This window comes from Comamonas odontotermitis (assembly GCF_014207855.1).
In the GTDB taxonomy this organism is placed as follows: domain Bacteria; phylum Pseudomonadota; class Gammaproteobacteria; order Burkholderiales; family Burkholderiaceae_C; genus Comamonas; species Comamonas odontotermitis_A.
Genome location: NZ_JACHKZ010000013.1, coordinates 1 through 57671, shown reverse-complemented (window position 1 = coordinate 57671; position 57671 = coordinate 1). Strand labels below are relative to the sequence as shown.

At 62.7% G+C, this 57671-nt stretch carries 50 protein-coding genes (1 of these 50 running past the window's edge); 30 read left to right on the top strand and 20 right to left on the bottom strand.

Going from position 1 to position 57671, the window contains the following annotated elements:
* The 4 genes in view from lpdA to HNP33_RS11710 are tightly spaced (at most 42 nt apart) and all read right to left on the bottom strand, a layout consistent with a single transcriptional unit that may run on beyond the window.
* Positions 1-213, bottom strand: partial view of a dihydrolipoyl dehydrogenase gene (gene lpdA, locus HNP33_RS11725; protein WP_184708613.1) — the beginning only. Its footprint begins 1215 nt before the window's first position; the window shows 213 of its 1428 coding nt (coding positions 1-213); it begins with the start codon at positions 211-213; its stop codon lies off the left edge, out of view.
* 2 nt (positions 214-215) lie between these two features.
* Positions 216-722 carry a hypothetical protein gene (locus tag HNP33_RS11720; RefSeq protein WP_184708615.1) on the bottom strand — a complete coding sequence of 169 codons (507 nt, stop codon included), beginning with the start codon at positions 720-722 and terminating at the stop codon, positions 216-218.
* Positions 723-740: 18 nt separating this feature from the next.
* Complete coding sequence (odhB, locus tag HNP33_RS11715) at positions 741-2000, bottom strand: 2-oxoglutarate dehydrogenase complex dihydrolipoyllysine-residue succinyltransferase (RefSeq protein ID WP_184708617.1); 1260 nt, start codon at positions 1998-2000, stop codon at positions 741-743.
* Between the two features lie 42 nt (positions 2001-2042).
* Positions 2043-4922, bottom strand: a complete 2880-nt coding sequence (locus tag HNP33_RS11710) for a 2-oxoglutarate dehydrogenase E1 component (RefSeq protein ID WP_184708619.1) — start codon at positions 4920-4922, stop codon at positions 2043-2045.
* Positions 4923-5168: 246 nt separating this feature from the next.
* Between HNP33_RS11710 and HNP33_RS11705 the strand changes: the two genes are divergently transcribed.
* The 9 genes from HNP33_RS11705 to prmB all read left to right on the top strand — a co-directional run bounded on the left by HNP33_RS11705 (position 5169) and on the right by prmB (position 15382).
* Positions 5169-6263 carry an AI-2E family transporter gene (locus HNP33_RS11705; protein ID WP_184708621.1) on the top strand — a complete coding sequence of 365 codons (1095 nt, stop codon included), beginning with the start codon at positions 5169-5171 and terminating at the stop codon, positions 6261-6263.
* A gap of 21 nt (positions 6264-6284) precedes the next feature.
* On the top strand, positions 6285-7358 hold the full coding sequence (locus tag HNP33_RS11700; protein WP_184708623.1) for a GTP pyrophosphokinase: 1074 nt from the start codon (positions 6285-6287) through the stop codon (positions 7356-7358).
* 184 nt (positions 7359-7542) lie between these two features.
* Positions 7543-8871, top strand: a complete 1329-nt coding sequence (locus HNP33_RS11695; RefSeq protein ID WP_184708625.1) for a polyhydroxyalkanoate depolymerase — start codon at positions 7543-7545, stop codon at positions 8869-8871.
* A 38-nt stretch (positions 8872-8909) separates the two neighbouring features.
* Complete coding sequence (gene rsxB / locus HNP33_RS11690) at positions 8910-9623, top strand: electron transport complex subunit RsxB (RefSeq protein ID WP_184708700.1); 714 nt, start codon at positions 8910-8912, stop codon at positions 9621-9623.
* A gap of 93 nt (positions 9624-9716) precedes the next feature.
* Entirely contained in the window at positions 9717-10925 is a 1209-nt protein-coding gene (gene dapC, locus HNP33_RS11685) for a succinyldiaminopimelate transaminase (protein WP_184708627.1), read from the top strand.
* A 3-nt stretch (positions 10926-10928) separates the two neighbouring features.
* Entirely contained in the window at positions 10929-11753 is an 825-nt protein-coding gene (dapD, locus tag HNP33_RS11680; RefSeq protein ID WP_184708630.1) for a 2,3,4,5-tetrahydropyridine-2,6-dicarboxylate N-succinyltransferase, read from the top strand.
* Positions 11754-11939: 186 nt separating this feature from the next.
* Positions 11940-13100 (top strand): PilT/PilU family type 4a pilus ATPase, encoded by a 1161-nt coding sequence (locus tag HNP33_RS11675; RefSeq protein ID WP_184708632.1) that lies wholly within the window; start codon positions 11940-11942, stop codon positions 13098-13100.
* A 116-nt stretch (positions 13101-13216) separates the two neighbouring features.
* The gene (dapE, locus tag HNP33_RS11670) at positions 13217-14365 is read left to right on the top strand and encodes a succinyl-diaminopimelate desuccinylase (RefSeq protein WP_184708634.1); all 1149 of its coding nucleotides are present in this window, start codon (positions 13217-13219) and stop codon (positions 14363-14365) included.
* 105 nt (positions 14366-14470) lie between these two features.
* Positions 14471-15382: a 50S ribosomal protein L3 N(5)-glutamine methyltransferase gene (gene prmB / locus HNP33_RS11665; RefSeq protein ID WP_184708636.1), complete on the top strand. Its 912-nt coding sequence runs from the start codon at positions 14471-14473 to the stop codon at positions 15380-15382.
* 109 nt (positions 15383-15491) lie between these two features.
* On the opposite strand, the gene HNP33_RS11660 is transcribed toward prmB, so the two are convergent.
* Positions 15492-16364, bottom strand: a complete 873-nt coding sequence (locus tag HNP33_RS11660; protein WP_233464497.1) for a ferritin-like domain-containing protein — start codon at positions 16362-16364, stop codon at positions 15492-15494.
* 338 nt (positions 16365-16702) lie between these two features.
* Between HNP33_RS11660 and HNP33_RS11655 the strand changes: the two genes are divergently transcribed.
* From HNP33_RS11655 to HNP33_RS11645, 3 genes are all read left to right on the top strand, one after another.
* Complete coding sequence (locus tag HNP33_RS11655) at positions 16703-18754, top strand: ABC-F family ATP-binding cassette domain-containing protein (RefSeq protein WP_184708638.1); 2052 nt, start codon at positions 16703-16705, stop codon at positions 18752-18754.
* Positions 18755-18801: 47 nt separating this feature from the next.
* A complete protein-coding gene (locus tag HNP33_RS11650) occupies positions 18802-19116 on the top strand; it encodes a cupin (RefSeq protein ID WP_184708640.1) in 315 nt (104 codons plus the stop codon).
* 83 nt (positions 19117-19199) lie between these two features.
* Positions 19200-19424 carry a hypothetical protein gene (locus tag HNP33_RS11645; protein WP_184708642.1) on the top strand — a complete coding sequence of 75 codons (225 nt, stop codon included), beginning with the start codon at positions 19200-19202 and terminating at the stop codon, positions 19422-19424.
* Positions 19425-19464: 40 nt separating this feature from the next.
* Here HNP33_RS11645 and HNP33_RS11640 read toward each other — a convergent pair whose 3' ends face one another.
* Complete coding sequence (locus tag HNP33_RS11640; protein WP_184708644.1) at positions 19465-21210, bottom strand: long-chain fatty acid--CoA ligase; 1746 nt, start codon at positions 21208-21210, stop codon at positions 19465-19467.
* Positions 21211-21310: 100 nt separating this feature from the next.
* Complete coding sequence (locus HNP33_RS11635) at positions 21311-21832, bottom strand: hypothetical protein (RefSeq protein WP_184749458.1); 522 nt, start codon at positions 21830-21832, stop codon at positions 21311-21313.
* 717 nt (positions 21833-22549) lie between these two features.
* Here HNP33_RS11635 and HNP33_RS11630 point away from each other — a divergent pair.
* Genes HNP33_RS11630 through HNP33_RS11615 form a run of 4 tightly spaced genes read left to right on the top strand, consistent with a single transcriptional unit; the run spans position 22550 to position 25892 of the window.
* The gene (locus HNP33_RS11630; protein ID WP_221452057.1) at positions 22550-23560 is read left to right on the top strand and encodes an ABC transporter substrate-binding protein; all 1011 of its coding nucleotides are present in this window, start codon (positions 22550-22552) and stop codon (positions 23558-23560) included.
* Between the two features lie 10 nt (positions 23561-23570).
* A complete protein-coding gene (locus tag HNP33_RS11625) occupies positions 23571-24359 on the top strand; it encodes an ABC transporter ATP-binding protein (protein WP_184708648.1) in 789 nt (262 codons plus the stop codon).
* Between the two features lie 14 nt (positions 24360-24373).
* Positions 24374-25204, top strand: coding sequence for an ABC transporter permease (locus HNP33_RS11620; protein WP_184708650.1), 831 nt, complete (start codon positions 24374-24376; stop codon positions 25202-25204).
* A 22-nt stretch (positions 25205-25226) separates the two neighbouring features.
* The gene (locus HNP33_RS11615; protein WP_184708652.1) at positions 25227-25892 is read left to right on the top strand and encodes an isochorismatase family cysteine hydrolase; all 666 of its coding nucleotides are present in this window, start codon (positions 25227-25229) and stop codon (positions 25890-25892) included.
* Between the two features lie 44 nt (positions 25893-25936).
* Here the strand turns inward: HNP33_RS11615 and HNP33_RS11610 are convergent, their stop codons facing one another.
* The gene (locus HNP33_RS11610) at positions 25937-26860 is read right to left on the bottom strand and encodes a LysR family transcriptional regulator (RefSeq protein ID WP_184708654.1); all 924 of its coding nucleotides are present in this window, start codon (positions 26858-26860) and stop codon (positions 25937-25939) included.
* 107 nt (positions 26861-26967) lie between these two features.
* Here HNP33_RS11610 and HNP33_RS11605 point away from each other — a divergent pair, with 107 nt between their 5' ends.
* Entirely contained in the window at positions 26968-27597 is a 630-nt protein-coding gene (locus tag HNP33_RS11605) for a glutathione S-transferase family protein (protein WP_184708656.1), read from the top strand.
* Positions 27594-28580, top strand: coding sequence for a pyridoxamine 5'-phosphate oxidase family protein (locus HNP33_RS11600; RefSeq protein ID WP_184708658.1), 987 nt, complete (start codon positions 27594-27596; stop codon positions 28578-28580). Before HNP33_RS11605 ends, HNP33_RS11600 begins: the two co-directional genes overlap by 4 nt.
* A gap of 124 nt (positions 28581-28704) precedes the next feature.
* Here the strand turns inward: HNP33_RS11600 and HNP33_RS11595 are convergent, their stop codons facing one another.
* The 4 genes from HNP33_RS11595 to HNP33_RS11580 form a co-directional block, all read right to left on the bottom strand.
* The gene (locus HNP33_RS11595) at positions 28705-30174 is read right to left on the bottom strand and encodes an efflux transporter outer membrane subunit (protein ID WP_184708660.1); all 1470 of its coding nucleotides are present in this window, start codon (positions 30172-30174) and stop codon (positions 28705-28707) included.
* Positions 30175-30187: 13 nt separating this feature from the next.
* Positions 30188-33418 carry an efflux RND transporter permease subunit gene (locus tag HNP33_RS11590; protein ID WP_184708662.1) on the bottom strand — a complete coding sequence of 1077 codons (3231 nt, stop codon included), beginning with the start codon at positions 33416-33418 and terminating at the stop codon, positions 30188-30190.
* A 23-nt stretch (positions 33419-33441) separates the two neighbouring features.
* Positions 33442-34686, bottom strand: a complete 1245-nt coding sequence (locus HNP33_RS11585; protein WP_184708664.1) for an efflux RND transporter periplasmic adaptor subunit — start codon at positions 34684-34686, stop codon at positions 33442-33444.
* Positions 34687-34879: 193 nt separating this feature from the next.
* Positions 34880-35716 (bottom strand): alpha/beta hydrolase, encoded by an 837-nt coding sequence (locus tag HNP33_RS11580; protein ID WP_184708666.1) that lies wholly within the window; start codon positions 35714-35716, stop codon positions 34880-34882.
* Between the two features lie 176 nt (positions 35717-35892).
* Between HNP33_RS11580 and HNP33_RS11575 the strand changes: the two genes are divergently transcribed.
* Complete coding sequence (locus HNP33_RS11575) at positions 35893-36816, top strand: LysR family transcriptional regulator (protein ID WP_184708668.1); 924 nt, start codon at positions 35893-35895, stop codon at positions 36814-36816.
* 70 nt (positions 36817-36886) lie between these two features.
* Here HNP33_RS11575 and hrpA read toward each other — a convergent pair whose 3' ends face one another.
* The gene (gene hrpA, locus HNP33_RS11570) at positions 36887-40990 is read right to left on the bottom strand and encodes an ATP-dependent RNA helicase HrpA (RefSeq protein ID WP_184708670.1); all 4104 of its coding nucleotides are present in this window, start codon (positions 40988-40990) and stop codon (positions 36887-36889) included.
* 170 nt (positions 40991-41160) lie between these two features.
* Entirely contained in the window at positions 41161-41967 is an 807-nt protein-coding gene (locus HNP33_RS11565; protein ID WP_184708672.1) for an IclR family transcriptional regulator, read from the bottom strand.
* Between HNP33_RS11565 and HNP33_RS11560 the strand changes: the two genes are divergently transcribed.
* Genes HNP33_RS11560 through HNP33_RS11545 form a run of 4 tightly spaced genes read left to right on the top strand, consistent with a single transcriptional unit; the run spans position 41966 to position 45149 of the window.
* Complete coding sequence (locus HNP33_RS11560) at positions 41966-42148, top strand: hypothetical protein (RefSeq protein ID WP_184708674.1); 183 nt, start codon at positions 41966-41968, stop codon at positions 42146-42148. The genes HNP33_RS11565 and HNP33_RS11560 overlap by 2 nt on opposite strands.
* Before the next feature lie 58 nt (positions 42149-42206).
* Positions 42207-43163, top strand: coding sequence for an MBL fold metallo-hydrolase (locus tag HNP33_RS11555; RefSeq protein WP_184708676.1), 957 nt, complete (start codon positions 42207-42209; stop codon positions 43161-43163).
* Positions 43164-43188: 25 nt separating this feature from the next.
* Complete coding sequence (locus HNP33_RS11550; RefSeq protein WP_184708677.1) at positions 43189-44937, top strand: FAD-dependent oxidoreductase; 1749 nt, start codon at positions 43189-43191, stop codon at positions 44935-44937.
* 11 nt (positions 44938-44948) lie between these two features.
* Positions 44949-45149 carry a DUF2783 domain-containing protein gene (locus HNP33_RS11545; RefSeq protein ID WP_184708678.1) on the top strand — a complete coding sequence of 67 codons (201 nt, stop codon included), beginning with the start codon at positions 44949-44951 and terminating at the stop codon, positions 45147-45149.
* A 9-nt stretch (positions 45150-45158) separates the two neighbouring features.
* On the opposite strand, the gene HNP33_RS11540 is transcribed toward HNP33_RS11545, so the two are convergent.
* The 3 genes from HNP33_RS11540 to HNP33_RS11530 form a co-directional block, all read right to left on the bottom strand.
* Entirely contained in the window at positions 45159-45959 is an 801-nt protein-coding gene (locus HNP33_RS11540) for a glycine-rich domain-containing protein (protein ID WP_184708679.1), read from the bottom strand.
* Positions 45960-46059: 100 nt separating this feature from the next.
* Complete coding sequence (locus HNP33_RS11535) at positions 46060-47523, bottom strand: sensor histidine kinase (RefSeq protein WP_184708706.1); 1464 nt, start codon at positions 47521-47523, stop codon at positions 46060-46062.
* Between the two features lie 29 nt (positions 47524-47552).
* Entirely contained in the window at positions 47553-48263 is a 711-nt protein-coding gene (locus HNP33_RS11530) for a response regulator transcription factor (protein ID WP_184708680.1), read from the bottom strand.
* Between the two features lie 95 nt (positions 48264-48358).
* On the opposite strand from HNP33_RS11530, the gene HNP33_RS11525 reads away from it, so the two are divergent.
* The 3 genes from HNP33_RS11525 to HNP33_RS11515 all read left to right on the top strand — a co-directional run bounded on the left by HNP33_RS11525 (position 48359) and on the right by HNP33_RS11515 (position 50172).
* Positions 48359-49021 (top strand): cytochrome b/b6 domain-containing protein, encoded by a 663-nt coding sequence (locus HNP33_RS11525; RefSeq protein ID WP_184708681.1) that lies wholly within the window; start codon positions 48359-48361, stop codon positions 49019-49021.
* Complete coding sequence (locus HNP33_RS11520; RefSeq protein ID WP_184708682.1) at positions 49018-49800, top strand: molybdopterin-dependent oxidoreductase; 783 nt, start codon at positions 49018-49020, stop codon at positions 49798-49800. Before HNP33_RS11525 ends, HNP33_RS11520 begins: the two co-directional genes overlap by 4 nt.
* Before the next feature lie 93 nt (positions 49801-49893).
* Positions 49894-50172, top strand: coding sequence for a pentapeptide MXKDX repeat protein (locus tag HNP33_RS11515; protein WP_184708683.1), 279 nt, complete (start codon positions 49894-49896; stop codon positions 50170-50172).
* Positions 50173-50279: 107 nt separating this feature from the next.
* On the opposite strand, the gene HNP33_RS11510 is transcribed toward HNP33_RS11515, so the two are convergent.
* A complete protein-coding gene (locus HNP33_RS11510) occupies positions 50280-50897 on the bottom strand; it encodes a flavin reductase family protein (protein WP_184708684.1) in 618 nt (205 codons plus the stop codon).
* 94 nt (positions 50898-50991) lie between these two features.
* The gene (locus HNP33_RS11505; RefSeq protein ID WP_184708686.1) at positions 50992-51972 is read right to left on the bottom strand and encodes a Bug family tripartite tricarboxylate transporter substrate binding protein; all 981 of its coding nucleotides are present in this window, start codon (positions 51970-51972) and stop codon (positions 50992-50994) included.
* Between the two features lie 285 nt (positions 51973-52257).
* On the opposite strand from HNP33_RS11505, the gene argA reads away from it, so the two are divergent.
* Positions 52258-53604, top strand: coding sequence for an amino-acid N-acetyltransferase (argA, locus tag HNP33_RS11500; protein ID WP_184708687.1), 1347 nt, complete (start codon positions 52258-52260; stop codon positions 53602-53604).
* 32 nt (positions 53605-53636) lie between these two features.
* On the opposite strand, the gene bla is transcribed toward argA, so the two are convergent.
* Entirely contained in the window at positions 53637-54530 is an 894-nt protein-coding gene (gene bla, locus HNP33_RS11495; protein WP_418903839.1) for a class A beta-lactamase, read from the bottom strand.
* A gap of 111 nt (positions 54531-54641) precedes the next feature.
* Here bla and HNP33_RS11490 point away from each other — a divergent pair, with 111 nt between their 5' ends.
* The 3 genes from HNP33_RS11490 to HNP33_RS11480 form a co-directional block, all read left to right on the top strand.
* On the top strand, positions 54642-55523 hold the full coding sequence (locus HNP33_RS11490) for a LysR family transcriptional regulator (RefSeq protein WP_184708691.1): 882 nt from the start codon (positions 54642-54644) through the stop codon (positions 55521-55523).
* Positions 55524-55791: 268 nt separating this feature from the next.
* The gene (locus HNP33_RS11485; protein ID WP_184708693.1) at positions 55792-56322 is read left to right on the top strand and encodes a DUF3617 domain-containing protein; all 531 of its coding nucleotides are present in this window, start codon (positions 55792-55794) and stop codon (positions 56320-56322) included.
* A gap of 484 nt (positions 56323-56806) precedes the next feature.
* On the top strand, positions 56807-57671 hold an 865-nt coding region (locus HNP33_RS11480; protein WP_184708695.1), incomplete at its 3' end, for a hypothetical protein.

The window sequence follows — 57671 nt, the reverse complement described above, 5'->3', positions numbered from 1 at the left end:
CGTGGCGTGCTCGAAATATTCGGACGACTGCAGCAGCGCCTTCGATGGAATGCAGCCTACGTTGGTGCAGGTGCCGCCCAGAGCGGGGCCGCCAGCGGCGTTCTTCCACTCGTCGATACAGGCCACGGCCATGCCCAGTTGCGCTGCACGGATGGCGGCCACATAGCCACCGGGGCCGCCGCCGATCACGACGACATCAAATTGCTTGCTCATGATTATTCCAATGGTGTTAGTTCAAAACTGCCCTGGTGCAGGATCACACCAAACAGGCCTGTCTTGCTTGTCAGTTGCTCATCGTCCGAACGGCCAAACGAAACCGTGGCTCCTGCAGGCACGCGGCACAGAAACATGAACGCGCCCGACTCCAGACACGCGATCTGCCCGCTGGCGCGTTGCTGCTCCCAGCCGAAATCCCGGTAGCCGTCTGCCTTGAAAGGCCTGAGCGGCAGCGGCTTGCCCGCCTCGCCCACAAACGAAATGGCCCATTGCGGGCCATTGTCCAGCCTGGCACCTGGCACATCCTTGACGGATACCGCGGTCACCGGGCGTATCTGCACCTTCTCGGGTGCGGGCAAGCCACGGCGCATCGCCTGGGTGTTGGCCTGCCACTGGAAACGGTAATCCCCGCTCCAGCTCTGCGCAGTCACGTCCTTGGCAGGACGTGTGGCGCCGCACGCAGCAAGCACCAGCGCAGAGGCCGCTATCACCAAGACACGCGCCATGACGAGCCGACTGCCTGATTACAGGTCGAACAGCAGACGCGATGGGTCTTCCAGCGCATCCTTCATGGCGACCAGGCCCAGCACGGCTTCGCGGCCGTCGATGATGCGGTGGTCGTACGACATGGCGAAGTAGTTCATCGGACGAACCACCACCTGGCCGTTCTCCACCACGGCACGGTCCTTGGTGGCGTGCACGCCCAGAATGGCCGATTGAGGCGGGTTGATGATGGGGGTGGACATCATCGAGCCGAAGGTACCGCCATTGGAGATGGAGAACGTGCCGCCGGTCATGTCTTCAATGCCCAGCTTGCCGTCTGCAGCCTTCTTGCCGAATTCGGCAATCTTCTTCTCGATGTCGGCAAAGCTCATCTGGTCGGCATTGCGCAGGATGGGCACCACCAGGCCGCGTGGCGAGCCCACGGCGATACCGATGTCGAAGTAACCGTGGTAGATGATGTCGGTGCCATCGACCGATGCGTTCAGCACGGGGTACTTCTTGAGCGCATGCACTGCCGCCTTCACGAAGAAGGACATGAAACCCAGCTTGACACCATGTTCCTTGGTGAAGTCGTCCTGGAACTTCTTGCGCAGCGCCATCACGGGAGCCATGTTCACTTCGTTGAACGTGGTCAGGATGGCGTTGGTCGACTGCGATTGCAGCAGACGCTCAGCGATACGGGCACGCAGACGGCTCATCGGCACGCGCTGCTCTGGGCGCTCGCCCAGGTCTTGCGAACCAGCAGGCGATGCCACTTGCGGCAGCGACTTGGCAGGTACGCCGGTAGGAATCACCGCAGCGGTGGACTTGACGCCCCCGGCCACAGCAGCCAACACGTCACCCTTGGTCACACGGCCATCCTTGCCGGAACCAGCAACCGCGCCCACTGGCAGGTTGTTGTCTGCCAGCAGCTTGGCAGCTGCAGGCATGGCCACATCACCCTTGTTGCCGCCGGTGGCGGCAGGGGCTGCAGCCGGTGCCGGTGCGGCAGCGGCCTGTGCAGGGGCAGCAGCTGGCGCTGCTGCAGCGCCAGCCACGGCTTCGGTATCGATCTTGGCGATCAGTTGGTCGGCCACCACGGTGGCGCCGTCGCCTTGCACGATCTCGGCGAGCACACCGGCAGCCGGTGCGGGCACTTCCAGAACGACCTTGTCGGTCTCGATCTCGATCAGGATTTCGTCGGCTGCAACGGCTTCGCCGGCCTTCTTCTTCCAATTGAGCATGGTGGCCTCAGCGACCGACTCGGACAGCTGAGGAACTTTGACTTCTACGATTGCCATAAAAATGCTTTCTGTGTTCGTTGATAAGAGCTGTCTGAGTGCTTACTTGGTCAGCACGAAACCCTTGAGTTTGGCAAATGCGCCTTCCACCAGAGCCTTCTGCTGCTCTTGGTGCAGATGCGAATAACCCACGGCAGGCGATGCCGAAGCGGCACGGCCAGAGTAGCCCAGCTTTTGGCCGTCGAGCATGTTTTCGTGGATGTAATGCTGCACGAAGAACCATGCGCCCTGGTTTTGCGGCTCGTCCTGGCACCACACGATTTCCTTGGCGTTGCTGAACTTCTTGAGTTCGGCAGCGAAGGCCTTGTGGGGGAATGGATACAGCTGCTCCACGCGGATGATGGCCACATCGTTGGTGCCATCTTCGGCACGCTTCTTGACCAGGTCATAGTACACCTTGCCCGAGCAAGCGATCACTCGCTTGACCTTGTCGGCCTTGGCCACGACAGCCTCGTCGCGCTCACCAATGACGGTCTGGAAGCCACCGGAGGTGAACTCGGACACGGGCGATGTCGCATCCTTGTTACGCAGCAGCGACTTGGGCGTCATGATGATCAGCGGCTTGCGCAGCGGACGCACCATCTGGCGACGCAGCAGATGGAAGATCTGGCTGGCCGTGGTGGGTTGGGTGATCTGCATGTTCTGGTCTGCAGCCAGTTGCATAAAACGCTCCAGGCGTGCCGAGCTGTGCTCTGGGCCCTGGCCTTCATAACCGTGCGGCAGCATCAGCGTGAGGCCGTTGATGCGCCCCCACTTCACTTCACCCGAGGCAATGAACTGGTCGATGACCACTTGCGCGCCATTGGCGAAGTCGCCGAACTGCGCTTCCCAGATCACCAGGGTATTGGGGTCGTTCGATGCATAGCCGTATTCGAAGCCCAGCACTGCCTCTTCGGACAGGATGGAGTCGATGACCGTGAACGGAGCCTGGCTGTCAGCCACGTTCTGCAGAGGGATATAGGTACCTTCGTCCCACTTCTCGCGCTTTTGGTCGTGCACGACCGAGTGGCGATGGGTGAAGGTGCCACGGCCGCTGTCTTCGCCGGAGAGGCGGATCGGATAGCCCGATGCCACCAGCGAAGCGTAGGCCATGGTCTCACCCATGCCCCAGTCCACATTGATGTCGCCACGGCCCATGGCTGCGCGATCGTCGTACACCTTCTTGACCAGCTGGTGCGGATTGACCGACTCAGGCAAGGTCGTCACGCGCTCGGCCAGGCGCTTCCACTCGGCCAGAGGAATGGCGGTGTCTGCAGCATCGGTCCACTTCTTGTTCAGGAAGGGGCTCCAATCCACAGCGTACTGGCTCTTGAAGTTGGTGAGCACTGGATCGACCGTGTGCTTGCCCGCATCCATGGCAGCGCGGTAGGCCTTGACCATGTCGTCGCCCAGGGTTTCGCCCAGGCCTTGCGTGCCCAGCTTGTCGGCATACAGCTTGCGCGTACCAGGGTGCTGGGCAATCTTCTTGTACATCAGCGGCTGGGTCAGCGCCGGGGTGTCCTGCTCGTTGTGGCCCAGTTTGCGGTAGCAGATGATGTCCACCACGACGTCCTTGGAGAATTCCATGCGGAAATCCAAAGCCATCTGCATGGCCAGCGCCACTTCTTCCGGATCATCGCCGTTGACGTGCAGTACGGGCGACTCGATCATCTTGACGATGTCGGTGCAATACGTGGTCGAGCGCAGATCGCGCGGATCGGAGGTGGTGAAACCGATCTGGTTGTTGATGATGATGTGCACCGTGCCACCCGTGGTATAGCCACGGGTTTCGGACAGCGCCAGGGTTTCCTGGTTCACGCCCTGGCCAGCAAAGGCCGCATCACCGTGCACCAGCACGGGCAGCACTTGCTTGCCCTGAGGGTCGTTGCGGCGGTCCATGCGCGAGCGCACCGAGCCTTCGACCACGGGGTTCACGATTTCCAGGTGCGATGGATTGAAGGCCAGCGACAGGTGCACGGGGCCGCCTGCGGTGGTCACATCCGAGCTGAAACCCTGGTGGTACTTCACGTCACCGGCGGGCAGATCTTCAGGCGCGGTGTGGTCGAACTCAGCAAACAGGTCCTTGGGCATCTTGCCCAGGGTGTTGACCAGCACGTTCAGGCGACCACGGTGGGCCATGCCGATCACGATTTCCTGCACGCCCTTGATACCAGCGGCGTTGATCAGCTGATCCATCGCCACGATGAAGGATTCGCCGCCTTCCAGCGAGAAGCGCTTCTGGCCCACATACTTGGTATGCAGGAAACGCTCCAGGCCTTCGGCTGCGGTCAGGCGGTCAAGAATGCGCTTTTTCTGGTCGGCATTGAACGCAGGCTTGCTGCGGATGACTTCCAGGCGCTGCTGCCACCAACGCTTCTGGTTCTGGTCGGTGGCATACATGTATTCGGCGCCCAGGGTGCCGCAATAGGTTTCGCGCAGTGCATTGAGCAGATCGCGCAGGGTCATCGACTCCTTGCCAAAGAACGTGTTGCTGGTGTTGAACACGGTTTCCTGGTCGGCGTCGGTGAAGCCGTAAAAGGCGGGATCAAGCTCAGGGATCTCAGGGCGCTCCTGGCGCTTGAGCGGATCGAGATCGGCCCAGCGGGCGCCCACATTGCGGTAGGCGGCAATCAGCTGCTGCACAGCGGTGCGTTTGCGACCCAGTTCCGAATCGGCGCCGGAAGCGACGACCACCTTGGTGCCACCTTGTTTGGCACGTTCGGCAAAGGCGTTGATGACAGGGAGATGAGGAACGTCTTTGTGGTTGCTGCCGTCCGTTGCGGGGACATTTTGCAGTGCGTCAAAGTAAGCACGCCACGTATCGGGTACGCTGCCTGGGTTTTCCAGGTAGTTTTCGTACATTTCTTCTACGTAGGGCGCATTGCCGCCGAAAAGATAGGTATTGCCTTGGTAGGCTTGATACACAGAATTTGTATCGCTCATTTTCTCCGCTGACCTCCGCTTTCCTCTGGAAAGCATTAGCTGGTGCATATAAACAACCTTCCGCGACACGGCTGAACCGGTTGGCGGATGCGACTGTGGCTGGGAAGGGCCGAACGGGGGGTATTGTGCCACTTTCGGCCCATATCGTCCGGCCAGGGGTCAGGCGCACCAAGCATCTACTTTGGACGACGCTACGAACCCGCCAAGTCAGATACATTTGCGCTATCTAATTTTGGCGAAATGGCGATGCTCAATACCCGATCTCTTCACGACAAAGCATTTATCTTGCTGCTAATTGCCGTCACCATTGCGTTTTTTGCAGTGCTGTTCCCCTTCCAGGGGGCTGTATTCTGGGGGGTGATATTTGCTGTTGTGTTTACACCTCTACACAAAAAGATTGCGGCCAAATTCCCCAAATACCCGACTATCGCGGCCCTGATTACGCTGTCGCTGTGCCTTGTGCTGGTGATTCTGCCCCTCATTCTGCTGTCGATCTCGCTCGCCAAGGAGTCTGCAGCGATCTATGAGCGTGTGCATACCGGCCAGATGAATTTCGGCCAGTATTTCCAGCAGATCTACAACGCCCTGCCCCAGTGGCTGATTGATCTGCTGGCCCGCTTCAACCTCAATGACCCCAAGGTCATTCAGGAAAAGATCTCCGGCATTTCGGTACAGGCCAGCCAGTTCGTGGCGACCAAGGTGCTGGCCATCGGCCAGAACACCATGGGCTTTCTCGTGAGCTTCTGCATCATGCTGTACCTGCTGTTCTTCTTCCTGCGGGATGGCAAGGTGCTGGTGCGCAAGATCTACGCTGCTGTACCGCTGGACGATTCGCACAAGCAAAAGCTGGGCGCAAAGTTCATCACGGTGGTGCGCGCCACCGTCAAAGGCAACCTGGCCGTTGCGGCAACCCAGGGTGCGCTGGGCGGCATCATTTTCTGGATTCTGGACATTGACGGTGCCTTGCTGTGGGGCGTGGTGATGGCTTTCCTGTCACTGCTGCCTGCGGTGGGAGCTGCCATCGTGTGGGCGCCTGTCGCCATCTATTTCCTGGCAACCGGTGCAAATTGGCAAGGCATTGTGCTGGCCGCCTATGGCGCAGGTGTCATGGGCATGGTGGACAATATCCTGCGCCCCCTGCTGGTGGGCAAGGACACCAAGATGCCCGATTACCTGATTCTGATCTCTACCCTGGGCGGCCTGTCGCTGTTCGGGCTGACCGGATTTGTCATCGGCCCGCTGATTGCAGCCCTGTTCATCGCAGTGTGGGATCTGTTTGCACCGCAGGCCCAGATCGGCGTGCCCGCAGACAGCCTGGCGCCGCCCGACAACCAAAACTGATACGCCGCTTGAAAGCCTGGCATGCCATTTCATGATTTTGAACTTCGTAAACAAGAGTTCCTGGCCGAGTACGCCCAGCGCCTGCCAACGCTCAAGGCGGCAGCCGCTTCGTTCAACGCGCTGATCGAAGCCATTCTTCAGGGCTTGCCCGGCGTCAATATTGCCAAGATCGAATGCCGCGTCAAAAACGCTGAAGAGGCTGTGCGCAAGTTCAAGCGCAAATACCGCAATGCGCTGGAAGACCGCACCGAGAGCTACGCCATTGGCGACTACATCACCGACCTGATCGGCGTGCGTGTGGTGTGCCTGTACGAGGATGAGCCGCCTGCCATCATGGCCAAGGTGCGCGAATACTTCGACGTGATCGAGATCACCGACAAGACGGCCCCCATGGAGGATTCCGAATCCGATTTCGGCTACAAGGGCATCCACATGGATCTGCGCTTCAACAATGAGCAGGCGCAGCTCTCGGAACACAAGGCGTATGCCCAGCAAGCGTTCGAGCTGCAGATTCGCACCATCATCCAGGACTCGTGGAGCGAGCTGGACCACAAGATCAAATACAAGAAGTCGATTCCCACCAATCTCAAACGGCGCATCAACATCCTCTCTGCCCTGTTTGAGCTCGCGGACCGTGAGTTCCTACAGATCCGCAACGAAACCAACCAGGCCCTGGCGCTGTCGCGCGCAGACCCTGAGGACGAAGCCGACACTGCGCCTCCACCCCATCTGGATGGCAACGAGCCGCTCGACGCCTTTGGGTTTGTTGCTTTTGGACAACGCCATTTCCCCGGTTACGATTTCGATCCGCAGAAGGTGGAGTTCTTCATTGACGAACTGGTCAACGATTTCGGCGTGCGCCAGGCATCCTGGCTGTTTGCCGTGGTGCAAAAGCATATTTCCACGGCGCGCCACTACAAAGCCGATTTTCAGCACCGTTATCCCAGCAGCAGCTTCAACCCGTTCACGGTAATGCGCCACTGCCTCTATCTGGAGGACAAACAGCGTTTCCGCCGCAGCCTGCGCAACTCCGCCCGCGAGGCGTTCGAAGAGTGGCTGGAACTGCACCAGCCCACGCGGCGCACCGCTGCCTGAAAGCACCGTAACGACTGCCACCCTGGCACCCCAGGGTTGGCACCTACTCTCGTGCCAATCCATAGCTGGCAACAACATTTGTTTACACAAGAAGCACCACCCCACCCGTGTTTACGCTGAGAAATTTTGATTCTCGGCGTAACACGGTGCTGCTATATTGCGATGCAACATTAACGGAGTTTTGATGCTGTACCAACTCTACGAAACCCAGCGCGCCCTGATGGAGCCATTTGCCGAATACGCGCATGCAACATCCAAGATGTTGAGCAATCCCCTGTGGCCTGTCAGTCAGACCACCGCTGTTCAACGCGCTTCGGCGGGCTTTGACCTGCTCTACCGACTGGGCAAGGACTACGAAAAACCCGCATTCAACATCAACACCATCACCGCTGGTGACCACGACATTGCCGTGCACGAGCGTGTGGAGCTGACCAAGCCATTTTGCGAACTGCGCCGCTTCAAGCGCTTTTCAGACGATCCAGCCACCCTCACCGCCATGAAGGGGCAGCCAGCTGTGCTGATCGTGGCTCCGCTGTCGGGCCACTACGCCACCTTGCTGCGCGAGACGGTGCGCACCATGCTCGAAGGCCACAAGGTCTATATCACTGACTGGACCAATGCCCGCCTGGTGCCGCAGTCCTCCGGAGAGTTCCATCTGGATGACTATGTGAACTATGTGCAGGATTTCATCCGCCATATTCAGGAAATCTATGGCGCCTGCCATGTGGTGAGCGTCTGCCAGCCTACCGTACCCGTGCTTGCCGCCGTATCGCTGATGGCCAGCCGCGGAGAGCAGACGCCATTGTCGATGACGATGATGGGCGGCCCGATCGATGCGCGCCGCTCGCCCACCGCAGTCAACAACCTGGCCACCACGCACGATATCCAGTGGTTCGAAAACAATGTGATCTACCCGGTGCCTGCCAATTTCCCCGGTGCCGGCCGCAAGGTCTACCCTGGTTTCCTGCAGCACATGGGTTTTGTCAGCATGAACCCGGACCGCCATGCGATGAGCCACTACGACTACTTCAAAGACCTGCTCAAGGGCGATGAGGAAAGCGCAGAACACCACCGCCAGTTCTATGACGAGTACAACGCCGTGCTCGACATGGATGCCGCCTATTACCTGGAAACGCTCAAGACGGTGTTTCAGGACTTCGCCCTCGTCAAGGGCACCTGGCAGGTGCGCTCGCCCGAAGGCGTGGCAGAACTCGTGCGGCCGCAGGATATCCAGTACACCGCGCTGCTGACGGTGGAAGGCGAACTGGACGACATCTCCGGCTCCGGCCAGACCCAGGCTGCACACGACCTGTGTACCGGCCTCAAGGGATCGGGAAACCGCCACTTCGAGGTCAAGGGCGCCGGTCACTACGGCATCTTCAGCGGCAAGCGCTGGCGCAACATGGTCTATCCTGTGCTCAAGGACTTCATCCTGGCCCATAGTGAACTCCCCGCCAAGGCCCGCACGGTAAAATCCACGGTTTCCAAGCAGAGCAACTTGCAAACGGTGTGACCGATCCATTCCCTCCCCCCCAGCAGCCAGCCTCAGCGCTGGCTGTTTTCATTGATGCCATTGACCAGGCCCTGCCGCAGACCCAGTGCACGCGCTGCGGCTACCCTGATTGCCGCCGCTATGCCGAGGCCATTGCCGCCGGTGCAGCGGCCATCAACCAGTGCCCCCCCGGTGGAGAGGAAGGCATCGCGCGCCTGGCGGCCATCACTGGCCAGCCAGCGCTGCCACTCAACCCTGACAATGGTGTAGAGGCGCCGCGCGTGCTCGCCCGCATCGACGAAAACTGGTGTATCGGCTGCACCCTGTGCATCAAGGTCTGCCCCACCGACGCCATTCTGGGTGCCAACAAACGCATGCACACCATCATTGCCGAGGCCTGTACGGGTTGCGAGCTGTGCCTGCCCGTATGCCCCGTGGATTGCATTGAGCTGGACAATGCCAGCGCAGAGGCCACCGGCTGGGCAGCGTGGAGCCAGGAGCAGGCCGTCCAGGCACGAAAACGCTATCAAAAGCATAGTTTTCGGCGCTCATCCAATGTGCGCAAACCCGCAAAAAACCTTCAAACCTCACCTGCTCCCGCCAAAGACCGCCTGGTCGCCAGCAGCACACCGGCTGCAACCCCTATGCCGAGCAAGGTTACGAACGGCGGCACCACACCAGCGGCGGAGGCGACGCACCCAGACAAAAAGGCGATGATTGCCGCCATTCTGGCCAAGGCCAGGCAACAGCGCGGCGGCTCGAACCAGGCATAGCGGCCAAACGTCGCGCAGGCGGCACACAAAGCGGGCTTGGCTTGCCCGCGTACTGCGCCAAAGCCCTGGCCGCTGCGTGATAATGGTTCGCTTATGAACCCCTTGCTCCAGAAACTGCAGCCCTATCCGTTTGAGCGGCTGCGTCAGCTGTTTGCCGGCGTCACTCCACCGGCTGACATCCCCCCCATCAGCCTGGGTATCGGCGAGCCGCGCCATCCCACACCCGCCTTCATCAAGCAGGCGCTGGCCGACAATCTGGCCGGATTGGCCAGCTACCCCGCGACCGCCGGCACGCCCGCGCTGCGCGATGCGTTTGCGGCGTGGCTGAACACCCGCTATGGCCTGCAGGTGGATGGCCAGAAGCACACCCTGCCGGTCAATGGCAGCCGCGAGGCCCTGTTTGCGTTCACCCAGACCGTGGTGGACGCAAGCAAGCCCGACCCGATCGTGCTGTGCCCCAATCCGTTCTACCAGATCTACGAAGGCGCCACCCTGCTCGCCGGGGCCACCCCGTACTACGTTCCCAGCATTGCCGCGAAGAACTTTGCGGTGGATTGGGACAGCGTACCCGAGGCCATCTGGCAGCGCACGCAACTGATCTTTGTCTGCTCTCCGGGCAACCCCACGGGCGCGGTAATGCCATTGGAAGAGTGGAAGAAGCTGTTTGCGCTGTCGGACCGCTACGGTTTCGTGATTGCGTCGGACGAGTGCTACAGCGAAATCTACTTCCGTGACGAGCCACCGCTGGGCGGCATGGAGGCCGCGGCCAAGCTGGGCCGCACGGACTTCAAGCGGCTGATGTCCTTCACCAGCCTCTCCAAGCGCAGCAATGTACCTGGCCTGCGCAGCGGCTTTGTCGCAGGTGACGCCGATCTGATCAAATCCTTTGCGCTGTACCGCACCTACCAGGGTGGTGCCATGTGCCCATCGGTGCAAACCGCCAGCATTGCTGCCTGGGGCGACGAAGCCCACGTACACGACAACCGCGAACAATACCGCAGAAAGTTTGCCGAAGTGACGCCGCTCCTGTCTGGCGTGATGGATGTGCAGCTGCCCGATGCGAGCTTCTACCTGTGGGCTGGCGTGCCCGCACACATGGGCCTGTCGGATACCGAGTTCGCCCGCGAGCTGTATGCTCAATACAATGTGACGGTTCTGCCGGGCAGTTATCTGGCCCGCGACTTCAACGGTACCAACCCGGGCGCAGGGCGTGTGCGCATGGCACTGGTGGCAGAAACCGCCGAATGCCTGCAGGCAGCCCAACGCATCGTGCAATTCATTCAATCCTGGAAACAACGTTAAACCATGACGCAACAACTGCAAACCATCATCGAATCCGCCTGGGAAAACCGTACCACCTTGTCGCCTGCCTCGGCTCCCAAGGAAATCGTGGACGCCGTCGAATACGTGATCAACGCGCTGGACAAGGGCGAGCTGCGCGTGGCCACCCGTGAGGGCGTGGGCCAATGGACCGTGCACCAATGGATCAAGAAGGCCGTGCTGCTGTCCTTCCGCCTGAACGACAACGTGCTGATGCAGGCGGGTGCCCTGAATTTCTACGACAAGGTGCCCACCAAGTTCGCCAACATGAACGACATGGACATTGCCGCCACCGGCGTGCGCGTGGTGCCGCCCGCTGTGGCTCGCCGCGGCAGCTTCGTGGCCAAGGGTGCCATCCTGATGCCATCGTACGTGAACATTGGCGCCTACGTGGGCGAAGGCACCATGGTGGACACCTGGGCCACCGTGGGCTCCTGCGCGCAAGTGGGCAAGAACGTCCACCTCTCCGGCGGCGTGGGCCTGGGCGGCGTGCTCGAACCCCTGCAAGCCAACCCCACGATCATTGAAGACAACTGCTTCATCGGCGCCCGCTCCGAAATCGTGGAAGGCGTGATCGTCGAAGAAAACTCCGTGGTGTCGATGGGCGTGTACATCAGCCAATCCACCAAGATCTACAACCGCATGACTGGCGAAATCACCTATGGCCGCATCCCATCGGGCTCGGTGGTGGTGAGCGGCTCCATGCCATCGAAGGACGGCAGCCACAGCCTGTACTGCGCGGTGATCGTCAAGCAGGTGACGGCCGAGACGCGCGCCAAGACCAGCATCAACGACCTGCTGCGCGACTGAGCCGCACCCGCGCTGCTCCCCAAAAGCCCTGCCCTGCAGGGCTTTTTTCATTGCGGCAACCTGCGCAATACCAACCCTGGATGCGCATGCTCGATGCAGCATGCGCGCCACATTGCGTCATCTCAGAACAAGCCGTTACCGCTGCAACGCCTACAATCGGGCCGATAAACATCGGAGGGAACAGATATGGGAACCATGGAGCGAATCCTGCGCCTGATGGCCGAAAACAAGGCATCGGACGTCTACCTGTCGGCCAACGCGCCCGCGCTGGTCAAAATCCAGGGTGACTGCATTCCTCTCAACAACCAGGTCCTCACCCCCGACGCGCCCCGCACGCTGCTGGCCGAGATCGTGCCGCCCGAGCGCATCGAGGAGCTGGACGAGACCGGCGAGTTGAACATGGGCGTGCCGCTGGACGGCGTCGGGCGTTTCCGTGTCAGCGCCATGCACCAGCGCGGCAGCTGCGCCGTGGTGATCCGCTATGTACCCAAGGACATTCCCACGCTCGAAGAGTTGGAGCTGCCCGACATCTTTCAGGATCTGATCATGGCCAAGCGCGGCCTGGTGCTGTTTGTTGGCGCCACGGGCTCGGGCAAGAGCACCTCGCTCGCATCCATGATCGACCATCGCAATGCCAAGCAGACCGGCCACATCCTGACCGTGGAAGACCCGGTCGAATACCTGTTCACCAACCAGCGTTCCATCATCAACCAGCGTGAAGTCGGCAGCGACACTGCATCACTGCAGACCGCGCTCAAAAATGCGCTGCGCCAGGCGCCCGATGTGATCATGATCGGTGAAATCCGTGACCGCGAAACCATGTCGGCTGCCATTGCCTATGCCCAATCAGGCCACCTGTGCCTGGCGACCCTGCACGGCAACAACAGCTACCATGCGCTCAACCGTATCCTTAGCTTCTACCCCGTCGAAGTACGTCCCACCATGCTGGGCGATCTGGCATCGGCCCTGCGCGCCGTCATCTCGCAGCGCCTTGTCAAGACCGTATCGGGCAAGCGCACGGCAGCCGTGGAGGTGATGCTGAACACCAAGCTGGTGAGCGAGATGATCGAGCAAGGCGATTTCTCCGGCGTGCGCGAAGCCATGGAAAAATCGATGGCCGAAGGCTCTGTTACCTTTGAAGGTGCTCTGGCTGCCCTCATCAACAGCGGCAAGATCAGCCGCGAAGAAGGCCTGTCCAACTCCGACTCGCCCACCAACCTGATGTGGCGCCTGCAGAACGACTTCCAGATGGCCGCCAATGCAGCCAAGGCGCAGGTAGCGGCGCAGCAGGAAGTGGATGACACGGCATCGTTCACCGAAATCGTGCTTGATGTGAACCAAGAGTAAGATAGCGACCGCTGGCGGCCCTGGGCATGCCGGCGCCGCCCCTCATTTACTGACCATGCGGCCTGCGGGCCGCATTGTTTTATCCACCTCTGCCCTGCTGCATTGCACCTTCCGATATGTCCCGTACCCTGCAATTGACCGAGCAACTGATCGCCCGCCCCTCAGTGACGCCCCTGGATGAAGGCTGCCTGGAAATGATCGCAGGCCTGCTCTCGCCGCTTGGCTTTGTGTGCGAGCGCATGGACAGCGGCCCTGCCGACTTTCGCGTGAGCAACCTCTGGGCCTTGCGCAACAGCGGCGTGGCGAGTGCCAAGACGGTGGTCCTCGTGGGCCATACCGATGTCGTCCCCACCGGGCCGATGGAGCAGTGGAATTCCCACCCCTTCACCCCTTCGCACCGCGACGGCAAGCTGTATGGCCGTGGCGCCAGCGACATGAAGACCTCCGTCGCCGCCTTTGTGGTGGCTGCCGAGGAGTTCGTTGCGCAGCATCCGCATGCCCCGTTGAACATCGCCATTTTGCTGACCAGCGACGAAGAAGGCCCCAGCGTGGATGGCACGGCCATCGTGGTGGAAGCGCTCAAAAAGCGTGGCCAGGCACTCGATTACTGCGTGGTGGGCGAGCCCACAGCAGTCAGCCGACTGGGTGACATGATCAAGAACGGCCGCCGCGGCAGCCTGACCGGCAAGCTCACCGTGCATGGCGTCCAAGGCCATATCGCCTACCCGCAGCTGGCACGCAACCCCATCCACCAGGCGCTGGCCGCGCTGGACGAGCTGGCCAAAACGGTATGGGACGAGGGCAATGCCTTCTTTCCGCCCACGAGCTTTCAGATGAGCAATATCCACGCTGGTACCGGCGCGGGCAACGTCATCCCAGGCCAGATGGTGGTGGATTTCAATTTCCGCTTCTGTACGGAATCCACCGCCGAGAGCCTCAAGGCTCGCGTCAAATCCACCCTGGAGCGCCACGCGCTCGAATACGACCTGAAGTGGACGCTGGGTGGCAAACCCTTCCTGACGACGCCGGGCCCCTTGGTGGCGGCCGTGCAGCAGGCGGTGCGCGACGAAATGGGTATCGAGACCGAACTCTCGACCACCGGCGGCACCAGCGATGGCCGATTCATTGCCGAAATCTGCCCTGAAATTATTGAGATCGGCCCGCCCAATGCATCCATCCACAAGATCGATGAGCACGTTGCCTTGGCCGACATCGAGCCGCTCAAGAACATCTACCGCCGCATTCTGGAAAACCTGAGCAAGTAAATCACTTTGACGAATGGACAAGCCGCGGCCGATAGCCGCAGCTTGCTGTCGCATGCGGCTCCGGGGCCTACAATCGCCTTTACATTTGCTCACCTCGTTTCTGCCATGACCACCATCCGCACCCTGATTGACGACAGCGCAGCCGCACTCACCGCCGCCGTGGTGCACTTTGGCCATGGCACTACCAATGCCCAGGATGAAGCGGCCTGGCTGGTGCTGTGGGCCCTGGGCCTGCCGATGGATGTGAACAGCAGCACCGAGGGCGAAGATGCCGTGGGCGCGCGGCCCGTCAGCGATGCCGACCGTGCCAAGGTACAAGCCCTGGTGGAGCAGCGCATCACCACCCGCAAACCCGCCGCATACCTGACGCAGCAGGCCTGGCTGCAGGGCGTGCCCTTCTATATTGATGAGCGCTCCATCGTGCCGCGCAGCCTGATTGCCGAGTTGCTGGCCGACGGTAGCATTGACGAATGGCTGAGCACCACGACCCATAACGTGCTCGATCTGTGCACCGGCAATGGCAGCCTCGCCTGCCTGGCGGCCATGGCCTACCCCGATGTGGCCGTGACTGGCGCCGACCTCTCGCCCGATGCCCTGGCGGTAGCCCGCATCAATGTCGAAAAGCATGGCCTGCAGAACCGTGTCACCCTCGTGCAGTCCAACGGCATGGCACAGGCGCGCGGCCCCTGGGATCTGATTCTGTGCAACCCGCCCTATGTGAACGCCGACAGCATGGCGCGCCTGCCACTCGAATACCGCGCCGAGCCTGTGATGGCACTGGCCGGCGGCAAGGACGGCATGGATTTTGTGCGTCTGCTGGTACGCGATCTGCCCCAGCGCCTGACGGAAGATGGCGTGCTGGTGCTGGAGATCGGCAATGAACGCGAGCATTTTGAAGCCGCCTTCCGCGGTCTGCCCGTCTTTTGGATGAACACCAGCGCCGGCGACGACCAGGTACTGCTGTTGACGCGCGATGCGCTCGTGCATTGGATGCATGAGCAACCAACACAATTCTAAAGATTGGGTTCTCTCAATTGCTATCTGTTAGATAGCAATTAGCGTTTATCCACCAAGCGCAATCATCGGTTTTCTTCAAAATTAGCAGGACGACGAGAGCGATGGGCTGCTAATAAGCCAGCACCTTGCAGGCCAGCTTGCTGATGGGCCCGCGCAGATAGCCCTCCAGCCTGGGCGGCAGCAGCAAGGGTTTGAGCAGCATGCGCACCGCCATGTCGGCTGGCAGGCCGGTGCTTATGAGGTGGTAGATGCGCTGGGCCACGTCCTCGAACCGACGCTCCGGCGTGCAGAAAAGCGCCCCCTTGTGCGCAAACACGTGGCGCAGCGCCACATCCGAATCGCTCTCGCGCAACTCTTTCAGACGGCTGTACAAGGCACCGGCAATGCGTGCGCGGCCAATCGGCGCCTGTTGCTGCAAGGTCTTGAAATAGCTCAGAAAGTGCTTGAAGTGCCCCACCTCATCGTTGCGGATGTGGCCGAGCAACTGCGTCAGCACTGGCTCATGGCTGAGCTCCCGCAGGGTATGGTAGTAAGCCGTGGTGCCGGTTTCCACCACGCAACGCGCCACCATCTCCAGCCGCCGGTCACTGAACAGCTCTTCCACCGTGCACAACTGCGAATACTCGGCAAAAAAGCTGTCATAGGCCTGCTGCCACGGAAAGCTGGGCCACACGGTTTCCACATAGCGGCGCAGCGAAGCACCGTGCTGCAGCTCTTCGTGCTCCCACTCCTGCACCAGCCAGTCGCTGATCTGCGGATACTGCGCGTAATGCTCGCCCAGGTTGGCCGCATAGGTGTCCGAGCCCGTCTCGACGAATGAAGCACTCATCAACAGATAGAACAGGTCTTCATTGCCTTCGATGGCGGCCCGGTCTATGCGGTGATAGGGAATATCGTCGATCTTCCAGTGGCCGCGCGGCTGCGCGGTGTAGTGCCCGGTAGTGCCTTGCGGAACCCGGTTTGGCGATGTTGTCGCTGTCATGGCGCTTTCCTTGTCTTGACCCAGGGCTGCAGTCCCTGTCTGTCAAGCCACAGCCCGTGTGTGACTGCAGTATGACCAGTGCATGTCCACTGAATGACGGCAATGCTGTGAATCATCTTAACGATTGCATCTCCACGCAACAATCCATCTCCCGACGGATGGCGGCAATGGCCTACAAACTCAGGGCCTGCACGCCGTTCACCGGCCCCGGTTGGCCAACATGCACTTGCAGCCGTAGCGATTTGCCACAGATAGGGCGCTGCAGGCTTGCGCCTCCCTCCCATAGAGGCCCCGCAGCGTACTTGAGCGGTGCGGCGCGGCGATAATCCACCCCAGTCATGATTACGCTGAAAAACATTACGCTGCGCCGCGGCACCAAGGTTCTGCTCGACCAGGTCAACGCCACCATCAACCCCGGAGAGTCTGTGGGCCTTGTAGGCCGCAATGGGGCGGGCAAATCCACACTGTTTGCGCTGCTGAACGACTCGCTGTCCGAGGACGCGGGCGATTTCTACATTCCTGCGCAATGGCGCATGGCCCAGGTGGCCCAGCACATGCCCGAAACCACCGAGTCAGCCACCCAGTTCGTGCTGGACGGCGATACGCGCCTGGCAGAGGTGAATGCACAACTGCTGGCCGCCGAAGAGGCCGGCGACGGCATGGCCATCGCGCAGGCCCACGCCGATCTGCACGATGCCGGTGCACACGACGCCACGGCTCGCGCGCAAGCGTTGATCCTGGGCCTGGGATTCAAGGTCTCGGAGCTGGACCAACCCGTCAACAGCTTCTCGGGCGGCTGGCGCATGCGCCTGCAGCTGGCCCGCGCGCTGATGTGCCCCAGCGACCTGCTGCTGCTCGACGAACCCACCAACCACCTGGACCTGGACGCCCTGGTCTGGCTGGAAGCCTGGCTCAAACGCTACCCCGGCACGCTGATCACCATCAGCCACGACCGCGAATTTCTCGACGCCATCACCAATGTCACGCTGCATATCGAAAATGCGCGGCTGACTCGTTACGGCGGCAACTACAGCAAGTTTGAAGAACTGCAGGCCCAGCAGCTGGAACTGCAGCAATCGGCATTCGAGCGCCAGCAGGACAAGATTGCCCACCTGCAGAAGTTCATCGACCGCTTCAAGGCCAAGGCCACCAAGGCCAAGCAGGCGCAAAGCCGCATGAAGCAGATCGAGCGCATGGAAAAGGTGGCTCCGGTGCTGGCCGCAGCAGAATTCACCTTTGAATTCAAGGAACCCGCCAACCTGCCCAACCCCATGTTGGCCATCACCGATGCCGCCTTCGGCTACACCGACGAGCAGGATCAGGACACCGTGATTCTGCGGGATGTGAACCGCTCCGTGCTCGCCGGGCAGCGCATCGGCATCCTGGGCGCCAACGGCCAGGGCAAATCGACGCTGGTCAAGACCATCGCCCGCGAAATGAAGGCACTCGCCGGCAAGGTGACCGAGGGCAAGGGCCTGAATATCGGCTACTTTGCCCAGCAGGAGCTGGATGTGCTGCGCCCCGAGGAAAATCCGCTGGAGCACATGATCCGTCTGGCCAAGGAGATCGGCGCAGAAGGCAACAGTGCGCGCGAACAGGATCTGCGCAACTATCTGGGCACCTTCAATTTCAGCGGCGACATGGTCAAGCAGGCCGTGGGCAGCATGAGCGGCGGAGAAAAAGCCCGCCTGGTGCTGGCCATGATCGTGTGGCAGCGCCCCAACCTGCTGCTTCTCGACGAGCCGACCAACCACCTGGATCTGGCAACGCGCGAAGCCCTGGCCATGGCCATCAACGACTTCGATGGCACCGTCATGCTTGTCTCCCACGACCGGCACCTGCTGCGCGCGGTCTGCGAAGACTTCTGGCTGGTGGGCCGCGGCAAGGTCGGCCCGTTTGATGGCGACCTGGACGACTACCAACGCTACCTGCTCGACGAATCGAAACGCCTGCGCGAAGAGGCCCGGCTGGCAGATCAGGACGCACGCGGCCAGAATTCTGAGAAAAGCGAACCTTCCGCACCTGCTCAGCAGCCGCTGGACGCTCTGAAACAAGTAGCAACCAAGCCTGCTGCGCCTCGAACAGAAGCCAGCTTCGATCCCAAGGAGGCCCGCCGCCAGGCCGCAGCCGCGCGCCAGCAGCTGGCCGACAAGACCAAGCCCTTCAAGAAAGAGCTGGAGCAGATCGACAAAAAGCTCCCGCAGCTTGCCGCCGAGCGCAGCGCGCTGGAAGAAAAACTGGCCACGCCCGGCCTGTCCGGCCCCGACGTGGTGGAAGCAGGCAAGCAGCTTGCTGCCGTCAACAACAGCATCGAGCAACTGGAAGAGCGCTGGCTGGAGCTGTTCGAGCAGATCGAAGCCATTGCCCAGGAGCTGGGCGCGACAGCCTGATCTCCCGCATTGCCACCAAAAGCGTCAACCCACCCCAGGAACACCGCATGCAACGCACGATTCGCAGCAAGGAATTCATCGCCGAGCGCGCCTGGGGAGCGCTGGATATCGCCAACATAGGAGGCGCCAGCGTGCGCCTGCACTGGACGGACCAGCCCTACATCTGGCACATCAATGACGGAGAGGAAGTGTTCGCGGTCATGGACGGCACAGTGGTCATGCACTACCGCGAGGCCGGTGTTGAAAAACATGCCACCTTGCACAGCGGCGACATCTTCCACGCCGGTATTGGCTGCGAGCATGTGGCGCATCCGCAGGGCGCGGCGCGAATTCTGGTGATTGAGAAGGCGGGCAGCGTGTAGCGTCGGACACACGGTAGCACGGTGGTACGGCAGCTTTGGCTGCGCCCCGCTACACTGAGCTCCCCCCACTGTATTAAGCTGCCATGCACGAAGACCCACCACGCGACACAGCAGAGCGCAATGTTCGCATGGGTTGCGGTACCTTGCTGGGGCTGTTTATCGCCGGCTTGATCGGCTTTCAGACCTATCCCAGTTGGACGTCATGGGCCATGATTTGCATCGTCAGCGTCGTCATCTGCGCCTGGCTTGCCGTGCGCTTTGGTGATGGCTTCTGGTACAAAGCGCTTGAGCTATTGCGCTGGTGGTAGCACGCGCTTCCGCCACGGGTGCGCTCCAGGAGTGCGCCAGTTACTCCTTTTCCTGCAGCAAACGCCACATCACCTTGCCGCTGCCGCTCTTGGGCAGTTGATCAACCAGCTGCACGATGCGCGGCGCCTTGTACACCGCCATGTGCTCGTGGCACCAGGCGATGATGTCCTGCTCGCTCACCTGCCCCTGGTGCGAAGGGCGCAGCACCACCACGGCCTTCACGGTCTCGCCCCGGTACGGGTCTTTGGCGGAGATCACGCAGGCCTCCAGAATGGCGGGGTGGCGGTACATCAGGCTCTCCACCTCGGCAGGCCACACCTTGTAGCCGCTGGCGTTGATCATGCGTTTCAAGCGGTCGGTCAGGAAAAAGTAGCCATCCTCATCGCGGTATCCCAGATCTCCGGTGCGAAAAAAGCGCTCGCCGCCCACCCGCACAAAGCTGGTCTCCGTTGCGCCGGGCTGCTTCCAGTAGCCCTGCAACACCTGCGGGCCGCGCACCACAATCTCGCCCACCTCGCCGGGAGGCAGCTCCTGCAGGGTGTCGGGGTCGATCACCTTGGACTGCATGCCGATGTGCGGCACGCCCAGGCATTGCTGCTTGGGATGCTCGTAGGGATTGGCGTGCGAGGCCCCACAGGTCTCGGTCATGCCATAGCCTTCGATGTAATCGAGCCCCCACAGATCCTTGATGCGCTGGGCCACCGGCTGCGGCATGGCGGCGCCCCCACCACCCATGTAGACGAGGCTGCGCATATCCACCTGCGCCAGCTGGGGGCTCGCCAGCAGATCCACCACCATGGTCGGAATATTGGCCCAGTGCGTCACACGCCAGCGCACCATCAGGCACGCAGCCAGGTGGCGGTCCCAGCGCGGCATGATGACCAGGGTTGCCGCCGCGGCGATCAGCACATGCATGATCGATACCATGCCGGTGATGTGGAACATGGGCGCCACCACCAGATTGACGCTTTCGCTGCTTTGCCGCCCCCACAGCAGGCCCGCCTGTACCGCGTGCTGGATGTGGCTGTGCGCATGGATGCACCCCTTGGGCTTGCCTGTAGTGCCGCTGGTGTAGGGCAGGATCGCCATGTCGGCGGCACCCACGCAGATGGGCGGCGGCGCCTCGGTGCACTGCAGGGCCTGCTGCCACGATGCCACCGAGGCTCCGGGCAGCAAGCTGGCATCCGGAAATGCATGCTCGCCCAGCAGCCAGGCCGCCCAGGCCTGCGGAAAACCGCTCTGCTGCTGCACCTGGGATGGCATGGCATCGGCAAAGCGGGTGACAAGAAGGTGGCGCAGCGGCTCTGTCCCAGGCATCTGGCTCACCTGGTAGTTGGCCTTTGCCAGCGTGCCCGCCAGATCGGCGGTGGTGATGGCCACGCGCGCATCCGCGTCGGTGATGTAGTGCGCCAGCTCATCGGCCGTATTCATGGGATTGACGGGCACCACCACCGCATTGGCTCGCAGAATGGCGTAGTGCGCCAGCACCAGTTGCGGGCAGTTCTGCATCAGCAGGATCACGCGGTCGCCCCGCTGCACACCCTGCGCATGCAGGTGCGCCGCCAGCCGTTCGGTGATCTGCTCCATCTGCCGGTAGGTGATGATCTGCTCGAAAAACACCAGGGCCGCATGATCGGGGTAGCGCCGCGCGTTGACCGCCAGGTTGTCCCATACCGAAGTCTGCGGCACCGTCAGCCGCGTGGGCAGGCGCCCCGGCCAGTAGCGCGTGGGCGCGGGCGGCGGCAAAGCATGCGCGGGGGACAGGGCGGCGAAGGAAGCAGTCATGGCGCAATCCGGTACAATCAATATCTGCACCAGTATCGCCAACCGCCGTGCCCAACAGGGGTCGCCTGCGGGACGACAAGGTGCCGCCGCCCCTGCCCGGTTAAAACCCGATGGCTCCAGCCTGTGACCGCACCCATTGCAGCACGGGCTGCCATTGCTGTGCCGTGCATTGCAACGCAGCAAACTGCGGGTGGCTTTCGTCCTCCTCGCGGTATGCCCGGTCTGCCATCACCGCGTCCTGCCACATCTGCGCCTGCTGCTCTACCTGCGCGCGCTGAAACTTCGCCAGCAAACCACTCGGGCACTCGCACAGGGCGTAGTGGTAGGGGTTGTCTCCATGGCGCCAAAAGCGCCATTGCAACCGCAGCGCATCGCGCGTGACTGCCCTGCCCCGCAGCCGCTGCCAGTGGTGAAAGGCCTCGTGCATCAGCCAGCCGGTGATCATTGGCTGGTCCAGCCGCAAGGCCTCGCGTGGATTGTCACCTTCAAAACAATACCGAGGAAACGACAGAAAGCCGCCATTGAAGGACAAGGCGCGCCGCGTATCGCCCAGCCTCCGCAAATGCACACGCATGCGGCGCCAGCGGGGGTCGGCGGGCTCGCCAAAATATTGCGCGAGCAAAGCCCATTCCGCCGCGCACAAGGGGCGCGACCAGAAAAGCGCCCGGCGGCAACCTGACACGAGAGATTCCATCTTCACGCCGGTGATTGTGGCATCGCCCGCAGTTCCGCAACGCCCTGGCACAGACACATTCTGCATATGTGCCGACGCACCCCCCTACCGGATGCGCGTGGACATGGCCGTGCCCACCATCGCGCCACCTTAGAACGTGTTTACGATCTCCTCGCGCCGCGACAGTGGCTTTGCGGGGCACCCGGCTAGGGATGGGATGCGAGGGGCGCGCCTAGCGGAGCAGTGCGCAGCCAATAGCCAGTTATTGGCAAGCGCTGCAACAACGCAGACCGCCCCTAGCCGGGCGCCCGCAAACCCACTGTCCCTCCGGGTTGGAGTGAAATCGGGCGATTTCTGCGTGCTGGCCCTTGCTTGCACCCCGGTGCAAGCTGCGGCCCAGCACTTCGAACTCATCCCGATTGCACTCCAACGCGGCTGCGTAGAGATCGTAAACAGGTTCTTAGGGTGCATTGCCGCACTTTCTGCCCCGTTTGGTGCATGGCCACTTGCTGGTTAACACCGATTCTCTTTGCACCAATAAATTGGATACTGAATACATTAATAGCAAAACATCTATTTACATATCAGCGATTCAGGCACGATATTTGCGTAGCACTGGCCAGTTATCCCTTCCGCATCACGATATTTGTATACAAGGAGTGTGACATGAGCTTGAGATCCCCACGCCGCCGCTTTCACCAAACCCTGCTTGCTGCCACGCTGGCCGCCTGCAGCCTGCTCCCACTGAGCGCGGCACAGGCCCAAACCGTGCACAAGGTGCGCTATGAGGAAGTGGTGCGATCCGTTCTGTATGTACCCATGTATGCCGGTCTGAAAAAAGGCATCTTCAAGGACGAGGGGATCGAGCTGACAATGAAAACCTCGCAGGGCACGGACAAGGGCATGGCGGCCCTGCTCTCGGGCAGCGCCGATATCGTGCTGATCGGGCCCGAGGCCTCCATCTATGTCGCCAACAGCGAATCGCCGGTCAAGCCCGTCGTGTTTGCGGGGCTCACGGCCACCGACGGCTTCCTGCTGATGGGCCGCAAGCCCGATCCGGCCTTTGACTGGAACAAGCTCAAGGGCAGCAAGATCATGTCCTTCCGCCCCGGCTCCAACCCCGACATCTTTTTGGAAGCCGCGCTGCGCAAGAAGGGGCTCGACCCGAAAAAGGACGTCAAGCTCGTGAACAACATCGGCCCTGCTGCCCGCACCGGCGCCTGGCTCGCCGGGCAGAACGACTACGCCACCTTCCTGGAGCCCGAGGCCAGCACGCTGGAGAAAGAAGGCAAGGCCTTCCCGCTTGGCTCGGTCGGCAAGGAAGCCGGCATGGTCGACTACACGGTCTTCACCACCACCGACACCTACCTGAAGAAGAACCGCGCCGCCGTTCAGGCCTGGACGCAGGCCGTGGCCAAGGCGCAGAAATACACCGCCGCTGCACCCGCTGCCGAACTGGCCGATCTGGTGGGCGAGTACTTCACCGGCGTGAGCAAGCCCGAGTTGACCAGCGCCATCGAGCGCTACCAGACGCTGAACCTCTGGAAGAAGACGCCTCTGGTTGAAAAGGAAGCCATGGACAAGCTGCAGGACATGCTGGTGCAGGGCGGCGTGCTGGAGGCATCGAAGAAAGTGGACTACGCCCGGTTCGTAGACATGAGCCTGGTGCAAAAGTGAGGATGGCGCCATGAACAGCCCTTACCGCATCCATGTCGACAACGTATCGCTGCGCTACTTCACCCTACAAGGCGAGACGCAGGCGCTGCAGAACATCAACCTCTCGGTCAAGCCGGGGGAATTCATCAGCCTGATCGGCCAATCGGGCTGCGGCAAGAGCACGCTGCTGTCCATTCTGGCGGGCATACTGCCCCCGTCCAGTGGCAACGTGTTCGTCGATGGCAGCGCCATCGTCGGCCCCAACCCGCGCATCGGCTACATGCTGCAGCAGGATTACCTGTTTGAATGGCGCACCATCCTGGAAAACACCTTGCTGGGCGCACAAATTCAGAACAAGGACATGGCGGCAGCAGAAAAACGCGCCATCGGCCTGCTGCAGAAGTGCGGCATGGGTGACTACCTGCACCACTACCCGCGCCAGCTCTCGGGCGGCATGCGCCAGCGCGTGGCACTGGCGCGCACCCTGGTCACCAACCCGGATGTGGTGCTGCTGGACGAGCCGTTTTCCGCACTCGACTCGCAGACCCGCCTGTCGATTGCAGACGAAGTGGTGGATGTGCTGCGCGACGAGGGCAAGTCCGTCATCCTGGTCACCCACGACATTGGCGAGGCCATTGCGATGACCGACCGAGTCATCGTTCTGTCGCGCCGCCCCGGTCGCATCAAATCGGTGCACCACATGGATTTTCCATCGACCGGCGGCAAGCGCCCGACCCCGTTCGAGGCACGCGGCTGCCCCGAGTTCAACGACTACTTCAACGTACTGTGGGATGAAATCGACGCCCACGTGGAAGGCTGAACATGAGCACCGTGATGAACACCACCAACACACAGGCCGCAAGCCCACCCGATGCCCGCAGCCCCGAATATGTGCAGTGGCTCGCACAGATCCAGCGCCGCAAGCTGCTGATCACGGCAAGCCGCATCGGCGTGCTGGCCGTCTTTCTGGCCGTCTGGGAGGTATTGGCGCGCACCCAGGTCATCAACCCCATGCTGACCAGTTACCCATCCGCGGTGCTTCCCACGCTGGTGGATTTGTTCAAGACCGGCGACCTGACAGGACACACCTGGATCACCTTCAAGGCCACCATCATCGGCTTTGCCGTCAGCATGGTACTGGGCGTGCTGATCGCAGCCCTGCTGTGGTGGAGCGGCTTTCTGAAAAAGGTGCTGGACCCCTTCCTCGTGATTGCCAACGCCATGCCCAAGATCGCCTTCGTGCCCATCTTCTACATCTGGCTGGGCTCCGAATACTCGGTGTACGGCATGGCCGTCGCCATCTCGCTCTTCATCACGATCATGGTGGTGTACGAAGGCTTTCAGGCCATCGACCCCAACAAGATCAAACTGGCCACCACCCTGGGCGCCAGCAAGATGCAGGTGATGCGCTATGTCGTCTTCCCCGGCAGCGTGCCTGCCGTGATCGCGGCCATCAAGATGAACATCGGCCTGTCGCTGATCGGTGTGATCGTGGGCGAGTTCCAGTCCTCCAGCGCCGGCCTTGGCTTTCTCATCGTCAACGGCAGCCAGGTCTTCAAGCTCAACATCGTGATGGCCGCCATCGTGGTGCTAGCCATGCTGTCCGCCGTCATGTACCTGGCCGTCACCCGCCTGGAAAAGGCCGTGCAGCACCGTTACGCATAAAAAACAGAAACCGCGAGGACCTATGCAATTTGAACCATGGATCGTGGAGCGTGTGAAGGCACGCCAGGGCGTGCTCCACCCCTACGACACGCTCGATGCCGCCACAACCGCCTTTGTCGTGGTCGATCTGCAGAAATACTATACGCAGCCCGGTTTTCAGGGCGAATGCGCCCCGGCACGCGGCATTTTTGACAACGTCAACAAGCTGGCCGCCGCCATGCGCGCACACGGCGGCAAAGTGGTATGGATCAAGACCAATGCGGACGGTGCCGACCAGTTCTGGTCGCACCACCACAGGCACATGCTCACCCCCGAGCGCAGTGCCCGGCGTCTGCTGGAGCTGAGCGCCAGCCACGAAGGCTTCGAAATGCCAGACACGCTGGATGTGCAGGAAAGCGACCTCATCGTCGTCAAGCGCTGCTACAGCGCACTGGCACCGGGCGCGTCCGAGCTGGATGCAGTGCTCAAGGCCCATGGCATCCGCACCGTGTTGATCGGCGGCACCGTCACCAACGTGTGCTGCGAATCCACCGCGCGCGATGCCATGATGCTGGACTACGCCACCATCATGGTCGACGATGCCCTGGCCGCCGTCACGCCGTACGAGCACGAGCACTCGCTCAACAACTGGATGCTCTTCTTTGGCGATGTGCTCACCGTGGATGAGGTGGTTGAACGCCTGCGTTGATCCGTGGGTTTACGTGCCTGGGCGGCAGCAAACCAATCCGTTTTCTAGCGTTCCGATCCCGGCGCCAGCCCCCTGCCCTGCAACACGGGCACCTGGGCCAGCCGCTCGCGCGCAAACTCCACGAAGGCCCGCACCTTGGCAGGTGCGCGGCGCCCGGCGGGGTAGACGATGTGTACCGGCACCGGCGGCGGCTCATGCGCCGCCAGCACAACGCGCAGGCGGCCCGCCTGCAGGGCTGCAGCCGCTTGGTAGGCCAGGCAGCGCGTGAGGCCCAGGCCCGCCTCGGCCGCTGCAATGTCCACCTCATTGCTGTTGCTGATCCAGCAGATCTGCGGCTGGGCGCTTACGCCATCCTTGAACGCCCACGGCGCCACGGCCCGTGCGTCGCGCGAGATGCCGATGGCCCTGTGGCTGGACAGCTCTCCCGGATGGCGCGGCTCCCCGTACCGCGCCAGATAAGCGGGCGATGCCACCACGAGCCTGCGCAGCGCCCCGACGGGTAAAGCCGTGAGCCCGGAATCGGGAAGATGGGCGATGCGCACCGCTACGTCCATGCCTTCATCGAGCAGGTTGACCAGCCAGTTGACGAACAGCGTACGTGCCTGAACTCGCGGATGCGCCGCCAGAAAATCCTGCACGATGGGCGCCACATGGCAGATGCCAAACATCTGTGGCGCAGTGATCGACAGTTGTCCCTGCACCTGGGCCTGCGCACCGCGCACGGCCTGCTCAGCTTCGTGCAGATCGGCCAGAACCGGGCGGCAATCGCCCAGAAAGCGCTCGCCCGCCTCGGTCAACCGCACCACCCGGGTGCTGCGCTGCAGCAGCAGCACGCCCAGCCGAGCCTCCAGCGTGGCAATGGCCCGCGTGATGGCCGCCGGTGAGCGCCCCAGGCTGCGTGCAGCCGGCGCAAAGCCACCGGCCTCGGCAACGGCTACGAAGCAGCGCAGGGTATCGAGGTGATCCATTATTTCGCCATCTGCAATTTTGAAGTTCTCAATATCTCCATTTACGCCAGTTCATGCAATAGCTAAGGTGAGCGTTTCATCTACTGCCCCATGAAAGAAGCTTCGCCATGGCACCCACCCAGCCCCTCAAACTCTATCGCCTCGCCCTGTCAGGCCATTGCCACCGCGTGGAACTGCTGCTGTCCATGTTGGACCTGCCCTATGAAACGCTGGACGTGAATCTGCTCCAGGGCGAGAACCGGAGCGCCGGCTTTCTGGCGCTCAATCCACTCGGGCAGGTGCCCGTCCTCGTGGATGGTGACCTTGTGCTGTCCGACAGCAATGCCATTCTGGTTTATCTGGCGCAGCGCCATGCCCCCGGCAGCCACTGGATGCCGCAAGACCCGGTGGGCCAGGCCCAACTGCAGCGCTGGTTCAGTCTGGCAGCGGGCATGCTCGGCCCGGGCATTGCCGGGCCACGGTTTGCAGCCATCACCGGCAAGCCGGTGAGCGAGGCGGCCCAGGCCACCGGACGACGGCTGCTGGATTTCATGGAAGGCGAATTGCAGGGCCGCAACTGGCTGATGGATGGCGCCGAGCCCAGCCTCGCAGACCTTGCCCTGGTAGGCTACACCTCGCAGGCAGGTATCGGCGGCCTGCCGCTCACCACCTACCCGCGCATCACTGCATGGGTCGCTCGCGTGCAGGCCTTGCGCGGCTATGTGCCGCTGTCCGACCGGTTTGCGGAGGCTGCATGACCGTGCCCGCCCCAGAAGCCTTTCACGCGGGCGAGCAGGCCTTGCAGACCCGCGTGGGCGTGCGCGAGCGCATGGCTGCTGCTGGCCCTATGTTGCTGCGCGACCATATGCCCGACCAGCACCGCGAGCTGTTCGAGAAACTGCCCACGCTGCTGCTGGCTGCGCTGGATGCCACAGGCCAGCCCTGGGCCACGATGGTGGCCGGTGCGCCCGGCTTGGTACAGACCCCCGACATGCGCCGCATGCAGGTAAGAACCCAGCCTGACATCGCCGATCCGGTGCTCGCCCGTCTGACCCCAGGCAGCCCGGTGGGCGTGCTGGGACTGGAGCCGCACACACGCAGGCGCAACCGGATGAACGGCCGGGTTGCGGCGTTCGACAATGAGGGGCTCGCCATCGACGTGGTGCAAAGCTTTGGCAACTGCCCCAAATACATCCAGGCCCGTGAGCCGCTTGCGCCATCGCAGATACTGCCACTGCGCCCTTCTGCGCCGCAGCCTTTGGGCCCCGCGCTTGACGCTGCCGCACTGGCATTGCTGGCACGCAGCGACACATTGTTCATCGCCAGCGCCTCGGCCGCCCGGCCTGGCCTTGCGCAATCCGACGGCGTAGACATGTCGCACCGCGGGGGCGAGCCCGGCTTTGTGCGGGTGGCGCATACCGGCGGTGGCATCACTCTCAGCATGCCGGACTACCCTGGCAACCAGTTCTTCAACACCCTGGGCAACCTTGCGCAGCACCCGCTGGCAGGCTTGCTCTTCGTGGACTATGACAATGGCGGCCTGCTGCATGTGGCGGCCGAGGCAGAGCTGCTGTGGGACGCTGCCGCCTGCGCGCCCTGGCCGGGCGCCCTGCGGGCGCTTCGCTTCAAGGTATTGGCGGGGCTGTGGCGCCCGCATGCCCTGCCCCTGCGCTGGACGGCGCCTGTAGCCGCGCCCCAGTTTCGGGTAATGCGCGAGCGGGCTGCCGCAACCGCCCCCTGACGATCTGCCTGGAGGAAGAAACCTGGAGAAAGAAAAGCAAAGCCTGGGAGCAGAACGCTCCCAGGCTTTCACGTTCAGCGGCCAGCAGTTGGCGGCGAACTGCGGACGGGGCAACTACAGGCGATCAGCTGCGGGCAGCAAGCTGCGCACCGCTCTCCCAGCCCCCGCCCAACGCGCGGATGAGCGCCACCGTGGCGGTGTACTGGGCGGTGCGCACCTGCAGCGCCTGGCGCCGGTTGCGCAGCTCGTTGCGGCGCGCATCCAAAAGCTCCAGCTGGCTCACCAGGCCATTGCGGTAGCGCACATCCGACAGATGCGTGGCCCGCTCGGACGACTGCACGGCCTGCCCCAGCACCTGCGACTGGCCAGCGAGCAGGCGCAGCGCACTAAGCTGGTCCTCCACCTCCCGGAAAGCGGCTAGCACCTGCCCGCGCTGGGCAGCCACCGCAACCTCCAGCCGCGCGCGGGCGCCCTCTTCCTGCGCGGCGCGCTGGCCACCATCAAAAATGGGCAGCGAGAGCAAGGCGCCAATGCCCCATGACCGTGCCGACCACTTGAACAGATCGCCCAACTCTGGCGAGGCGTAACCGCCATTTCCCGTGAGCGTGATGGCCGGGAACCATGCCGCCTGCGCCACCCCCACCCGCGCCTGGGCCGCCAGCACCGATGCCTGGGCAGCCGATACGTCGGGGCGGCGTGCCAGCACCGTGGCGGGCACGCCCGCCGGAATCACCGGAAGCGTCGCTTCGCCCTGCGGCGATGCCAGCGTGAAGCCCGTGGCCACATCGCCCACCAACACCGCCAGTGCATGCGTAAGCGTGGCCTGCTGGCGCTCCAGCGCCAACGCTTCGGCCTCGGTGGCAGAGACCTCGGTCTTCATGCGCGCCACATCCAGCTCGGCCGCATCGCCTGCCCGAAAGCGCCGCTCAATCAGGTTCAGCGTCTCACGGTAGGCTGTCAGGCTCTGCTCGACCAACTGGCGCTCGGTCTGCAGCGAGCGCAGTTGCAGATAGGTCTGCGCCACATCGGCCTGCACCATGAGGCGCGTGCTCTGCAGCAGCGCCTCGCGCGCAGTGGCATCTGCGCGTGCTGCATCGCTTGCGCCCGAGAGGCGGCCAAACAGGTCTGCCTCGTACGAAAAATTGAGCCCAGCAGTGACCAGTGTGGCAGGCTGCATGCCATTGGCGGTGTTGGCACCCGCCTGGCGCACTGCGCCGCCCGAGGCGCCCACCTGGGGCTGACGCTGCGCGTCGGCCGAGCGCAGCAGCGCGCGGGCTTCTGCGAGGCGGGCTGCTGCAGTCTGCACATCAGTGTTGGCCTCGCCCGCGCGCTCCACCAGGGCGCTGAGTGCGGGGTCGGAAAACGCCAGCCACCATGCACCGCGCGGCTGAGCCTCTGCCGGTGCGGCCGTCGTCCAGCCTGCTGCCGCAGCGCTTTTCTGCTCACTGAAGCTTGCGGGCACAGCCACGCCAGCGTGCTCTGCCACGGTGGGCGGCGCGCTTGCGCAGCCCGCCAGCACCAGGGCCGCCATCAGTGCGCTCAAGGGCACAGCCAGGGATCGGATGCGTTGCATTGCTTTCATATCGTTATCCATTCGTCAATTGCATTCATTCGTCATGAGCGCGCGGTGCGGCAAGCACGGGCAGCGCCGATGCGCCATGGCCAGGCTCGCTGATCGGCGCAACATGGCTGCCATGCTGCTGCAGCGGCCGATTACCGGCCAGGCGGCGCAGCACCACGTAGAACACGGGAGTCAGGAACAGGCCGAACGCGGTCACGCCGATCATTCCGCTGAACACGGCAATGCCCATGGCGCTGCGCATTTCAGAACCAGCGCCGGTGGACAACACCAGTGGCAGCACGCCCATGATGAAAGCCATCGAGGTCATCAGAATCGGCCGCAGGCGCAGGCGGCTCGCCTCAATGGCGGCCTGCACCGGCGTGCGCCCTGAAAACTCCAGCTCCCGGGCGAACTCGACGATCAGGATCGCGTTCTTGGCAGACAGCCCCACCAGCACGATGAGCCCGATCTGCGTGAACACGTTGTTGTCGCCATGCGTAAGCCATACGCCGGTCATCGCCGCCAGCAGGCCCATGGGCACGATAAGGATGATGGCAATCGGCAACGTAAGGCTTTCATACTGCGCAGCCAGCACCAGGAATACCAGCAAAATGGCGATCGGGAACACCAGCACCGCCGAATTGCCTGCCAGGATTTCCTGGTAGGTCAGCTCCGTCCACTCAAAGCCGATGCCTGGCGGCAGCGTCTCGGCTGCCACCCGCTCTACCGCTGCGCGTGCCTGCCCCGACGAGAAGCCAGGCGCGGGCCCGCCATTCACATCGGCAGCCAGAAACCCGTTGTAGCGCATGGTGCGCTCGGGGCCAAAGCTGGCGTCCAGCTTCATCAGCGCCGACAGCGGCACCATCTCGCCCGTCATCGAACGCACCTTGAGCTGACCCACGTCCTCGGGCCGCGCGCGGAATGCCGCATCGGCCTGCACGCGCACGCTGTAGGTGCGGCCAAACTCATTGAAATCGTTCGCATACAAGCTGCCCAGGTAGATCTGCAGCGTCTCGAAAATGTCCGTCACCGGCACACCCAGCTGGCGCGCCTTGGTGCGGTCAATATCAGCGTAGAGCTGGGGCACGTTGACCTGCCAGCTGGTAAAGAGACCTGCCAGCTCCGGTGTCTGGTACGCCTTGGCCATGAAGGCCTTCACGGCGGCATCCATGCCTGCGTAGCCCAGCGAGCCACGGTCTTCGATCTGCAGCTTGAAGCCCCCCGTGGTGCCCAGGCCCGCAACTGGTGGCGGCGGAAACATGGCGATGAAGGCGTCCTGAATCTCGCCAAAGGCCTGGTTGAGCTGCCCCGCGACAGCGCCGCCGCTCTGGTCCGCGCGTGTGCGCTCGGCAAAGGGCTTGAGCGTCACGAACACGATGCCTGCGTTGGAGCTGTTGGTGAAGCCGTTGATCGACAGGCCCGGGAAGGCAATCGCATCCTCCACGTTCGGGTTCTTCTTGACGATCTCGCCCATGCGGCGGATCACGTTGTCGGTACGGTCCAGCGTTGCACCATCGGGCAGCTGCGCAAAACCGACGAGGTACTGCTTGTCCTGCATCGGCACGAAGCCGCCGGGCACCAGGTGGAACAGGCCCCAGGTCGCGCCCACCAGCGCCAGGTACACCACGAGCATGCCAGCCTTGTGACCGATCACGCGGCGCACGCCGCCGCTGTAGGCTTCCGAGCCTCGGTGGAACACCGCATTGAAGCGCTTGAAGAAGCCGCCCAGCACACGGTCCATGCCGCGCGTGAGCGCATCCTTGGGCTCATGGTGGCCCTTGAGCAGCAATGCGCTCAGCGCTGGCGACAGCGTCAGCGAGTTGATGGCAGAGATCACTGTGGAGATGGCGATGGTGACCGCAAACTGGCGGTAGAACTGCCCTGTAAGGCCGCTGATGAAAGCAAGCGGCACAAACACAGCCACCAGCACCAGCGCAATGGCGATGATGGGGCCCGAGACCTCGCGCATGGCGCGGTAGGTGGCCTCGCGTGGTGTCAGCCCCGCTTCAATGTTCCGCTCCACGTTCTCCACCACCACGATGGCGTCATCCACCACGATACCAATGGCCAGCACCAGACCAAACAGCGAGAGCGCATTGATCGAGAAACCCAGCAGGTGCAGCACGGCAAACGTGCCCACTACCGACACCGGCACCGCCAGCAACGGAATGATGGAGGCGCGCCAGGTCTGCAGGAACAGGATCACCACGATCACCACGAGCGCAATCGCTTCGAGCAGCGTATGGATCACCGACTCGATGGAAGCGCGTACAAACTGCGTGGGATCGTAGGCGATGCGGAATTCCACGCCCTCAGGCATGAGCTGGGCCAACTCGGCCATGGTCTTGCGCACGTTGTCCGAGATTTCCAGCGCGTTCGATCCGGGCGCCTGGAACACACCCATGCCCACGGCCGGGTCGTTGTTGAGCAGCGAGCGCAACGAGTAATCGGCAGCCCCCAGCTCCAGCCGGGCAATATCGCGCAGCCGCGTCACAGCGCCATCTGCACCAGTCTTGACGATGATGTCGCCAAACTCCTCGGGACTGGAGAGGCGCCCCTGCGCGTTGATCGACATCTGGGTGTCCACGCCGGGCAACCCGGGCGATGCGCCCACCACGCCAGCGGCCGCCTGCACATTCTGGTTGCGGATGGCAGACACCACATCGCTGGCAGACAGGCCGCGCTGCGCTACCTTCTGCGGATCGAGCCAGGCGCGCATCGAATAATCACCGCCACCAAAGATCTGCACCTGCCCCACGCCGGGAATACGTGCCAGCCGGTCTTTCACATTGAGCACGGCGTAATTGCGCAGGTAATCAATGTCATAGCGGCCATTGGGCGAGACCATGTGCACCACCATGGTGAGGTCCGGCGCGCTCTTGACCGTGGTCACGCCCAGGCGGCGCACTTCCTCGGGCAGGCGCGGCTCGGCCTGCGAGACACGGTTCTGCACCAGTTGCTGGGCCTTGTCGGGGTCGGTGCCGAGCTTGAAGGTGACGGTGAGCGTCATCACACCATCGGTCGTGGCCTGGCTGCCCATGTAGAGCATGTCTTCCACACCATTGATGGATTCTTCCAGTGGCGTGGCCACGGTTTCGGCGATCACCTTGGGGCTGGCACCCGGGTACTGCGCGCGCACCACCACCGAAGGCGGCGCAACTTCGGGGTACTCCGAGATCGGCAGTGTTCGCATGGCGATGAGGCCCGCGAGAAAGATGAGCACCGACAGTACGCCCGCAAAGATCGGGCGGTCGATGAAAAATCGGGAGAGGTTCATGATGTCGGGGGAGGTAGAGGTTCTCAGGCCGCTGGCTGCTTGGTAGCAGTACGGCTGTCGGCCAGCTCGGCCTTGGCGTCCATGGGCACGTCCTGCGGTGCGACGACAACGCCCGGACGCACGCGCTGCAGGCCGTTGACGACGATGCGCTCACCCGCCTTGAGGCCGGTGGTGACCACGCGCAGGCCATCGACCGGCGCGCCCAACTGCACTTCGCGGTACTCGGCCTTGTTGCCGTCGCCAATCACCAGCACGAACTTTTTGCTCTGGTCCGTGCCCACGGCGCGCTCGTTGATGAGCACGGCCTGGGTGCTCTGCGGCTGGCCCATGCGGATGCGGGCAAACTGCCCGGCCATCAAAGTGCCATCAGCGTTGCCGAACACCGCACGCACGCGCACCGTGCCGCTTTTCGCATCGACCTGGTTGTCAATCAGCTGCAGGTGGCCGGTATAGGGCGTCGCGCCGTTCACGCCCACGCCCATCTGCACCGGAATGGTTTCGATCATCGCGCGGGCGCTGCGGCCCTTGCGGGTGTCCTCCAGGCCCTGCAAGGCATTGGCCACGATCTGCTCATCCACGTCGAAGCTGGCGTACATCGGGTCCACCGACACCAAGGTGGTCAGCACGGGGGCTCCAGCGCCCGAGCTCACGAGATTGCCGACGGTGATCTCGATGCGCCCCACCCGCCCGCTGACCGGCGCCTTGACCTGCGTGTAACCCAGGTTCAGCCTGGCCGTCTGCAGCGCAGCCTGGGCAGCGCGCAGGTTCGCATCGGCTTCGCGCTGGGCATTCACGCGTTCGTCGTATTCCTTCTGCGCGATGGCGCGCTCATCCCACAGGCGCGTGGCCCGCTCGGATTCGCTTTGCGTATAGGCCATGCGCGCCCTGGCGGCAACGACCTGCGCCTCGGCGCGATCGACTTCGGCCGCGTAGGGCGCCGGGTCTACGGTAAAGAGCAGATCGCCCGCCTTTACCAAGGCGCCTTCCTTGAAGTGCACAGCCTGCACGGCGCCCGATACGCGTGGACGCACATCCACGCGCTGCACGGCTTCGAGGCGGCCGGAGAATTCGTTCCACAGCGTCACATCCTGCTGCAGAACCTGCGCCACGGAAACCGGCACCGCTGGAGGAACTGCCTGTTGCGCGGGCGCCTCAGCGTGTGATGGCTGCAGGCCCAGGACGGCGCCAGCCGTGGCCGAAATGGCTGCGGCAACGCCAGCAGCGGCCCACCAGCGGCGGCGGAGGGAAGGTTTGGAGTTGTCGTTCATGGCTATGTCTTCAGGTTCAATGGATGGATGCAGGAAAAAACTTCTCTGCGACAGGCAAAGCTCACCCCTTCCAGCACTCAGGCCAGGAATCGAATGAGGATCAAAAAAAACGAAAAAAGCGCGCTTTTGCTTTCTCCGACCTATGGATGGTGGGGCCGGATCAAGGCAGCGGTCTCAGCACGGCACGGTCAGCTCACAGCCGACATCGCGTTGTCTCGAAGAATTTGTGCAGCTGCTCCTGCATCTGCACAGCACAGGGACAAGGTTCGGGTGGAGGCTCCACCAGGGCATCTGGCCACTGGCCAGCGCCTTCGAACACATGCTGGAAGACGGTCAATCCGGCAGCTTCCAGACGCTGGGCGTAGCCCAGGGCCTCGTCGCGCATGGGATCGTCCCCGCCCACCAGAATCAGCGTCGGCGGCAGCCCCGCGAGGCGATGCGCCCTGGCTGGCACGGCATAAGGATGCAGGGCATCATGCGAGCCGCCCAGGTACTGACACCACCCCGAAGCCCATTTGCATTCGACCGAATCGCCTTGCGCAGCACGCTGTGAAGGCGTGGCAGCACAGGGGTCAAGCATGGGCGAGATGAGAATCTGGCCTGCCAGCGGCGGGTGCAACTGGTCGCGCGCCATCATGCAGACGCCAGCGGCCAGATTGGCCCCCGCCTCCTCGCCAGCCAGATAGAGCGGAGCACCCTTGCCTGCCAGCTTGGCGCGCTGCTTGTAGGCCCACTGAAGCACCGCATAACCCAGCTCCAGCGGACGAGGAAACGGATGCTCCGGGGCCAGCGGATAGGCCACCGACACCACGCAGGCACCAGCAGTTGCCAGAGAATTGCCCACGGTGCTGCCGTTGTCCAGGTCACCCGTCACAAAAGCGCCACCATGAAAATGCACCACCAGCGGAGAGACCTCTCCCCGCTTCTTGCTGCCATACATGCGCACGCTCGCCTCCATGCCGCCAGCCACCTCAATGGTGGTGTCGGTATGGGAGCTGGTGGATGGAGCAGGTTTTTTGGTGTTCAACATGGCTTCTCCGGACGAGGCCGGCCGATGAGATGAGAATGTAGCGGCACGCATTGGCGGCATAAACCCCGCAAACGCGGCCACACTGTTTCCAATTCTTGAATAATGACAGCCCAAACGGTGTGTGAGAATCCCGCATCCTCGGCGAGCCCGAGATTCCGCGAGGACAAGGAGATCCCATGGATCAGATTCAGGCCATGCGTATTTTCGCGCGGGTTGTGGAAGCCGGCACTTTCACGCGGGCTGCCGATTCGCTGCAGGTGCCCAAAGCCAGTGTGACCAAGAACGTACAGGCGTTGGAAGAGCGCCTGCGCGTGAAGCTGCTCAACCGTACCACGCGCCGCGTCACGGTCACAGCCGACGGTGCGGCCTACTATGACCGCGCGGTACGCCTGCTGGCGGATTTCGACGACCTGGAGGCCAGCGTGAGCCAGGCGCGCACCACGCCGCGCGGGCGCCTGCGCGTGGACGTGGGAACCTCGGTGGCGCGCCTGCTCATCATTCCGCACCTGGCCGAGTTCCAGTCGCGCTACCCCGAAATCCAGATGGATCTGGGCGTGAGCGACCGCACCGTGGATCTCATCAGTGACAGCGTGGACTGCGTGATCCGCGGAGGCGAGCTGGCCGACCAATCACTCGTGGCGCGCCGCATCGGCAACCTGGATTTCATCACCGTTGCCGCCCCGCAATACCTGGAGCGCCATGGCATTCCCCGGCATCCCCGCGATCTGGAGACCGGCCATCGCAACGTGATTTACTTCTCGCCAGTATCGGCGCGGCGCTATCCGCTGGAATTCCATAAGGATGGCGAAGTGATCGAGATCGCCGGCCCCGCGCATTTGTGCGTCAACGAGAGCAATGCCTATATCTTCTCGCTGCTGGCGGGCCAGGGCATCGGCCAGGCCAGCCGATTCCAGATCAACGAACACCTGAAAACCGGCCAGTTGCAGCAGGTGCTGGAAGACTGGAAGCACCCGCTGCTGCCGGTCTACGTCGTCTACCCGCCCAACTCCCACCTCAGCGCCAAGGTGCGCGCCTTTGTGGACTGGGTGGTCGATCTGTTCGCAAGAAACCCGCTGCTGCAGGGCCAGAGCAGCCTGTAGAGCGTATTTACCAACGATCCAGGCCTGCAGCCGGAGCACGCCGTGCCGCAGGTGACACGGCGCCGCCCCATCACTGCTGCAACTGTGCCCACACCTTGTCGAGCCGCTTGGTGCTAACGGGGTATGGCGTGCGCAGCTCCTGCGCGAAGAAGCTCACGCGCAGCTCCTCCAGCATCCAGCGGTACTCCTGCATGCGGGCATCGACCTGGCCCTTGCGCTCTGCCACCAGGCGCCAGTAGCGCTGCTCCAGCGGCTGCAGCTCCTTTTGCCTGGTGGCATCACGCGCCGGGTCTGCGCGGTATTTGTCCAGGCGCGCGGTGATCGCCTTGAGGTAGCGCGCATAGTGGCCCAGCTGCGCCCAGGGCGCCACGGCGATGAAGTTCTTGGGCATCAGCTTTTGCAGTTGCTGCTGCGCGTCCTGCGTGGCGTCCGGCGCGTTCTTGGTGTCCTTGATCTTGCGCACCGCAGCCATGTATTCCTGCAGAATGCCGGCGGCCATGCGCGCCACCTCGTTGGCGATCAGGGTCAGGCGCCCCCGGCCATCCTGCACCCGCTGCTTGAACTGCTCGGCATTCATCGGCAGCGGCTCCTGCAGAAAAGCGCGGTCGATGGCCACGTTGATGATCTGCTCGCGCAGCTCTTCTTGCGTGCCTAGCGGCATGTAGGCCACGGCCATTTTCTGCAAATCGGGAATGTTCTTTTCCAGGTACTTGAGCGCATCCTTGATCTGCAGCGCAAACAGACGCCGCAGGCCCAGCGCGTGGCGGCTCGCGGCCACCTCTGGCTCGTCGAACACCTCGATGCCGACGGCGCTGCCATGGTCGATAAGCGCAGGAAAACCGATCAAAGTCTGGTTCCCTTTCTTGATTTCCATCAACTCAGGCAGCTCACCAAAGCTCCAGTCCGTGTGGCGCGCCTCCGCAGGCATGCTGGGGGCCTGCTGAGCTTTGCGCGATGGTGCAGCTTCCTTTTCAGGAGCTGGTTGCGCTTTCTTCACGCTCACTTCAGCTGGTTTTTCATCTGAACCAGCCAACTCACCGGCGCTGCCCGCGATCTTTAATGAAGCAAGAGCCTGGAAGGCGCCCCGCGCCTTGGCGCCCCACTGGGCCTTCAATGCGCCCAGGTTGCGGCCCTGGCCCAGCTGGCGGCCGTGCTCGTCGGTGATGCGGAAGTTCATGAACAGATGCGGGCTGAGCATGTCGAGCTTGAAATCTGCCCGCTTGATGTCGAGCGATGTCTCGTCGCGCGCCTGCTTGAGCAGCGCCTCCGTCAAACTCCCGTCGCCAAAGCGCTCGCCTGCGCCCAGCAGCTCGGCCAGGCGCTGCGCGTTTTCGGCCAGCGGCACAAAACGGCTGCGCGGGCGTTGCGGCAGGCTCTTGAGCAAGGCCTGGATCTTGTCCTTGAGCATACCCGGCACCAGCCACTCGGCGCGATCCTCGCTCACCTGGTTCAGCACGAAAAGCGGCACGGTCACCGTAACACCATCGCGCGCATCACCTGGCTGGTGCAGGTAGCTGGCCGTGCAATCCACACCGCCCAGCTTGATGGTCTTGGGAAAGGATGCCGTGGTGATGCCTGCGGCCTCGTGGCGCATCAACTCATCGCGCGAGAGGCGCAGCAGATCCGGGTTCTGCGCGCTCGCGTCCTTGAACCAGCGCTCCAGTGCGCGGCCGGTGCACACGTCCTGCGGAATCTGCTGGTCATAAAAGGCGTAGATCAACTGGTCGTCGACCAGCACGTCCTGGCGGCGGCTCTTGTGCTCCAGCTCCTCGACCTTGGCGATCATCTTCTGGTTTGCAGCAAGGAAGGGCAGGCGCGTCTCCCAATCCCCTTCCACCAGGGCCTGGCGGATGAAAATGTCGCGCGCGCCCTGCGGATCGACCTTGCCATAGCTGATGCGGCGCTGGCTGTACACCACCAGCCCGTACAGGGTGGCGCGCTCGTACGCAGCCACCTCGCCCTGCTTCTTCTCCCAATGCGGATCGAGCAATTGCTTTCGCAGCAGGTGCGCGCCCACCTGCTCCAGCCATTGCGGCTCGATGGCGGCAATGCCACGGCCGTACAGACGCGAGGTCTCGACCAGTTCGGCCGCCACGATCCAGCGCCCCGGTTTTTTCGACAGGTGCGCGCCCGGGTGCGGGTGAAAGCGGATGCCGCGCGCGCCCAGGTAGCCATCGCCCTCGTCGGTCTTGAAGCCGATGTTGCCGAGCAGACCCGAGAGCATGGAAAGGTGCACGGCCTCGTAGCCCGCTGCGTCCTGGTTGACCGGCCAGCGCTGCTCGTTCACCACCGTGAGCAGCTGCGAATGGATATCGCGCCACTCGCGCACACGGCGGATGTTGATGAAATTCTGGCGCAGCAACTGCTCCCACTGGCGGTTGCTGAGCTTGTGCGTGGCTTCGTCGGCTACGGCATCCTGCGGGGTGAAGGCCGCCAGCGGCGCCTGCTGGGTCTGCGCCACGGCAGCAGCACCCGAGCTGCGCTGTGCCACCGGCAAAAAGGCCGCATTGCGCAAGTTGGCCAGGCCCTTGGCGGGTGCAGCCTGCGCGGCCATTTCCTTGCGGGTCTTGGCCACTACCTTGCCCCCGCGCGCATCCGCCAGCCATTTCCACAGCCGCAGGTAGCCGCTGAATTCGCTTTTCTCGTCGTCGAACTTGGCGTGCTGCTGGTCGGCCTGCTGTTGTGCCTCCAGCGGGCGGTCGCGCACATCCTGCACGCTCAATGCAGCCGCAATCACCAGCACCTCGGCCAGCGCACCGCGCTCGCGCGCTTCCACGATCATGCGCGCCACGCGCGGGTCCAGTGGCAGGCGCGAGAGCTCCTTGCCCATGGGCAGCAGCTCGCCCTGGTCGTCCACCGCGCCCAGCTCCTGCAGCAGCTGGTAGCCATCGGCAATCGCGCGGCCCGAGGGCGCTTCCAAAAACGGGAAATGCACCACATCACCCAGGCGCAGCGCCTTCATGCGCAGAATGACGCCAGCGAGCGACGAGCGCAGGATTTCCGGATCGGTAAAGCGCGCGCGGCTGTTGAAATCCGCCTCGTCATAGAGGCGAATGCAGATGCCGTTGGCTACACGGCCACAACGCCCCGCCCGCTGGTTGGCCGCCGCCTGGCTGATGGGCTCGACCAGCAACTGCTCCACTTTGCTGCGGAATGAATAGCGCTTGACGCGCGCCGTTCCTGCATCAATCACATAACGGATGCCCGGCACCGTGAGCGAGGTCTCGGCCACATTGGTAGCCAGCACGATGCGCCGGCCGGTGTGGCCTTCAAAAATGCGGTCCTGCTCGGCCTGCGACAGACGCGAGAACAGCGGCAGCACCTCGGCGCTGCGCAGCAACGGCGAATGCTGCAGGTGCTTGCGCAGATGATCGGCCGCTTCGCGGATTTCGCGCTCCCCGGGCAGAAAGATCAGAATGTCACCCCCGCTGCCGCCCTGCCACAGCTCATCCACGCCATCGGCAATTGCGTCGTTCAGGTCATAGTCCTTGGCATCTTCAAACGGGCGGTAGCGCATCTCCACCGGGTAGGTGCGGCCGGACACCATGATGACCGGCGCAGGCCCGCTTGGGGATTCGAAGTGCTTGGCAAAGCGGTCGGCATCGATGGTGGCCGAAGTCACCACCACTTTCAGATCCGGACGCTTGGGCAGAATCTGGCGGATGTAGCCCAGCAGAAAATCGATGTTGAGGCTGCGCTCATGCGCCTCGTCGATGATCAGCGTGTCGTACTGCCTGAGCAGCGGATCGGTCTGCGTCTCGGCCAGCAAGATGCCGTCGGTCATCAGCTTGACGGAGGCGTCCTTGGACAGGCGATCCTGAAAGCGCACCTTGTAGCCCACTACCTCGCCCAGCGGCGTGTTCAGCTCTTCGGCAATGCGCTTGGCCACACTGCTGGCGGCAATGCGGCGCGGCTGGGTGTGGCCGATCAGATGGCCGCGCACTTCACCTTTTCCATCACGCGCAGCGGAGGGGCGTGTGGGCCATTGATCACTAGGGGTGGCGTTGAGTCTTCCCCGGCCCAGCGCCAGCGCAATCTTGGGCAGCTGCGTGGTCTTGCCTGACCCCGTTTCGCCACAAACAATGATGACCTGGTGGCGCTCCATGGCCTCCATGATTTCTTCACGGCGGGCGGAGACGGGGAGCGATTCGGGAAACGTGATCTGCAAAGACATAAGCGGCGTATTATCCGCGCCCGCGGCCCGGCACGCAGGCGCGTGCAGCCAACGCCCTGCGGCGGGCAGGCGTCTTGCACCCGGTGCACTGGTTCGTCTGGCGTTGATTGCTATGAAATTTGATTACATTGCGCGCACAGGCGTTTCGCTCCAAGCTGGTTTTCACAAAACTAGCGCGGATAAAACCCCAGCTGCGCCGACAGGCGCGCTGCGCGCTCGCGCAGCCAGTCAGCAGCCGGAGCGCTGCCCGCGCGCTGGGCATACGCCTGCCAGCGCGCATGCGGGCCGATCACCGCAATGCACACCACCGGCTGGCCCAGGCCGTTGTACACCGGCACACCGAGCGCTGTCACTCCTTCAATCAGTACATCGCGCACCTCGGCAATGCCCTCTTTTCGCACGGCCTGCAAGGTTTGCACCAAAGCCGTGCTGCGCCATTGCCGCAGCAAGCCCTGGTGTCTGACTACGGTCTCCACCTCCGATGCAGGCAGCAGCGCTGAAAACACCTGGCCCGTGGCCGTCTCGAACAGCGCCGCAGTCATGCCCAGCCGCATGGTCACATTCACCTGCTGCGGCCCCTGCACACTGTGCACGATGATGGGCCCCTGGCTGCTCCATACCGCCACCGATGCCGAGCAACCAAACTGCTGCGCAATCTCGGGCAACGCGCTGCTGGCCACCTGCACCGGATCGGCCTGCTGCAGTGCAATCGCCCCCATCTGCAATGCGAGCGGCCCCAGGCCGTACAGACCCGCAGCATCCTGCACCACGAGGCCCAGCTGGCCAAAGCTGACGAGGTAAGGATGCGCCTTGGCAGGCGTCATGCCGGCCTGCGCTGCCAAATCCTTGAGCGCCAGGCTGCACCCGGCACGCACCAGCGCCAGCAGCAGCTGGCCGCCCACTTCCACGCTCTGGATGCCCCGCTGTCGGCTGGCAGACATGGAGGTTGCGGACATGGACGGGTTTGGAGAGGACATGGCGGTCAAGAAAAAGAAAGAACGAACGAAAGAAAAGGGACAGGCAGCAGCGCGATTGTGCAGCAATGCAGTGCGCCAAAAGCCCCAGCCATCCACCTGTTCACGAGCGTGCCAAGGCAGCATGGCCTGCACACTAGGTATTAACCATTATCAAATGCATTACACAAAAACAAATATTTGATCGACAATTTATTCAACTAAACCAAATCAATTTGTCAAAAGCAAATTCACCACCTGCCATGAACACCAAAGCCTTTGCCTCCCATGCCGACACCGAAGTGAAGAAGGTGACGTTCGAGCAACTCTCCGAGCATGCCTGGGCCTATACCGCCGAAGGCGATCCGAACACCGGCATCGTCATCGGAGACGATGCGGTGATGGTGATCGACACACAGGCCACGCCCGTGATGGCACAGGACGTGATCCGCCGCATCCGCGAGGTGACCGACAAGCCCATCCGCTATGTGACCCTGAGCCACTACCATGCGGTGCGCGTGCTGGGGGCATCGGCCTATGGCGCCGAACACATCATTGCCAGCCAGGACACCTATGACCTCATCGTGGAACGCGGTGAGCAGGACAAGGCCAGCGAGATAGGCCGCTTTCCACGCCTGTTCCAGAACGTCGAGAGCGTACCCGCAGGCATGACCTGGCCCACCATCACCTTCACCGGCAAGATGACCCTGTGGCTGGGCAAGCTGGAGGTGCAGATTCTGCAGCTTGGGCGCGGCCACACCAAGGGCGATACGGTTGTCTGGCTGCCGGGCGAACGCACCCTGTTCAGTGGCGATCTGGTGGAGTTTGATGCCACGCCGTACGCGGGCGATGCCTATTTCAAGGACTGGCCGTACACGCTGGACGCGATTGCTGCATTGAAACCCGCCAACCTGGTGCCCGGCCGAGGCGCTGCACTCAAGACCCCCGAGCAGGTGGCTGCAGGCCTGGCAGGCACGCGCAGCTTCATCCAGGACCTGTACCAGAGCATTGCCGCCAGCGCCCAGGCTGGCAAAGACCTGAAGCAGGCCTACAAGGAGGCCTATGCCGCGCTGCAGCCCAAGTATGGCCAATGGGTAATCTTTGACCATTGCATGCCGTTTGACGTGACCCGTGCCTACGACGAGGCCACGCAGTACCCGGACCCTCGCATCTGGACAGCCGAGCGTGACCAGGCCATGTGGCAGGCACTGGAAGGCTGATTGCCATCTACCGCCAGGAGCCGCCATGCCAGATGCAGCCGTCCGCCGATCCTTGCTCGATCAACTGCAGCACGCCGACGGCGATGCGCTGCAGGCGATGGAGTTTCCGTACCTGCGAAGCCCCGACCAGGATGCCGCAGCGCCCATGGAGCACCCTGTCGTCATCGTAGGGGCAGGCCCTGTGGGCTTGAGCCTTGCCATCGATCTGGCCCAACGCGGCCAGCCGGTGGTGGTGCTGGACAATGACAAGCACCTCTCCACCGGATCGCGCGCACTGTGCTTTGCCAAGCGCACGCTGGAAATCTGGGACCGCCTGGGCGTGGGAGAGCGGGCCGTGCAAAAAGGGGTGGCCTGGAAGGTGGGCAAGGTCTTTGAAGGCGCTGCCACCGATCCCGTCTACCAGTTTGACCTGTTGCCTGAAGTGGGCCATGAGCGCCCGGCCTTCATCAACCTGCAGCAGTACTACGCCGAAGCCTTTCTGGTGGAGCGCGCGTTGCAGTTGCCATTGATAGACATCCGCTGGCAGCACAAGGTGGAACATGTGCTGCACACTGCAGATGGCGCGACCATCGAAGTCGCAACGCCCGAAGGCAGCTACCGCCTGCAGGCGCAATGGCTCGTGGCCTGCGACGGATCGCGCTCCACCGTGCGGCGCGCCTTGGGGCTGGAGACTCGCGGCCAGGTCTTCAAGGACCGTTTTCTGATCGCCGATGTGCGCCTGAGCGCCCCCTTCCCCTGTGAGCGCTGGTTCTGGTTCAACCCGCCCTTCCACCCGGGCCAGAGCGTGCTGCTGCACATGCAGCCCGATGGCGTGTGGCGCATCGATTTTCAGCTGGGATGGGATGCGGACCCCGAGGTGGAGAAGCAGCCCGCGCGCATCATTCCGCGCATTGAGGCGATGCTCGGGCCCGATGTGGATGTGGAACTGGTCTGGGCCAGCGTCTACACCTTTGCCTGCCAGCGCATGGAGCGTTTCGTGCATGGCCGGGTGGTGTTTGCTGGCGACAGTGCCCATGGCGTGTCACCCTTTGGCGCGCGTGGCGCCAACAGCGGTGTGCAGGATGCCGACAATCTGGGCTGGAAGCTCGACGCCATACTGCGCGGCCATGCACCTGCCCGCCTGATCGACACCTATGGCAGCGAGCGCGAATATGCAGCCGATGAGAATATTCTGAATTCGACCCGGTCGACGGATTTCATCACCCCGAAAAGCGCCATCAGCCACCTCTTTCGCAAGGCCGTGCTGCAACTGGCCCAGCACCACGGATTTGCACGCCGCATGGTCAACAGCGGGCGGCTGTCCGTGCCCGCCGTGCTGCAACACAGCCCGCTGCACCAGCCGGGCAATGCAACGCAAGGCTTTGTCAGCGCCGCGCCACTGGGCGCCGTGCTGCCGGATGCCCCCGTGCAGTGCGCGCGCACCGGCCGCCACAGCTTCATCCTGCGCGAGCTGGGGCCAGACTTCAACCTGCTGTGTTTCGGCCCTCCTCCCGCCTGGGCTGCAGGTATTGCGGGCCTGCAAACCATCAGCATCGGCGACCACCCGAGCGACCAGACACACCAGGCAAGCCATGCGCTGCATGACAGCCAGGGACTGCTGGCGCAACGCCTGGAGGCCCGCGCTGGCACCCTCTACCTGCTGCGGCCGGACCATCACATCTGCGCCCGCTGGCGCAACGCCGACGCCGATGCAATCAACAACGCCATGGCCCAGGCGCTGGGCCGCGATCTCTGCAACACACCAGCAGCGGCAGCGCAGGCCTGCGCAGCATGAAGGGAAGGCCCATGTTCGACACCCACACGCCCTGGCCGGGCAGCGATGATTTCTACCAGTCCCTGCTGGAAGCCCACCAGGGCCTCACCGAAGAAGACAGCCACGCCTTCAACGCCCGTCTCATTCTGGTGCTGGCCCAGCATGTGCGCGACAGCGAGGTGCTGCAAGCCGCCCTCGCAGCCGCGCGGCTGCCCGATGGCGCTACACGCTGAATATCCGCGTCAGTCGCTGCCGCCACCGCCGCAGCTGCTTCCACTGCAGCTGGAGCTGTTGCTGTCGCAGGAGCTGGAGCCACTGCTGCCGCCATCATCGCCGCCTGTGCTGCGTGTAGTACACGACGAGCCGCTGGTTCCCGAATCCGAGCTCCAACTACTCGGATGGTCTGACTCACCGGAGCCCGAGCTCGCACTGCCGCCAGATGTGTCTGCATTGCCGGCAGATACCACCCTTGCGTACTGCACCGCCCAGTAGCGCAGATCGGCTTCGGCAAAGCGCTGCCCTCCTTCAATGCCGCTATGGGCATCCAGTGCAAACAGAAGCGGTATGCCACCCAGCATGGCCAAGGGCAACCAGCGCTTTGACGCCATTGCCGCATTCCAGGTGGCCTGCATGCGCTCTCGGCCCCCCTGCCCTGCAACACTTGCCGAAGAAGGCATGTCATGCGACGGAATATGGTGAAAAATCTGCCCGAACGCCTGCTGGCAAAACTGCTGGTAGCGCCGCGTATCCAGAATGAAGGTATGCCAGAGCGCATCTGCCAGGTTGGATGGCATCAACAGTCGCTCGCCAGGTGCCAGCAGATGCATGATGAAGAACTGGCGCAACGCCTGCTCAGCCTGCTTGAAGCCCTCTGCGTCCAGTTGCGGATAGGCGACGCGCAGGGCATCGTGGTAGCGCGGCTGGAAAGCATAGGCTTGCACATAACGCAGACGCTGCCGCTGCAGGCGAGAGCGCCCCACGCGCCTGCGCCACCACACCCCAACGACCAGTGCCACCGCACCTGCCAGCCAGATCAGATACATCCCGAACACCTTTATGCCTGTTGAAGGCCTGACGCGGCACCTTTAACGATTCCGTTTGCGATTGCGATTGCGATTGCGATCGCCACTGTCCAAGCTTCAATCATCGAAGCACGAAGTGAAAGACAGCTCCGCTATCGGCATCCGGCACCAAGCGTATCTTACTGGCATGCAATTGCAGGATGCGGTGCACGATCAACAGTCCGAAGCCTCCTGCGCGCGCACTTGGCGATGCGGCATCCATTGCGACCGGGCGCTCGAACAAATGCTTCTTCAAGGCGGACGATACCCCCGGGCCGGTATCGCGCACCGTCACCTCAATGCCGCCAGCCGCATGCGGCTGCAGCGCGACCGTGATCTCGCCGCCCGTTGGCGTGGCGCACACTGCGTTGTCGATCAGGTTCACCAGCACGCGCTCCATCATCGCAAGATCAGCCGTCACCGGTGGCAGATCGGGCGCGATGTCGGCCGTCAGGTGTTGCTGCTTGGCCTGCACGGTCAACTCGAATTTCTGGAACACATCCTGCAGCAGATCGGTGAGAAAGAACTGCTCCATGTCCGGCTTGGCCACGCCGTATTCCAGCCGCGCAAGCTCAAACATCTCCTGCGCGAGGCGGCCCACCTTGCGGCTTTGCTCCAGTGCAATGTCAAGGTAGCGGCCCTGCTCGTGCGGCGCGAGCACTTGCGATTTCATGCGCAGCGTCTCCAGATAGCCATGCAGCGACGTCAGTGGCGTGCGCAGATCGTGCGACAGATTGGCAAAGAGCTCGCGGCGCTGCTCGTCTTGCTGCCGCAGCGCCTGCCATTGTTCTTCGGTACGCTCTGCAAGCCGCTCAAAACTCTGGCTCAGCAAGGCCATCTCGCCGCCGCCCCTTGCCGCACGGTGCAGCAAGGGCCTGGCCTGCGGCAGCCACGACAGGCCATTGGCCTCCAGGCCACGCACGCCTTCGGTGAGCGCGCGCAGCGGCCGCGTGATCAGGCGGAACGCCGCCAGCCCCGCGACCATGCCGAGCAAGGCGACCAGCCCCATCGACCACAGCATGGCGTTTGCCGCGCTGCCCGCGTTCACACGCGAGGCCAGCGACTCGCGGTTCTCGCCCTGCAAAATCACGTACACATAGCCTGCGTCGCGGCCCGCCAGCTGTAGCGGTGCGGCGCTGAATACCTTGTGGCCCAGGGGGTTGCGTGGATCGTCACCAAACACCGGCAACGCAGTGCCACCCAGCAGGCGGTGCACCGGGGCAAGATCGATCTGTGCGCGCTTGACGGCTCCTTCGGGCGCCGAATAAGACCGTATGCGGCCCGCAGCATCGAGCAGATAGACTTCAACGCTCGGGTTCACCGCCATCAGCTTGTCGAACAGGCCGCTTACCGCGGCAGGGTTGAACCCCTGCGGCTCCATCAGCTCAGGGTAGAGCGCAATCTGCGGCGCAAGGTTCAGGGACAGCCGCTGGATGACCATCTGCTCATGGCGCTCGCTGCCACGCATCTGCAGGGCAACTGACGCCGCACAGCAAGCCAGCAGCAACACCACGAACACCGACGACAGGCGCTGTGACAGCGACATGCGCTGCAGACGCCGCGAAAGGCTTGCAATCACAGGGCATCCTCCGCGAGTTTGTAGCCACGCCCCCAGACCGTGAGAATGCGCTGGGGATCGGCCGGGTTCTTCTCGATCTTGGTGCGCAGCCGGTTGATATGCGTGTTGACCGTGTGCTCGTAGCCATCGTGCTGGTAGCCCCAGACATGGTTGAGCAGGTCGAGCCTTGAAAACACCTTGCCAGGCTGGCGGGCAAAGAAGTACAGCAGATCAAACTCGCGCGGCGTGAGCTCGACCGCTTTGCCATCAACCCGTGCCTCGCGCGCAATCGGATCGATGCTGAGACCGCACAGCGCCAGCACGCCAGACTCCAGGCGGGCATTGCGTGCCAGCGCCTCGCTGCGCCGCAAGAGCGCCCGCACACGAGCCACCAGCTCCATCACGGAGAACGGTTTGGCCAGATAGTCGTCAGCGCCCAGCTCCAGCCCCAGGATGCGATGCACCTCGCTGGAGCGCGCACTCGTGATGATGATGGGCACGTAATAGGCCATGGCCCGCGCACGCCGGCAGATTTCAAGGCCATCCACGCCCGGCAGCATCAGGTCCAGCACCAGGGCATGCCAGCCGCCACGCTCCACGGCCTCCAGGCCCAGACGGCCATCGGCCACATGCTCGACGTCAAAGCCTTCATCGCTCAGGTGCATGCGCAGCAGCTCGGCGATGTGTTCGTCGTCTTCGACGATCAGGATGCGTTTGGGGGTGTCCATCAGCGCATTCTCCTGCAGAAGCGCACGGTCAAGTATCACGATTTTTTGAACTTTTGGTGAGGACTTGGGGAACAGGCGCACCGAACAATGCACCCATGCCAAAGCACACTCCATCAGCATCTCCACACAAGCGCAGGCCTTTGCAACCGCTGTGGCTGCGCATCACCCACTGGCTCAATGCCGCGGCCGTCGTGGTCATGGTGATGAGCGGATGGCGCATCTACAACGCCTCGCCCATCTTTGGCGATTTCACCTTTCCCGCCGGCATCACCCTGGGGGGCTGGCTGGGGGGCGCACTGCAATGGCATTTTGCCGGCATGTGGCTGCTGGCCGTCAATGGCCTCGCCTATCTGCTGCTCAACCTGCTTACCGGCCGCTGGGCGCGGCGCATGTTTCCCGTCTCGCCGCGCGGCATACTGCGCGATGCATGGCTTGCACTGACGGCGCGGCTGTCCCATGCAGACCTGGGCCACTACAACCAGGTGCAACGCGCGGCGTATCTGTTCGCCGTGGCAGACCTGGTGCTGCTGGTCGTGAGCGGCCTGGTGATCTGGAAATCGGTGCAGTTTCCGCTGCTGCGAGAACTGTTGGGCGGCTACGAGATGGCGCGGCGCATTCACTTCATATCCATGGCCTTGCTGGTCGGCTTCATCGCGGTGCACATCGCCATGGTCGTGCTGGTGCCGCGCTCGCTGCTCACCATGCTGCTGGGCCGCCCCACATGGCAACGCACAACACAGCAGGAGAGCGCAACATGAACCCATTCATCTGGCAGAGGGACAATGCGGACGCGGTCGTGTCCGAGGCACGCAAGCTGGTCACCAGGCAACTGCCTCTGGATGCGCGCAGGCAATTCATCAGGCGCGGTCTTACGCTGGGCGGCCTTGCCCTGCTCAGCGGCTGCCGCATCGACGACAGCGCCACGGCCGAGGCGGCGCTCACACGTATCTCCCGCTTCAACGATGCCGCGCAGGGGTGGCTGTTCGACGCTTCACGCCTGGCGCCCACCTACCCCGACTCAATGATCACGCGCCCCTTTCCGTTCAACGCCTTCTACGGTGAAAGCGAGATACCGCGCGTAGATGCAGGCAGCTACCGGCTGGAAGTTACCGGCCTTGTTGCCGACAAGCGCCGCTGGCAGCTGCACGAGCTGCGCGCCCTGCCCCAGCACAGCCAGGTAACGCGCCACATCTGCGTGGAAGGCTGGAGCGCCATCGGCAAGTGGGGTGGCCCGCGCTTTGGTGACTTTCTGCGCGCCGTGGGCGCAGATCTCAGCGCACGCTATGTCGGTTTTCAGTGCGCCGACAACTACTACACCAGCATCGACATGGCCACGGCCCTGCATCCGCAGACGCTGCTGGCAATCGACTGGGACGGGCAGCCGCTGCCGCCCCGCTACGGCTTTCCGATGAAGCTGCGCATGCCAACCAAGCTGGGCTACAAGAACCCCAAGCACATCACGGCCATCTTCGTGAGCAACACCTACAACCGTGGCTACTGGGAAGACCAGGGCTACAACTGGTTCGGCGGCAGCTGACAGCCGCCACCGTTTCCGTTCCCCCACGGCCCATGCCGTTTTCTCCCCGCGGCTTGTGCCGTTTCCTGCAACCTCAACCTTGAAAGTTCCATCATGAAAAACGCATTCACCACCGCTGCACTCTCCATTTGCCTCGCCTTGGGCGCTGCCTCCGCCTTTGCCGCCGACCCAATGGCCAAGGACGCCATGGGCATGGACAAACCATCGGCCATGGACAAGGACGCCAAGCACAAGGACGGCATGGGCAAAGACGCCATGGACAAAGGCGCCATGAAAAAGGACGCCATGGGTAAAGATGCCATGGGCAAGGATCCCATGAAGAAGGACGCCATGGGCAAGGACGCCATGTCCAAAGACAACATGAGCAAGTAACCCCACACCAAAGGCAAACCCAAAGCCAAAGCCAGAACGGCTCTATCGCAACGGTTCGTTCTGGCTGAACCTCATCGCCACAGCGCCTCGGCCGCGATCAAACGTCATCACGGCTGCGATGGCACCACCACCGCCGCACCTGTCGCATAGAAATGACCGCCCGCCACGTAGTGAAGGGTGCGCAGCTCGGGCGGAGCGGTTTCAAACATCCAATGGCCGTTGGCAAACACCCGGCTGTCGGCCCAGGCACCCGTCACCTCGCCAATAAAGAGGTCATACGCCTGCTGGTTGTGCTGCTCGGGGATCAGGCGGCATTCCAGCCAGGCTGCGCAACCGGCGACCAGGGGCGTGCCGTGCCCGGGTGCGGCAAACAGCTGCACACCCGATTGCACCAGCTTGTCCGGTTGCTGCAGGGCGCTGACCGTGCCCAACTCCACCGTCATGGCAGCCTGCGGCACCGTGGGCAATTGCAGCGCAAAGCGGCCACTGGCTTCCACCAGTGCGCGGGTTCGGGTGGCCTTGTCGAGCACCACCGTTACCTTGGGCGGGCTGAAATCCAGCGCGCACGCCCAGGCTGCGGCCATCACATTGCGCTCGCCCGCATGCTGGGCCGACACCAGCACCGTGGGCCCGTGGTTGAGCAGCCGGTAGGCCTTCTCCAGCGGCACGGATTGAAAATAGGCACCTGCGCCCTGCTGTTGCACGGTATCTGCTATTGAATTCATGGTTTCACACTGCTTTCAGATCGCCCTATTGTGCAGCGCAGATACCCTCCGCCCCCCCCACCCGGCCTCACCAGGCATGGGGGGCCGCCCTGGGTCAGATCTTGATATCTGCCGCCTTGACCACCTTGGCCCATTTGTCCATCTCAGACTGCAGGCGCCTGGCCATGTCCTCGGGCGTGCCCGGGTCAGCCTCGGCGCCCGCCACGTACAGGCGCTGCTTGACTTCCGGGTCTCGCATCACCTTGTTGAAATCGGTGTTGATTTTGGCGATCACGTCCTTGGGCGTGCCTGCCGGTGCAAACAGGGCGGCCCACGAGTATGCGTCGTAACCGGGCAGGCCCTGCTCTGCAATGGTTGGCACATCGGGCAGCAGGGCCGAGCGCTGGGGGCTGGCCACGCCCAGCACCCGTACCTTGCCGGTCTTGATGTGGGGGATGGCCGTCGGTGCGTCACTGAACATCATCGCCACCTGCCCGCCCAGCACATCCGTCATGGCCGGAGCGCTGCCCTTGTACGGAACGTGCAAAAGCTTGGTGCCTGCGTGCATGTTGAACAGCTCGCCTGCCAGGTGCGTTCCGCCCCCATTGCCGGATGAAGCAAAGCTCAGGTTGCTGTCGGGCTTTTTGGCCAGGGCTATCAGCTCTTTCACATTCTTGGCCGGCACACTGGGATTGACGACCAGGAAAACCGGAAACATGGCGGCAAAGCTGATGGGTGCAAAGTCCTTCTGAATATCGTAGCCCAGCTTGGCATGCAGCGAGGGGTTGACCGAATGGTGGATGGCGCCCACAAACAGGCCATAGCCGTCGGGCGGCTGCTTGGCGGCCACTTCGGCACCCACGATCCCGCCGCCACCCGCCCGGTTGTCAACAAAGGTGCCCTGCCCCCACAGTTGGCCCAAAGGCACGGCAAAGGCGCGAGCCGTGGTGTCCACCGGCCCGCCGGGTGGGAACGGCACGATGAATTTCACCTGTTTGCTGGGGTAGTCTGCCGCATGCGCGGCCTGCCAGGGCAGCGTGGCGGCAAGGGGCGATGCGCCGAGGGCCAGCAGCTGGCGGCGATTGAGGATGGCCATGGTTTGTCTCCGGTTCTGGTTTTTCAAAACCGCCATCATCGGTGCAGGCTTGCGCTTTGTGTGCACCGCGCCGTTTGCGTTTGCCAAACCTCCACTTCCGCAGGGCGAAAACGGCGTATCGCATAGGCTACAGTTTTTGGGCCTTTTGAGTGGCACAAAGCGCGGCGCTTGTGCACGCGGGGCCTGGGTTTGTATAACAATAGCGGCCAACGAATGTGTTGACGAATTCCTGCAGATCCCCACGCAGGCCAGGTCACTTGCCACCGAGATACTCCACGCCACTCCATGTCCGCCGTATTCAATTTCACCTTTGTGCCCTGGTTCCGCTCGGTGGCACCGTATATCCACAAGTTCCGCAACCAGACCTTTGTGGTGGGAATCACCGGTGAAGCCATCGCGGCAGGCAAGCTGCAATCGATTGCGCAGGATCTGGCACTGATCCAGGCCTTGGGGGTCAAGATCGTGCTGGTGCATGGCTTTCGCCCGCAGGTGAACGAACAACTAGCCGCCAAAGGCCATGCCCCCCGCTATTCACACGGCATACGGGTTACGGATTCCGTTGCGCTGGACTGCGCCCAGGAAGCAGCTGGCCAGCTGAGATTCGAGATTGAAGCGGCTTTCAGCCAGGGCTTGCCCAATACGCCGATGGCCGGGGCCACGGTGCGCGTCATCTCGGGCAATTTTGTCACCGCGCGCCCCGTCGGCATCGTGGACGGCGTGGATTTCATGCATTCCGGCCTGGTGCGCAAGGTCGATGTCGGCGGCATTCACCGCACGCTCGACATGGGCGCAATGGTGCTGGTATCGCCCTTTGGCTTTTCACCCACGGGCGAAGCGTTCAATCTGAGCATGGAAGAAGTCGCCACCCGCATCGCCATTGAGCTCAAGGCCGACAAATTGATGTTCCTGACCGAGGTGCCAGGCATTCGCCTCAAGCCCCTGGAGCCCGAAGGCGAAGACAACCCGATCGATACCGAGCTGCCGCTGGATGTTGCGCAAAAGCTGCTGGCCGAGCTGCCACCTGCCACCCTGCCCACCGATGTGGGCTTTTACCTGCAGCACTGCGTCAAGGCCTGCAAGGATGGCGTGGAACGCAGCCACATCCTGCCATTTGCCACCGATGGCGCGCTGCTTCTTGAAGTGTATGTGCACGATGGCATCGGCACCATGATCATCGACGAGCGCCTCGAAGAGCTGCGCGAAGCCAAGCCCGACGATGTGGGCGGCATCCTGCAGCTGATCGAGCCCTTTGAAAAGGACGGCACGCTGGTCAAGCGCAGCCGCACCGAGATCGAGCGCGACATTTCCGCTTACACCATCATCGAGCACGATGGCGTGATCTTCGGCTGTGCGGCGCTCTACCCCTACCCTGAAGCGCAGACGGGCGAAATGGCGGCGGTGACCGTCTCGCCGCAAAGCCAGGGGACGGGCGATGGAGAAAAGCTGCTCAAGCGCATCGAACAGCGCGCCCGCGCCACCGGCCTCAAGAGCATTTTCGTGCTCACCACCCGCACCATGCACTGGTTCATCAAGCGCGGCTTCCAGCCGGTTGACCCCGACTGGCTGCCCGAACAGCGCAAGGCCAAGTACAACTGGAGCCGCAAGAGCCAGGTGCTGGTCAAGTACCTGTAATCCGCTGCGCACTCATCAGGTGCTCGCCCGCGTCAGCTCCACTGTTTGACAACCTGCGCCGCGACGCTGGCCAGCGCCGCATCGCGGGCCGGAGGTTCTGCCTTGGTGGCAGTCAGAAAGCTGGCGACCAGAATGGGCGCCCCGCCGCCGGGCGGCCAGAGCAGGCCTACGTCATTGCGGGTGCCCGGGCCGGAGCCGGTCTTGTCGGCCACCGTCCAGCCCTTGGCGCCAGCGCGCAGGCAGTTGTCGCCGGTTTTGTTGGCCAGCATCCAGTCCACCAACCGCTTGCGCCCCGTCACGCTCAAGGCGCGGCCCAAGGTCAGTGCACGCATGCTGGTCAGCATGGCTGACGGGCTGGTAGTGTCACGCACATCGCCAGGGCGCGACTCACTCATGGCGGGCTCGATCCGGTCGAGCCTTGTTACCGTGTCAGCCAGGCTGCGCATGTAACGGGTAAAGCCCGCCGGGCCGCCCACGCGATCCAGCAGCAGGTTGGCCGCTCCGTTGTCGCTGATGGTCATCACTGCCTCGCACAGCTGTTCCACCGTCATCGGCGATATGCCAGCATGCTTTTCCGTCACCGGAGAGTGCTCAACCAGGATGGAGCGATCAAACCGCACTTCCGCGTCGAGCCGCTCGCGCCGCACATCGACCTCGGACAGCACCTGCCCGGCCAGCAACATCTTGAAGGTGCTGCACATCGGAAAACGCTCCTCCTGCCGCCACCCCAGCGATAGACCTGAGCCCGTGTCCAGCACTGCCACCCCCAGACGCCCGCCCACGCGCTGCTCGATCGCCTGCATGGCACTGGTGAAACTGCGCTGCGCCTCGCCGACCGCCGCCTTGGGTGCCGGAGATTTTCCATGCGCCGCCGCCACCATGCCTGCACTGCCGACAGCCAAGAAAAACTTTCTTCTCTTCATCATCTTCAATCCTTAAAATTAATCATTCGTTGCGGATGGCTTGAATTTATAAGGAATAAGCAACGTTGACCAACGATGAAAACCAAGAAGAAACCTTAGAAAAACTTAACCCCCATGCATTTACCGCTGAACGCACTGCGCGCCTTCGAAGCCGCTGCCCGCCATCTCAATCTCACCCGGGCTGCGCTGGAGCTGCACGTCACCCAGGCAGCCGTCAGCCAACACATCCGCCAGTTGGAAGAACGCCTGGGCAAGCCTTTGTTTCGCCGCCTGCCGCGCGGCCTGGCACTGACCGACGAAGGCCTGGCCCTGGTGCCGGTGGTCAGCGGCGCATTCGGCAGCCTTGCCCGCGCGCTGGAGCAGGTGCACGACAGGCGACCGCGCGAAGTGCTGTCGGTCGGCGTGGTGGGCACCTTTGCCGTCGGTTGGCTCCTGCCCCGGCTGCGCGCCCTGCAGGAAGCCCATGCCTTCATCGACCTGCGCATCTTCACCCACAACAACCGGGTGGATCTGGCTGGCGAAGGGCTCGATTGCGCCATCCGCTTTGGCGATGGCGCCTGGCATGGCACGGCGGCCACCTTGCTGCTGCATGCACCGCTCACCCCCATGTGCGCTCCCGCCATCGCCGCGCGCCTGACCCAGCCTGCCGATCTGGCCCGCGAAACCCTGCTGCGCTCCTACCGCGCAGGCGAGTGGAACGACTGGTTCAGCCATGCCGGCATGGAATGTCCAGCACTGCGCGGCACGGTGTTCGATTCGTCGCTGACCCTGGCCGAGGCTGCCGCCCAGGGGCTGGGCGTGGCCTTGCTGCCCATGCGCCTGTTCTCCCGCGACGTGCAGGCGGGCCGCCTGATCGCGCCCTTTTCGCAGACGCTGGACACCGGCAGCTACTGGTTGACGCAGCCCAAGGCACGCGCACCGTCGCTCGCCTTGCAGACTTTTGAGAGCTGGCTGCAGCAGCAATGCCTGCAAGGCAATGAATTGCACGGCGTCTAGGGATCCTCGCAAAATCCTCGCCAGATGGGATGGACGCAGATCGCCCGGGACCGCATTCAGACCATGGCAGGGAGTCTTGCAGAAGGTTCCTAGAACCTCCCCGAGAAGTGCCGCAAATTCAGTTACAGTCGATTCAGCCCGCTCCTCTCTCCTACATGAGAGGCGGCACTCGTCAGACAATGTTCTGCCAGCGGGTCTCCTAGGATCAAGACATAACACCCTTGCAAAAACATCCCCCTTGCGGGATGGCTCACATTGAGAGGATCACATGCTACCCATCCGCTACACCACTTCCCTGTCGGTCGTCGCCGCTGCCCTGCTGGCTGCAGGCTGCGCCTCTACCGGCGGTATTGAAGACCTGCCCCGCCCCAAATCCGGCCACTGGCAGGTCAGCTCGACAGACCAGACTGGTGAGACCGTGACGTTCCAGGACTGCATGGACAAGGACACCTTCTACAAGACCCGTGAGCTGCAAAAAGCTAAGCACGACGTCCAGCAGTGCCAGACCGGCAGCAACAAAGACAGCAATGGCTGGCAGTTCACCTCCAACTGCAAGGTCGGCCAGACCGAGCAGCGCATCGAGACCAGCCGCAAGATCACCGGAGATTTCCAGACCAACTTCCATGTGCTCTCGGTCACCAAGCAGCAGATGCCTGATGGCCAGATCGTTGAGACCACGCGCAACATCAAGGGCGAGTACATGGGCGCCTGCCCTGCGGGCATGAAGCCCGGCGACCGTATGTTCCCGGACGGCAACAAGATCAACTTCTACGACATCACAGGGCTGCAGGCCAAGTAAGCTGCCAGTACGCGCCCGCAGCCAAGCCCGGCCCCGCCGGGCTTTTTCATTGCCGTCAACGGGCAACGACAGGCTGCTCGATACAGCGCAAACCGAGGACAAAGGCGAGACAAACCTGCGGCGTTTAACCCTGGCGGGCCCCAAGCACGGCCCGGGCGCCATCATCTCTGTCCCCGCGCGCGGGTACAGCTCCAAGTTTGAGGCGAGCAAGGTCGCTCACCCTCATACCACTTCACCCCCTCAGCACAAGCGAGCCTTTTTCCCGCTCCTTTCGCGCGCCAGAGCATGCAACATGCATCCATGTCAAGGCCGCCTGTGGCATGCGGAGCCTTCGACAAGCAAGTTATCAAAGAATACGTTTTTAAAAAAACAATTGTCATTCATGTTTGAACCGAACCACAGAACAAGATGCAGCATGGACTCAAGTAATCCATTTCGTTGACAATCCAGTTGTATCTATACGTTAATCTGGTTAGGGAAGAAGATGCAGAAAATCATTCGCGCTCTGGGCTTCTTGCTCACAGCGGCACTCCTTTGGGGTGGTTCTCAGCAAGCCTTTGCACAAAAAGTGCTACTGCTTACCACCACTGAGAGTGCTGCTGATGCCATGCAAGCCAACGACAATCTTGAAGCTGAGTTTGGAAGCGTCGTTGGTGCGGCAAATCTGACCCGCATGACGGTGCTTAGCAATGCCAATGGGATCTCGCAGGCCACATTCACTGCCGCCCCGGGGCCTTATGACATTGTTGTTGTAGCAAGCACCTATAACCCTATTGACAATACCAACTGGGCTGTTCTCCAAAGCGCCGTAGCAAACCGTTGGGCCAACTCCATTGTCTTTTTTGTGGATGGATGCTGCGAAGCGACCAATGGTGCAAACGCTCAGAAGATGGTAAATACGTTGAATGCCGCCACTGGCTCGACTTTTTTACTAGGCAGCTCGGGTGGCAATGACGCGCAGTTCCCGTTGAATACAAACTCCCCTTACGCCGCATCCTTTACGGGCTTGAATCCTTTTTATGGTGGAGCCATCACCTACATCAATAACGTACCTGCAAGCAACGCGCTGTACTTAGCGGCAGGCACACCTCCCGCAAGCTTTCCACCTGCCGGTACAACGCCAACCAACAGTGTCTATGGGCTTCTGATACCGACGATTCAATCCAACGCAAGTAATGGAGCATGTGTCTTTGCGGTCGTTGATATCACGCCTTTCTATGATCCTCCGGCCACTCTTACTTGGACCAACAACAGAGGCAAGGTAGGCCCGGCCTTCGTCAATGCCGCCACCTCAGAGAACGGCGCATGCGGTCTGCCCAAGGTGACCAAATCCTTTGACAAGGCTGATA

What these genes read in the sequence shown, in the direction of transcription:
- odhB (WP_184708617.1), bottom strand. Translation starts at nt 2,000, where the DNA reads ATGGCAATCGTAGAAGTCAAAGTTCCTCAGCTGTCCGAGTCGGTCGCT.
- HNP33_RS11645 (WP_184708642.1), top strand. Translation starts at nt 19,200, where the DNA reads ATGCACGAAGACCCACCACGCGACACAGCAGAGCGCAATGTTCGCATG.
- HNP33_RS11655 (WP_184708638.1), top strand. Translation starts at nt 16,703, where the DNA reads ATGATTACGCTGAAAAACATTACGCTGCGCCGCGGCACCAAGGTTCTG.
- HNP33_RS11675 (WP_184708632.1), top strand. Translation starts at nt 11,940, where the DNA reads ATGGGAACCATGGAGCGAATCCTGCGCCTGATGGCCGAAAACAAGGCA.
- HNP33_RS11515 (WP_184708683.1), top strand. Translation starts at nt 49,894, where the DNA reads ATGAAAAACGCATTCACCACCGCTGCACTCTCCATTTGCCTCGCCTTG.
- HNP33_RS11720 (WP_184708615.1), bottom strand. Translation starts at nt 722, where the DNA reads ATGGCGCGTGTCTTGGTGATAGCGGCCTCTGCGCTGGTGCTTGCTGCG.
- HNP33_RS11535 (WP_184708706.1), bottom strand. Translation starts at nt 47,523, where the DNA reads ATGTCGCTGTCACAGCGCCTGTCGTCGGTGTTCGTGGTGTTGCTGCTG.
- HNP33_RS11575 (WP_184708668.1), top strand. Translation starts at nt 35,893, where the DNA reads ATGGATCAGATTCAGGCCATGCGTATTTTCGCGCGGGTTGTGGAAGCC.
- HNP33_RS11630 (WP_221452057.1), top strand. Translation starts at nt 22,550, where the DNA reads ATGAGCTTGAGATCCCCACGCCGCCGCTTTCACCAAACCCTGCTTGCT.
- HNP33_RS11565 (WP_184708672.1), bottom strand. Translation starts at nt 41,967, where the DNA reads ATGTCCTCTCCAAACCCGTCCATGTCCGCAACCTCCATGTCTGCCAGC.
- HNP33_RS11580 (WP_184708666.1), bottom strand. Translation starts at nt 35,716, where the DNA reads ATGTTGAACACCAAAAAACCTGCTCCATCCACCAGCTCCCATACCGAC.
- HNP33_RS11510 (WP_184708684.1), bottom strand. Translation starts at nt 50,897, where the DNA reads ATGAATTCAATAGCAGATACCGTGCAACAGCAGGGCGCAGGTGCCTAT.
- HNP33_RS11660 (WP_233464497.1), bottom strand. Translation starts at nt 16,364, where the DNA reads ATGACAGCGACAACATCGCCAAACCGGGTTCCGCAAGGCACTACCGGG.
- HNP33_RS11640 (WP_184708644.1), bottom strand. Translation starts at nt 21,210, where the DNA reads ATGACTGCTTCCTTCGCCGCCCTGTCCCCCGCGCATGCTTTGCCGCCG.
- HNP33_RS11550 (WP_184708677.1), top strand. Translation starts at nt 43,189, where the DNA reads ATGCCAGATGCAGCCGTCCGCCGATCCTTGCTCGATCAACTGCAGCAC.
- HNP33_RS11700 (WP_184708623.1), top strand. Translation starts at nt 6,285, where the DNA reads ATGCCATTTCATGATTTTGAACTTCGTAAACAAGAGTTCCTGGCCGAG.
- HNP33_RS11595 (WP_184708660.1), bottom strand. Translation starts at nt 30,174, where the DNA reads ATGGATAACGATATGAAAGCAATGCAACGCATCCGATCCCTGGCTGTG.
- HNP33_RS11585 (WP_184708664.1), bottom strand. Translation starts at nt 34,686, where the DNA reads ATGAACGACAACTCCAAACCTTCCCTCCGCCGCCGCTGGTGGGCCGCT.
- HNP33_RS11530 (WP_184708680.1), bottom strand. Translation starts at nt 48,263, where the DNA reads ATGGACACCCCCAAACGCATCCTGATCGTCGAAGACGACGAACACATC.
- HNP33_RS11610 (WP_184708654.1), bottom strand. Translation starts at nt 26,860, where the DNA reads ATGGATCACCTCGATACCCTGCGCTGCTTCGTAGCCGTTGCCGAGGCC.
- HNP33_RS11650 (WP_184708640.1), top strand. Translation starts at nt 18,802, where the DNA reads ATGCAACGCACGATTCGCAGCAAGGAATTCATCGCCGAGCGCGCCTGG.
- HNP33_RS11705 (WP_184708621.1), top strand. Translation starts at nt 5,169, where the DNA reads ATGCTCAATACCCGATCTCTTCACGACAAAGCATTTATCTTGCTGCTA.
- dapE (WP_184708634.1), top strand. Translation starts at nt 13,217, where the DNA reads ATGTCCCGTACCCTGCAATTGACCGAGCAACTGATCGCCCGCCCCTCA.
- HNP33_RS11490 (WP_184708691.1), top strand. Translation starts at nt 54,642, where the DNA reads ATGCATTTACCGCTGAACGCACTGCGCGCCTTCGAAGCCGCTGCCCGC.
- hrpA (WP_184708670.1), bottom strand. Translation starts at nt 40,990, where the DNA reads ATGTCTTTGCAGATCACGTTTCCCGAATCGCTCCCCGTCTCCGCCCGC.
- HNP33_RS11600 (WP_184708658.1), top strand. Translation starts at nt 27,594, where the DNA reads ATGACCGTGCCCGCCCCAGAAGCCTTTCACGCGGGCGAGCAGGCCTTG.
- HNP33_RS11555 (WP_184708676.1), top strand. Translation starts at nt 42,207, where the DNA reads ATGAACACCAAAGCCTTTGCCTCCCATGCCGACACCGAAGTGAAGAAG.
- HNP33_RS11710 (WP_184708619.1), bottom strand. Translation starts at nt 4,922, where the DNA reads ATGAGCGATACAAATTCTGTGTATCAAGCCTACCAAGGCAATACCTAT.
- bla (WP_418903839.1), bottom strand. Translation starts at nt 54,530, where the DNA reads ATGATGAAGAGAAGAAAGTTTTTCTTGGCTGTCGGCAGTGCAGGCATG.
- HNP33_RS11525 (WP_184708681.1), top strand. Translation starts at nt 48,359, where the DNA reads ATGCCAAAGCACACTCCATCAGCATCTCCACACAAGCGCAGGCCTTTG.
- HNP33_RS11520 (WP_184708682.1), top strand. Translation starts at nt 49,018, where the DNA reads ATGAACCCATTCATCTGGCAGAGGGACAATGCGGACGCGGTCGTGTCC.
- argA (WP_184708687.1), top strand. Translation starts at nt 52,258, where the DNA reads ATGTCCGCCGTATTCAATTTCACCTTTGTGCCCTGGTTCCGCTCGGTG.
- HNP33_RS11695 (WP_184708625.1), top strand. Translation starts at nt 7,543, where the DNA reads ATGCTGTACCAACTCTACGAAACCCAGCGCGCCCTGATGGAGCCATTT.
- dapC (WP_184708627.1), top strand. Translation starts at nt 9,717, where the DNA reads ATGAACCCCTTGCTCCAGAAACTGCAGCCCTATCCGTTTGAGCGGCTG.
- prmB (WP_184708636.1), top strand. Translation starts at nt 14,471, where the DNA reads ATGACCACCATCCGCACCCTGATTGACGACAGCGCAGCCGCACTCACC.
- HNP33_RS11620 (WP_184708650.1), top strand. Translation starts at nt 24,374, where the DNA reads ATGAACACCACCAACACACAGGCCGCAAGCCCACCCGATGCCCGCAGC.
- HNP33_RS11590 (WP_184708662.1), bottom strand. Translation starts at nt 33,418, where the DNA reads ATGAACCTCTCCCGATTTTTCATCGACCGCCCGATCTTTGCGGGCGTA.
- HNP33_RS11540 (WP_184708679.1), bottom strand. Translation starts at nt 45,959, where the DNA reads ATGTATCTGATCTGGCTGGCAGGTGCGGTGGCACTGGTCGTTGGGGTG.
- HNP33_RS11605 (WP_184708656.1), top strand. Translation starts at nt 26,968, where the DNA reads ATGGCACCCACCCAGCCCCTCAAACTCTATCGCCTCGCCCTGTCAGGC.
- HNP33_RS11625 (WP_184708648.1), top strand. Translation starts at nt 23,571, where the DNA reads ATGAACAGCCCTTACCGCATCCATGTCGACAACGTATCGCTGCGCTAC.
- HNP33_RS11615 (WP_184708652.1), top strand. Translation starts at nt 25,227, where the DNA reads ATGCAATTTGAACCATGGATCGTGGAGCGTGTGAAGGCACGCCAGGGC.
- HNP33_RS11560 (WP_184708674.1), top strand. Translation starts at nt 41,966, where the DNA reads ATGGCGGTCAAGAAAAAGAAAGAACGAACGAAAGAAAAGGGACAGGCA.
- HNP33_RS11545 (WP_184708678.1), top strand. Translation starts at nt 44,949, where the DNA reads ATGTTCGACACCCACACGCCCTGGCCGGGCAGCGATGATTTCTACCAG.
- dapD (WP_184708630.1), top strand. Translation starts at nt 10,929, where the DNA reads ATGACGCAACAACTGCAAACCATCATCGAATCCGCCTGGGAAAACCGT.
- HNP33_RS11485 (WP_184708693.1), top strand. Translation starts at nt 55,792, where the DNA reads ATGCTACCCATCCGCTACACCACTTCCCTGTCGGTCGTCGCCGCTGCC.
- HNP33_RS11505 (WP_184708686.1), bottom strand. Translation starts at nt 51,972, where the DNA reads ATGGCCATCCTCAATCGCCGCCAGCTGCTGGCCCTCGGCGCATCGCCC.